Below are 57,671 nucleotides of genomic sequence, written 5' to 3' on the forward strand. Positions count from 1 at the left end.
GCATTTATCCAAATCCGGTACAAAATACCCTGAATATTTCCTGCAATTTAAACCAGGCAGGGAGTGTGGCTGTTAAAATTTACAACAGCGCAGGTAAACTAATCAGGGCATTGCATCATGAAATGAGCAATTCAGGCCAATATCAGAAAACGGTCAACATGGAAGAATTGCCCGACGGCATTTATTTCATCAAAATAGATCAAAACCATACAACCCTGCATACACAAAGTATAGTAGTAAACTAAAAACAGTAACAGCTGGAATAAAACCAGGTCCGGGGCACTTCGCCTCGGACTTGTTTTATTATTATTTCTCGTATTAGTCGGAGACCGACTCCGGGTCAGCCTCCGATTGGTAAAGTTCAGTGGTGCGCATACCGCTAGTCACAGTGCGAGTACCAGGTTCCATGTCCGGGAAGAAAATGATTTTGAAAACATAGCCAGGTGCCTCGCGCCGTGACTAAGCGCAGGCTGAATTGGCAATGCACAATTCACCTGGTGACTTACTGGATATCCTATTCGCCGGATAGTAAAGCCACTTAATTTTTTTAAAATCCTGCTCCGGGAATAGCAAGGTTTTGGCATTAGTCTTGTTCATCTGCTGTTGGGCACATTGCCCAATTCAGTATAAAATATTAATTTTGCCCCAAATTATCAGACGATGGAAGAAGAGAAAAGGAACTTACTTTATTCGCGCGATGTGCTTGATTTTGTGACTGTAGCAACCGAGTATGTAACTTTAATGGATTCGCTGCATGAGTATTCGCAGAAAAAATTTATTCAATATACACTTCGTTTGCTGCCTTTAATGTACATGAAAGCCCAACTTTTGCCCGATTTTGAAATAGCTGAACCAGAAACACTGGAGAAATTTGTTAGTGAAGAAGAGTGGAGCAGGGTAAAGCTGCAGCTCGAGCAGAAGTTAGATAAGCTTGATACCTATAAGGAGAACGTGGGGCGATTTGAAGCCAACGAAGAAAATGCACTGTCAGAAAATTTTGCCGATATTTTCCAGGACATTAAAGATTTTACCAGTCTCTACAGTACTGCTGTGGACGAACTGATGAAAGATGCCGTGGCCGAAGTAAAACGTACTTTTAATGAATATTGGGGCCAACGCCTTGTGAATTCATTGCGCATTATGCATTACTACTTTCATAATGAGCAACTCAGTGACGATGTACAGGAAGGCGTGGACAACAATACAGAAAACTGGATTACCGAACAGCGCAAAGATGAATGGGGGATTGAGTAATGCTCAGGAGAACAATTGATAAAGAAACCCTGAACGAATTGCCTAAAGGGCAGTTCGAAGGTACCATAAAAGTAATTACCCGGCCCGAAGAAGTAGAGGAGGTAATTCCTGAAATCAGCATCCATTCTGTGCTGGGCTTCGATACGGAGACCAAGCCGGCTTTTAAAAAAGGAACCCGCAACGGCATATCGCTGCTACAACTGAGCAGCAATGATACAGCCTGGCTTTTCAGACTACATATGACCGGTTTTCCAAAATCTTTGGTTAAACTCATGGCTACGCCAACCATTCTAAAAGTTGGAGCGGCCATATTAGATGACGTGCGCGGTTTGAAAAAACTGAAAAGGTTCGAAGACGGAGGATTTGTCGATCTCCAGAAGCACGTCGAAGAATTTGGTGTGGAGGAGAAGGGCGTGAAAAAGATGGCTGCTATTTTTCTCAATAAGCGTATCTCGAAACGACAGCGATTAACCAACTGGGAGGCACCCGTATTGACAGAACCCCAATTACGTTACGCTGCTACCGATGCCTGGGTATGCCTGGAAATATATGAACAAATGCAAATGATTAAAAACAATGACCGATAGAACTAAGATCGTATTAAAATCAGGCAAGGACCAAAGCGTGAAACGCTTCCATCCCTGGATATTCTCAGGCGCCATAAAAAAGACCTATGGCCCACTTGCAGAAGGAAACGTGGTAGATGTATATGACAACAAAGACAATTTTTTGGGATGTGGTCATTACCAGATTGGATCTATTGCCGTGCGTGTGCTTAGTTTTGAACAAATAAATATTGACCGGTCTTTTTATTACGCCCGTTTGCATTCGGCCCTGCAGCTCCGTAAGCAACTCTTGCAAAATATGCCTGAGACCGATGTGTACAGGCTTGTACATGGTGAGGGTGATCTTTTGCCCGGATTAATCATTGACATTTACAACGATACTGCTGTTTTGCAAATGCATAGCATAGGCATGTTTCTGGCCCGCGAATATGTTGCAGCTGCGCTGGAAGAGCTGTTTGGCGATGATTTGCAGCATATCTATTGCAAAAGCTCCGGCACATTGCCTAAAAAAGCCCTGGAAGATGTAGAAAAGAATTTTTTTATTAAGGGAGATAAAACCTTCGGAGTTGTGCAAGAGTATGGGATTAAATATGAAATCAACTGGCTCGAAGGCCAAAAAACCGGTTTTTTTATCGATCAGCGTGAGAGCCGGCGTTTGCTGGGTAACTATGCCAAGGGCCGGGTAGTGGCCAATGTTTTTGGCTATACAGGTGGTTTTTCATTATTTGCCATGGAAAACGGAGCGCAAAAAGTACATACCATAGATTCCTCGGCCAAAGCTATTGATCTTACTGCAAAAAACGTGGAACTCAATTTTGGCAACGAGCATGAGCATAAAGGTATAGTCGCTGATGCATTTGATTTTTTTGCCGGTGCTGAAGATACCTATGATCTCATCGTGCTCGATCCGCCGGCATTTGCCAAACACCATAATGTGTTGAGCAATGCCCTGCAAGGATATAAGCGAATTAACCAGCGGGCATTTGAGAATATTGGTGAAAATGGCATATTGTTTACTTTTAGCTGTTCACAAGCTGTGAGTCCACAGAACTTTCGAAAATCAGTGTTCGCGGCTGCGGCCAATGCCGGAAGAAAAGTGCGTATTTTACATCAACTCACCCAGCCGGCCGATCATCCCATTAGTATTTTCCATCCCGAAGGTGAATACCTCAAAGGATTGGTGCTTCATGTAGAATGATCGCTTTATATAACAGCCTCTTGCTTTTTCTCGTATTGCGAATTGGTAAATCGAATTGTTTTTATTACATTCCGTGGCAATAAAAAATATGGTTTTTTATTGCCGGGGTTATTAGGTAGTGCTTATCAATAGCTTTTTTAGAACTTTTAGATAACGTGGATTGTAATACCATGAGGGAATAGCATGTGATCTAACAAAGTCAGCACTTAAAAAAACAAAGTAAAAAAAAACATAAACTTATGCATAAAACAATTATTATTTCGAACCGGTTACCACTTCAAATCAAGATAGCAAATGAGGAGCTTACAGTTACGCCCAGTGTGGGTGGCCTGGCCACAGGAATGAAGTCGGTGCACAGTGCCGGCGAAAGTTTGTGGATAGGTTGGACGGGGCTTACAGAAGAGGAAATAGACGATTCCATGAAAGCGGAAGTTGAAGAAGCCTCAACCAAAGAGGGGTGTGTAAATGTGCCACTTACAGAAGATGATGTGGAAAACTATTACTACGGGTTTAGCAACAAAACCATTTGGCCGCTTTTCCATTATTTTACAGAATATACAGAATATCATCAACAATATTGGGATAAGTATCGCGAAGTGAACCAAAAATTTGCCGATGTGGTGGCCAAACATATTGAACCGGGTGACAAGGTTTGGATTCACGATTATCAGCTGATGTTGTTACCTCAAATGATTAAGGAACGTTTCCCGGAATCATCCATAGGGTTTTTTCTGCATATCCCGTTTCCATCTTTTGAGGTATTTCGTATTCTGCCCTGGCGGACAGAAATCCTGGAAGGTTTGTTGGGAGCCGATTTAATTGGCTTTCACACATACGATTATGAACGTCACTTTTTCAGTTCGGTACGCCGCTTGTTGGGGTATGAAATTAATTTCAATGAGATTTTAATCAATAGCCGCATTATTCGTTCCGATATATTCCCCATGGGCATTGATTACGACAAATTTTACAATGCTTCTGTTTCGCAACAACGTAAATCGGTAAAAGACCGCACAGAGTTACACCAGGAGCTTGATAAACACCAACTTGTAAATCCCGAAGTAAGATTTATTCTGAGTATCGACCGGCTCGACTATACCAAAGGTATACAGAAAAGGCTTTACGCCTTTGAGCATTTTCTCGAAAAGTACCCCGATTATCGTGGACAGGCTACGTTGATTATGCTTTGTGTGCCATCACGTCAGAATGTAGATCAGTACCAGCGCATGAAAAGCGAGATAGATGAGCTCGTGGGCCGTATTAATGGTAATTACAGCACCATCAACTGGACACCCGTTTGGTATTTCTACCGGGCACTACCTTTCGAAAACCTGATCGACCTTTACAGTTCAAGCGATGTAGCACTCTTAACACCTATTCGCGATGGTATGAACCTCGTGGCCAAAGAATACGTTGCCTCACAAATTGACAGCAAAGGTGTACTTATTTTGAGCGAAATGACTGGCGCGGCCAAAGAGATGAGTGAGGCCGTTCTGATAAATCCAAATAATATTGATGCCATTGCAGATGCCATACATGAAGCTTTAGCAATGCCTGCAGACGAGCAAATGGCGCGGATTACTACAATGCAAAACAGGCTAAAACGCTACAATGTAGAAAAATGGGCAGACGATTTCTTTAATAATTTGCAAGAAGTTCAGGATCAGCAAGCTATACAAAGTGGAAAGAAATTAACAGATGCAATTCAGCAGGAGGTGGCTAAAGTTTACAAGAAAGCCAAATCACGTATTTTATTCATCAACTACGACGGAACGCTGGTAGCAGATAAAGACAATCCGAAAAAGGCTAAACCTACTACTGAAGTTATTGATATTTTGGACACACTCGCTGCAGATGAGCACAATGAGGTGGTTATTGTGAGTGGCCGGGATAAAAATGCTTTTGACAGCTGGTTTAAAGATAAAAATTACACCCTTATTACAGACTACGGTGCTTCATGCAAAGAGCCCGGGAAAGCCTGGACCGAAGCCGAGGGCATAGATACTGATTGGAAAAAGCTGATACTCCCCGTGTTGGAATTTTATGAAGATCGTACCCCTGGTACATTTGTCGAAGAAAAAAATTATTCACTGGTTTGGCATTATCGCAAATCCGATCCCGAACTGGGTGTAGGCAGGGCCAATGAACTCAAGGACCAGCTTACAAGTCTTATAGCCAACCATGATCTCGAGATTTTGGAGGCCAACAAGTCCATAGAAGTGAAAAATAGCGATACTTCGAAAGGTAAAGCCGCACTTCGAAAGATTGACGGTCGGTCCATTGATTTTATTATGGGCATTGGTAATGACTGGACCGATGAGCATATGTTCCGGGAATTACCTGATTCTGCCATAACCATTAAAGTTGGCAAAACCACCTCAAGCGCACGGTATAATATTAGTAATTATAAAAATGTACTGCAGTTTTTAAAAGTGTTGATTGCAGCAGAATAAATCAGCTCTTTGCGAATTTATCGCGGAAGTCATCCAGCGCGGTCTGGGTACCCATTACTGTAACTACATCACCAGTTTGTAGTGTGGTGTTACCATGTGGTATATTTACATCCGGACCCCGCTTTATGAGAATCAGCTCGCCATCTTGATGAAATGGGATATCTTTGATTTTATTTTTACTGACATCTTTACTAAGTATTGTGATGTCTTCGATGTAGAAATTCTCAAAGCTTTCAAGCAGAGCCCGGTAAGAAGCAGGCCGGGTAATGAGGTTCTCAATGGCTGTTGCTTTCAATTGTGTTTCATCGATGTATTCAACCTGGTAGCCGGTTAATCTGCGCTCTGTGGTAGCGTTACTCGATTTAGTAATTACGCGGGAGTGACCAAGTTGTTTTTTTAGCATAAAAGCGATGTCGGCATTTTGCTTTTCATCATTGGTAACAATTACAACAAAGTTGTGCTGTTTGATTTTTAGCTTACGGTAAGTCTCGGGTTGTCTTCCGTCAGCATGCAAAATATGCATGCCTTTTCTTTTAATTTCTTCACAACGTGCCTTGTTCTGTTCAACAAAAATTGATTTTCGGCCATGCATATTCATTCTTCTGGCAAGAAGCACGCCGGTACTGCTACCACCGATAATTATAATTTTATCGCCTTCCAGGATTTTATTTGGCGATATTAAATTATAAAGTACAGGTGAAACGAAACAGGTGACTACGGCCATCAATACAAATGAGGCATTCATGCCGGGGGTGATAATTCCAAAGTCGAGCCCTATTTTTGATGCAGCTATAATCAGGCTTAACCTGGATGCCATCAGAAACCCGGCTCCGAGGGCTTTTCGTGTACCAAAAAGATGTCGCCATAACAATGATGGCACAATTTTAATCACATATAAAGCCACAAACAGTAATGCCAAAAACGGGAGCAGGGCATTACTCATTTCCTTAAGTGCAGTTTCATCGAAATGCACACCCACCATAATAAAAAATATTGGGATGAAGAAACCGTAGCCCATACCATCGAGTTTAATGAGCAGGACTGATCTTGATTTATTCATGAAAATGGAAACCAATATTCCTGCAAGGAATGCCCCAAGGAGCATAATTTCTGTTCCGATTAGTTGGGCAAGAACCACAAAAAGCAAAATAAGGAACACGGTGCCCCTGATTTGTATTTGAGAAACGGCATGGGAGAGTTTATAGGCCATTCGTTTTATCCAGGCTTTCCCTGTAAGTTTCATGCCCAGGAAATACATGATGTAAAAGATAAAAAAGATGACGAAAATTAATAGTAGTTGAGGTTTAAAGCCCTGTTTGAGTATGAATGCTGTAAATGAGAAAAGAATAATACTGAAAATATCTGCTATGGCAGCGGCTGTAATCACCATTTGTCCAAAACGTGTACTTTGCTCATTTTGGCTCTTTAATACCGGAAGTATGATACCTACTGAAGTAGTAACCATAATAAGGGCAAAATACCATTTGTTTTGAATATGAATTACCGTATTGAGTAAGTGTGCAAATCCATAAGAGAGTATTAGTGCAATAATAAAGATGACAATGCCAACAAGCATCGGGTTTTCCTGGATTGTACGACCCGTAAGCTTTCTTTTGGGTAAAGATTGCCGTATTTGGTCCACATCTATTTCAAGACCACTGAGAAACATTAAAAACATGAAACCTGAGAGTGCCAAAAAATCAAGTGATTCCAAATGGTGTTCCGGAAAACCATTGAGTAAAAATTTGCCAACCAGGTAGCCGGCAATGATTTCAATAATTACGCCCGGAATACGCTGAATTCGCAATGAAGTAAGCAACAGCGGAACCATAACCGCAATGGTTGCAACGATAAGCAAAGGATAGTATTCAAAATCAAATGATATGTTTAGCGGGATAAAAGGCATACGGCAAGTTAATAATTTTTACGAAACTGTTTTGATTTAAAATAGTATAAAAAAAAAGCCGCACTGGTTTGAGTGCGGCTATAAATTACAATTATAATTTTTTATTCTTCTTCGGCAACGTCGCCAGCTAACTGACCATAAACATATGCTTTAAGACCCAGCATAAATGGTACTAAAAGAATACCATAAAGGGCTGCAACTATAGGGTGAATTAGTCCTAAAATGAATAAAGGCAGAACCAAAACGATTTGGGCACCGAAGATGATCCATTTGTAACCGTAAGTCAGTTTGTTACTTAAATTAAGCGATTTATTGGCATTCATACCTTTGTCTACTACCAATAAAACTGCCAGTGACCATGCTAATGAAAGTACAATACCCGGGATGATCATAAACAGAAATGCGATGTAAACACCAATACCTCTTAAGGCAGAAACAAGGAAGTAGTCTCCCATGTATTTGAGGTATTTTTTGTTGAAAATTTCTGTGGGTGAAATTACATTGCCCTTACTCAGGCTTGCCGGAATTGTTACAATAGCAATGGTGGTTCCAACATTGATGTAAGGAATCCAAATTGTCAGAATCCACAAAATAATAGCGCCTATTAAAGATAAGATGTTTTTAATCCCAATTTGATAGGCGTTCGATAAAGCGTCGCTAAAAGTGAATTTTTTTTCCATAAGGCTATAGTAATTTTAATTAATGATTCATTTCAAATTTAACCATATTTTTGGGTTAATTTGTGAATGAATTGTTAATATTTTCTTTCATCTTATTGATTAATTCATGTGCTTCCTGTGCAGTCGGGGCTTCGCAATATATACGGATAATAGGCTCAGTATTAGATTTTCTTAAATGTACCCATCCGTTGGAAAAGTCTATTTTAACTCCATCAATACGATTGATTTTCTCGTTATGGTAGACTTTGGCGATGTCCTCCAAAAGTTTATCTACATTCAAACCAGGAGAGAGCGTGATTTTATCTTTAATGATGGTGTATTCCGGATATCTTTTTTTGAGTTCCGATACGGTAGTATTCAATTTTGCAAGGTGACTGAGGAACAGGGCTATGCCAACCAGGGCATCGCGACCGTAATGTAATTCGGGATAAATAACGCCACCGTTACCTTCACCGCCGATTACGGCATGTTCAGCTTTCATTTTAGCCACTACATTCACTTCTCCCACAGCCGAAGCGAAATATTGTCCGCCTGCTTTCTGTGTTATGTCGCTCAGCGCTCTCGAAGAGGAGAGGTTCGATACTGTATTACCTTTTTTGTGCTGCAATACATATTCGGCGACGGCCACTATGGTATATTCTTCACCAAACATCACCCCATTTTCGTCAATCAGCGCCAGACGGTCTACATCAGGATCCACCACAATGCCCAGGTCTGCATTGTGCTTTTTTACAGCTTCGCATGTGGCCTTCACATTTTCAGGCAGCGGCTCTGCAGGGTGGGCAAAATGTCCGTTAGCTTTGCTGTTTATTTCAGTGATTTCTTCTACACCCAGGGCACGTAAAAGATCAGGTATGATGAGGGCTCCCACACTGTTGATTCCGTCTACCACCACCTTGAATTTTTTTTCTTTTATGGCAGTAACATCCACAAGTTCCAGCTTTGTTATAGCCCTGATGTGCTCTTCGTGGTAATTGGCACTTGTTACTTTTCCAAGGGTGTCCACCGATGTGTAATTTATTGTTCCGTTTTCAGCAATTTTCAGTATGCTTTCACCTTCTTCTGCATTTAAAAACTCACCATCGCTGTTCAACATTTTAAGAGCGTTCCATTCTTTAGGATTATGCGATGCAGTTAAAATAAGTCCGCCGTCAGCATTAAAATGTGTTACAGCCATTTCTGTTGAGGGTGTTGAAGCCAGGTCAATGTCCAGCACATCAATACCCATTCCGGTTAGTGTGGCATTGACAAGCATTTTAACCATTTCGCCGCTTATTCGGGCGTCGCGGCCCACCACAACGCTATATGTTTTTTTAGGGTTTTGCGTTTTTATCCAATGCGCATAGGCGGCCACAAATTTTACCACATCTTCGGGTGTCAAATTTTCTCCGCTTTTACCTCCAATAGTGCCTCTTATGCCTGAAATAGATTTAATTAGTGCCATGTTTTTTTTTCTTTTACTTTTTTAGTTTTCTTTTCTTTTTGAATGCTTTTTTCAAGCTCTTTTATTTTTTGCTCAAGTTTTTCTAATGCGTTTTTAACCAAAGTGAGTTCATCTTCGGTCTGCTTTATTTTTGCTTTTAATTTTTTGTTTTCAAGTACTAACGCGTGTATGGCCACGTAGTTGAGTCCAATTTTATCATAATTTTCAACTCGGGCCTTGTTGCCAATCTTCCCAACACGGTCGTTTCCAAAGTGCTTAAAAAACTCCTGATCTGTAAGGCCATAGTGCCGCGTATCGGTATTTTCTGTCAGGCTCCAGGTGCCCGGTTGGGTTTGGGTAATTTTGTGCAGAATAAAATTTTGGTCTACGTGTTGGAAATGTTTTTTCTGCCCCCGGGCCGCTAAAGCAGAACAAATGGCCATTATGATAAGTAAGTGTTTCATGTTATCCGGCTTTTAAATCTGTTCAACTATTTGAATAGGTTTTCTATTTCGTCAGTTGTCATGTTTTTGAGTACGACATTATCGTCGATTAATTCATCGGACAATTTTTGCTTTTTACCCTGCAAGGTACGGATTTTTTCTTCAATGGTATCCTTTGTAATGTAACGGTACACAATCACACTTTTGTGTTGACCAATGCGGTGCGCGCGATTGATAGCCTGTGCTTCCGCAGCCGGGTTCCACCATGGATCAAGCATGAGCACATAGTCGGCGGCAGTAAGGTTGAGTCCAACACCTCCGGCTTTCAATGAAATAAGGAAGATGTGGGTATCTTCGTTTTCCTGAAACTGCTGTATTACATCCTCTCTGTTTTTCGTCTGTCCGGTTAACAATTCATAAGGCCAGTTTTTTTCGTGGCATATTTTTTTAACGAGGTTCAAGTGCTTTACAAAAGATGAAAATACCAGCACTTTATGATTTTCAGCTACCAGGTTCTCAAGATGGCGTGATACTATTTCTGTTTTTCCGGCATTTCCTTCATAATTTTCATCAAGCATTGCTGGATGATTGGCTACCTGGCGCAATTCATTTAGTGCTTTGAGAATGAGTGTGGTATTGCGTCCTATTCCATCAGTAGATATAACCTGCATGAGTGCATTTCGTGTGGCTGATTTTTTTTCTTCATAAAGTTGATACTGCTCCTCTGTCATATCGCACAAGATGGTTTGCTCGGTGAGGGGCGGGAGGTCTCGAGCCACTTCGTTTTTTGTTCTGCGCAATACAAATGGAGCTGTGAGCTTCTTGAGTTTTTCCAGTTTTTCTTTGTCCTGATTTTTTTCGATAGGCACAACGTAATAATCCTTAAACCATTTTTGTGAGCCTGTCAATCCCGGGTTAATGAAGTTAAGCTGTGCCCACAGGTCGGTAAGTGAATTTTCGATGGGTGTGCCGGTCAATACCAGTTTATTTTGACTTTGCAGGCGGCTCACGGCTTTGTAAATAACCGAATCGGGGTTTTTAATGTTTTGGCTTTCATCAATTACAATGTAGTCGAATTGAAATCGCTCCAGCGCGTCGATATCGTTTCTGATTACGCCATAGGTGGTGATGATGAGGTCATAAAACCTGAAGTTGTTGACGTTTTGGGTGCGGGTATTCCCGATGTGTTGCTTGATTTTAAGTTGCGGCGCAAATTTTTTGGCTTCATTTTGCCAGTTATGCACAATGGATGCAGGCGCAATAATTAATGATGTGGCTTTGCGCTCCAGTGTTTTCAATTGTTCGGAAAACAAATCGAGTTGTCCTTCTTCTGTTTCTTCTGTTTTTTTATTCGCAGTCGATGTATTGCTACCATAAAAGTGGTGGAAGGAAAGGAGTGTTAAGGTTTGCAGTGTTTTTCCAAGGCCCATGTCATCGGCGAGGCAACCGCCGAAGTTGTATTCACGTAACCTTCGCATCCAGTTGTAGCCTGCTTTTTGGTAGGTTCTCAGAGTGGCGTCGATTTCCGCCGGAATTTCAAAATTCTGCCGGTCCGAAAGTAAGCTTTGAAACTGTTCATTGATTTGGCTTTTCCCATCTATTGGGAGTTTGTTAAGCGCTTCGAACTGGTATTTTCTGAATTTGAGTGTTTCCTGTTCTTTTTTGCCCAACCCGAAAAGGTCACGGTAGTCAGCAAACCAGGCTTCCGGAATAATGGCTATGGTGCCGTCAGGGAGGGTGTATTCCCGGTTGCCTTTTAAAATGTGGTTGCGTAGCTTTACAAAAGGTATTTCAAAATCTCCAAGCTTCACTACTCCATATAAATCAAACCAGTCATTTTTTTCTTTGACCTGTATATCGAGGCTTATGTCTCCCAGGTGATATTTTTTTTCCAGGTTAGCGTCAATTTTAAATCCATTGTTTACCAAATTCCGGTAGTTCCGGTTCACCCATTCGATGAGATTGTAATCATCTGCCTGGCCTTTAAGTGTAAAAATGGTACCTGAACGCTTTATCAGTCCCAGCTTTTCCAGCAGCGCAATTTTATTTTGTTCCCAGTCCGCATTGCGCTGAATTTTGGTGAATGATTTGGTTTCGGGGTGGAATTCAACTATAGCTTGCTCCCTGTTTTGGTCAGGGCGCACCTTGATGTGACCATAGAAAAAGCTGAGATTTAGTGTGAGTTTATGGGCTATAGATTGTTCAAGATCTAATTTCCCCTGCGGCTCAACCTGGGGCGTTTTTATTTCAAATCCTGCGGCCGTTACATCATGGGTTTTTATTAATTTACGCACAAAGGTGTTAAAGTAGTTATCAACCAATTTTTCAGGTATTTCTATTTCGTCTTTATTGATGAAAGGAATGATTTTTTTCGTGTTGAAATGTTCAATAAAGTAAATGGTGTGGTTCATGATAAATGCCGATGGTTCTTCGCACAGGATAAAGATTTTTTGATCTTTCAGGCTAACCGGCTTGTCTTTATAATCAATTGATAACGTGTATCTTAGTTTTCCGTCATATTGAAAATGAAATTTGCACTGTAAAGGTTCATCGGATATTTGAAGCTTATCTGTTTCGAAAACATTGTGGGTTTGCTTGTAGTAGACCTGTACAGAATGGGCATAAGCAATTTGAAGTACATCGATAAGGCGCTTGTCGATGTATGGGCGTATGTGTTCCTGGAGGTACTTTTTGTCCAGATTCTGATAAAAGTCGGTTTGCATTTGTCTCGATCGCCCGAAAATATTGAAAATATGCTTTTCGGTGTATTCAAAACAAGTTTTTAGCATGGTTTCTATATGTGCGTTCGATGCAGGTAGCTCGTTTGATGGAGTTTCTGGAAGAACCGGGGTAATGTTGTAAAAAGCAGATTTTTCTTCCTTAAGTGCAATTGATGGTTGCAGGATAGCGCCAAGCTTTCGGTTATATTGATATGCCAGTATTAATTTTTTGATCATAGATGATACAAAGATAAAAAGTCAAAAGATAACTTTGAGGTAGTAGTGGCACGAAATATTAAAAAAAGTAAAAAGGTTGTTTTTTGCACACACAAGTTTTGCTAAAGTTTAAAATTGTTGTGATGCACAAAATCTTTAAATTGTATCTTTGTTTATTGATTATATGGTAAAAAATATACTCATAGCGTTTTTTTTAATTGGAGTCTCATTGGGTACGGTTAGTTCTCAGGAGAATAAGTACAGCTTTGTGTATTTTCAGGAGCTTTTTGATGAAGGAATTTATCTGAGTTTTGATGACTTTAAAACACAACAGCCTATCCCAAAACATGCTATAATTGCTATGGAAGATAAAACCGATCCGCAATTTTTGCTTAAAGCACTGTCTTACCAACGCATTTCGTTTTTCGATAGTACCGGAACCCGTCGCACCCTGCGAAGCCGCGATATTTGGGGTGTAGTACGTCGTAATGCATTGTATATTTTTCATGAATATGCCCTGACAAAAGTGCATTTTAACGGACGATGGGGCTATTTTACAACCTATAAAACATCTCCTCAGCCCGGCATGGGCGTGATGCCAGGCAGTCATGTGGCTGTTCAGGTGCCACTTACGGCAGGTAAAAGAACGCAAACAATGATTTTGGATTTGAAAACCGGAGACATTTTTCCTTTTAAGCGGAAAACTTTGCTGGAGCTTTTGAGTGCAGATTCCTTGTTGAAAAATGAATATGAATCCTTAAGAAGAAGGAAACAAAAACAACTCAAATATTTGTATCTTCGTAAACTGAATGATAAAATTGAATATACATACCCATAATGTTAATTGTACAATTAAAATATATATAAAATGAAAAAAATTCTTGTATTGATAAGTTTAGTGGCCATCACCGGCCAGCTCTTTTCTCAATTGGTAGTAGCCGATCAGGAAGAATTAAATCAGTTTAAAAAAACCAAAACCATTGCTTTTCTGGAGCCAAATCCACTTTTACGCTATAACAGGATTCTTAAAGACGTAATGGAAAAGCACTGGGACATTACTGAATTTGAGATTAAACCTTACGATGGTGAAAAATTTGAACAACAGAGACTTGACCCAAATCGTTCGTTTTTGATGATTAATCGTATTTATTATGAACGCGATAAAACCCGCGCTCAATATCAGTTTCTTAACCTGTCACTCGGTGGCAATTATGAGTTGGCCGGACAAATGCCAACATTGTCGGGTTTGCCCATTAGCTATGTGGATGTAGAAGAAGATACCTACGATTACAAACTTGGTTTGATACTAAGATTCATCCAGGAACATATCAAAGTAAGTATGCAACACCCTGATTTGAATAAATCCAGAAAGATGATAAAATTTTACCGCAAAGAATTGACCGATATACACGACAAAACACTTTATGTGCTTAAAGAGGAGTTGGGCCCTGAAGTGAATACGTTAGGCGAAATTAAGGAATATTATCCTCATGATGTAAAAATTACCGATAAAGAGGAGATTACAAAAGTTATTGACAGCCGGGACCCCAACGCTGTTATTTTGCACCAGGTGGGCCCAAAAAGCAGCAGGCGCAAAGCCCGTTGCTGGAATGTGATTATGGGCGCAGACGATGCCACATTGTATTATTTTAACTACCATATGATTAAAAGAGGTAAACGACCCGAAGGCTTGTTGAAAAAAGATTTTAAACGATTAAGCAGGCAGTAATCATAAAGGACACAAGTTAATGAACAGAAACTCCGGTGTAAGCCGGAGTTTTATATATACGCACAATAAATTACAAGTTATTCCTCAAATAATTCAACAGAGATATTATCTACTCGAAATTTGGATTTGTTTAAATTCCACAAATGAACTTTCAAAATTTCACCATCATTCATTTTTGGAATTTTACGAACATAAATAACCTCGTTCCATTGATTTAGCTCTTCAATCTGCCTTTCAATTTTATTTGCATGCCATTTTTTACTTATTTTGCTTACGATAAGAACTTTACAGTAAGATTTTGTGTAAATTTTTGCAGTAACTTTAAGTGTCCCGGGTTTAATCCTGTTGTTTTTTTGTACCAGCTTAATAATAGGTACAATTTTAGTTTCCGGATTTACAACCAGGCTTTTATTTCCTGAAAAAGCAAGTGAGGAATTATTATTGTTTTTTACCGTTTCAAAGTCTAATTTCTTAGTAAATGCTGCATTTTCAGATGGATAGCGGGCATCATAAAACTCATGTACTGTTTTGTATTTCTTTTTGTATGAAAAATTTTTAATTGTGAGTAATGCCATTGTGATTAATAGAGCCAGGGGAATGTAAATATGCGCTTTAGAGCCTTTTTTTCTGTAGTATAGCCAATGCCCCAGCAAAAATATAATACAAATAATAAATATGACATTAGACAAAATGTAGGATACCAAAATTTTATCATTTTCATATTTATACTTAACCACATGTTTTCCCTCTGGTAATAGAATTGTGCGGTAATTAAAATTTGAAGTGTAAATTGGGACTGGTTTGTTATCAATATATGCTTTCCATCCTTTGTAATTTGTTTGTAACATCGTCAGAAACTGACTGTGTTTAGTTGATGTTTGAATAGTTACTTTGTTGGGAGCAAAATCAAGTATTTGATAATTATCGGTACTATCCGTTTTTACTTTTATATCTGACAAACGTTTGTAATCAGTGTCTCTAAAATATAGTTGCTTCGAAAAAATGCTATCATCGGTCGCTTTATTGTACAAATTGTTAAGAGCAAGAATAGAATCGGAAAAATAGAACAAATGATTATCCAATACTGCATTTTTTAATCCTGTATATTCATCAAGTTTATTGTATGTGTTCAATCCAAAAGAAGAAAATGAATTGAATGATATCTGTTTTGTGAAAATATAGGTGTTTCTCCAAAACGGTTTAAAAAAAGCATGTTGGCTATCATTAAAAATAATTTTGTCATCTATTGGAATGGGAAAGTTCTCAGGACAAAGAGATAAATCGGCCTGCATTTTTGTTGCTTTATGTTTCGTATTTATAACTGTTGCATGCATATTCAACTGGGCTGCAGCAACTACTTCAACAGTCAACAATAAAATTATAACAAGTCTTGGATACCTTATCTTTTTATGAAAGGCAATAACAGCAATTAATCCTGCAAGAATCAGAGATTGAAATGTGGCCTGTATCACTACACTTTGATGAAAAGTTAGGTTGGTGAGCAAAGATTTAATGTTCTTATAATCAAAATTTTTGTCTGAAAAACCATCAATTGAGGCAACAGTGAGAAGAAGTAAAACGATAAGTAAAAGAATCGATATTAATATTGGTTTGATTTTGTTTTTTGTGATATCTTTTTGAAAATGAGCAAAATAATTAGCAGCAAACAGAATAATTGCCATTAATCCGTAAATTCGCAGATATGCTCCATATAGAAAGGAGTCCATAAGTGGAATGTAGTGATACATGAATGCTCTTACTGGTAAAAAATCGAAGGACATAGCGAATATGACCAGGCCGAATACCAAAATCAAATATTCCAGGATGGAGTGTTTCCGGAATAAAGAAAGTATGAAAAATACCAGAGGGATTAGTCCAACATAATGGTTAATCATAGATAAATCTATGTTTCCAAACAGTTCATTGTATTTTAAAGTTGAGAACGGAAGAATAAATGATAGAAATGTAGTATAGGGTTGCCCAAAAGCCAACGTTTTCTCTAATCCGATACCTTCACTCAATCTCCCTGTCGAATCTAAAATTTCAAAAGTAGAAATAATCAAAGGAAGACATAACAGCATGATAATTATTGAAGCATAGATATTTAGTTTTATTATTTGTAGCACATCCCTGGTCTTTCTTTCAAGTAATGTGCTTATTAAGAAATAGAAGAAAATCAACACAAGCAGATAAAGCATTACAATAGATAAAGCCTGGTATGAACCGGTAACCATTAGAAAGATAAAAACACCTGATTTAAGCGAGTTAATTAATCTTTTTTCTTGATTTAATTTAATGTAGTATAATATGACAAAGGGTATCCAGGCAGCTCCAACCAGTAGAAAAAAATGTTGACCATGACCTATAATATATCCACTGAAAGCATAAGCCAGCCCGGCAATCATTGAAGCGTATCTGCATTTATTGAAATGAAAAGAAAGCTTATACATTCCGGTTGCTGCAATTAGAAGATAAATTATAAACAGCACGTGCATTGTATAAATTCCATATCCACCAAGTAAGCTTGTTATGATGAGCTCAGGATAATAAGTAGGAGCTTGCAGATCTGCAAAAAAGGGAGTACCTGTTTGTTGGAAAGGATTCCAAAATGGAAAATGTCCGGATTGTATGCTTTCCGAAAAATAATATCGAAATGGCAATACCACATCAATTAAATCCCACTTTAATCCATAAACCAAAAAAGACACCTGCCAATAACCGATGAGGATAATAATGAATATTAAAAAATAGGAGGTAAATGTATTTTTAGATTTTAACATTAGGGATAAGAATACTTTTTTGATAGTTTGAAATTAACAATCTTTCTATAATTAAATCATCCTAATAATCAATGTCCTACCTTTTGAACATTTTTCTTAAAGACAAATTTAAAAAAATTGGTAAAAGAAATGGTAAAATTTAGGTTTCCCTAATATCAAATATTTTTTGCGTGGAGCCTTGGAAAAAAAACACTAATTTTGTGGGCTAAAACGCAATATATGGCACAAAAAGTTACTATCCCAAAGGGAACCCGTGATTTTACTCCGCTGGAAATGGCCCGGCGCAATTATATATTCAATACCATTCAGCAGGTTTATGAGCTGTATGGCTTTCAGCCCATTGAAACTCCATCTATGGAGCTGCTTTCAACCCTAATGGGTAAATATGGCGAAGAGGGTGATAAGTTGCTCTTTAAGATTCTGAACTCCGGCGATTTTGCAAAAAAAGCAGATGAAAAGCATTGGGAAGCGCGCAATATTACAAAGCTCACACCACAAATTGCTGAAAAAGGTTTAAGATATGACCTTACAGTGCCATTTGCACGTTTTGTGGTGCAAAACCGCAATGAAATTCAGTTTCCGTTTAAAAGATACCAGATACAGCCAGTATGGCGCGCAGACAGACCCCAGAAAGGGCGCTACCGTGAGTTCGTACAATGCGATGCCGATGTGGTTGGAAGCAATTCACTGCTACACGAGGCAGAACTTGTAATGATCATAGATGAGGTTTTTACACGCCTTGGAATCAATGTAACCATTAAAATTAACAGTCGTAAATTGCTTACCGCTATCGCCGATATGGTGGGAAGACCTGAGCTTATAACCGCAATAACTGTTGCCATTGATAAACTTGATAAAATTGGTCTTGAAAAAGTACAGGAAGAGTTAAAGCAGGTGGGCTTGTCTGAAGACGATATTAAAAAAGTAACACCCATTATCGAGTTGAGAGGTAACAACCAGGAGAAAATAGAAGCTGTTGCCGGCTTGTTTGGTGGCAATGAAGCCTCAGAAACCGGTAAAAATGAAATATCAGCCGTCTTTAATTATCTCGAAGCCTATGCGCTGAAAAATGAGGTGGAATTTGACCTGGCATTGGCTCGCGGGTTGAATTATTACACAGGTTGCATATTCGAAGTGAAAGCCAAAGATGTAGCCATTGGCTCCATTTGCGGGGGCGGCCGCTATGATGACCTTACTGGTATTTTTGGATTGAAAGATGTATCGGGTGTGGGCATATCATTCGGAGCCGACCGCATTTATGATGTGCTCGAGCAGCTGAATCAGTTTCCTGATACCACACTGCAGGGCCCTAAAGTTATGTTTGTTAACTTTGGAGAAAAAGAAGCGCAATATGCCTTAAAGGCTGCTATAGCGCTGCGTAATGCCCACATCTCGGCCGAGGTGTATCCGGATACTGTAAAAATGAAAAAGCAAATGAACTATGCCAACACCAAGAATTTCCCCTTTGTTGTGTTGGCCGGAGAGAATGAAATTAATGAGCAGACCTATACATTAAAAGACATGCAATCTGGTGAGCAAAGTGAGGTAAGCTTATCAGAACTTATCGAGAAATTAAGAAACAGTTAGATTATATGGCACATCAAGGTTGTGCCAATCAATTTTAAATACTACTTTATGGATACTATTCATCACATATCACCCGAATCATTAACTTTTGAATTAATTGAAGAAATTATAGCAGGCGATTACCAGCTTGCCCTTTCCGATGAGGCTGTGAAGTTGATAAAAGAAAGCCGTGATTATCTTGACCAAAAAATGGCCAAACAGGATGATCCTATTTATGGAATTAATACAGGATTTGGCTCGCTTTGCGACAAAAAGATATCTAAAGAAGATTTGTCGAGCCTGCAACGTAACCTGGTAATGTCGCATGCTTGCGGCACCGGGAATGAGGTGCACCCGCAGATTGTGAAACTTATGCTGCTGTTTAAGGCACATGCTTTATCGCTGGGGAAGAGTGGTGTGCAGTTACAGACGGTGGAGCGTATAATCGACATGTTTAATCACGATATTATTCCGGTTGTATATGAACTTGGATCGCTGGGTGCATCAGGAGATTTGGCACCACTGGCACACCTGTTTTTGCCATTGCTGGGCGAGGGAGAAGTAATTTTGGATGGTGAACGTATTTCCAGCGCAGAAATGCTTAAGAAAAAAGGTTGGGAACCCATCACACTTCGCAGTAAAGAAGGCCTTGCATTGCTCAACGGTACCCAGTTTATGTCGGCCCATGCCGCAATGGCCCTGATACGTGCTTTTAAATTACAAAAACTTGCCGATTTGGCCGGAGCACTCTCCCTCGATGCCTATGATGGAATTTTAGCACCATTTAGCGAAGAATTGCAGCAAGTAAGACCTCATGAGGGACAGATAGAAACTGCACGAAATATTCGCGCCATGCTTTTGGATTCAGAGATTAATCAGCAGGAAAAGGAACATATACAGGATCCTTATTCATTTCGGTGTATTCCACAGGTTCATGGTGCTACAAAAGATGTTGTGGTGCATGTGAGTAATGTGGTGCTGACAGAAATTAATTCAGTTACGGATAACCCAACCATTTTTGTGGAAGAGGATAAAATTTTATCCGGTGGTAATTTCCATGGCCAGCCATTGGCCTTAAGTCTCGATTATCTGGCAATGGCCTTGTCAGAACTTGGTAATATTTCAGAGCGCCGTGTTGCTCAATTAATTAGCGGTAAGCGTGGTTTGCCTGAGTTTCTTGTGGCCAATCCTGGACTCAATTCAGGACTGATGATTCCACAATACACCGCAGCATCTATTGTCAATAAAAACAAACAACTGTCTGTACCCAATTCAACAGACTCTATAGTTTCTTCCAATGGGCAGGAAGACCATGTAAGTATGGGCGCAAACAGTGCTACCAAATTAAGCAGGGTGGTTGACAATGTTGAAAGACTTATTGCCATTGAGCTCATCAATGCTTCACAAGCTTTAGCGTTTAGGAGACCATTGAAAACCTCACCTTATCTGGAAGAATTTTTGGCCGTCTTCAGAGAAGACATTCCATTCGTTAAAGACGACCGTGTGTTTTATAAAGATATTGAACATGCTGTATCATTTATACGCAGTGGAACTTTTGAGTAAAATTAACATAAAATAATTTTAAAATTTAAGCTTATCGCTGTCTGAATCCAGGCAGCGATATTTTTTTGTTCGATTTACTGTTTTACAGACAATTAATTTTGAATGTGTTCGTTAATTAAAACGTAAAAATAAATTGCCAGTTCGTAAAACTTTTGTTACGTTTGAGCAGCTAAACTAAATTATTCTCTCTTAAAGCAAAAAAACATGTACAAAATTAAGATGATCGTTATCGCGACCATAGGAATGTTTCTTATGGGCTGTGCCGGTAATGGAAAAAAACACGAAGTAATTCAAAAAGAAGACAGCAGTGGTTACGCATACAAAGAAGTAACCAACGACCCCTATCATGCACGGATTTACACGCTTGACAATGGCCTGAAAGTTTACCTAAGCGTAAACCGTGATGAGCCAAGGGTACAAACCTACATTGGTGTTAAGGCAGGATCCAGTTACGATCCGGCTGAAACTACCGGCCTTGCACATTATCTGGAACACATGATGTTTAAAGGTACAGGTAAAATTGGTGCACTCGACTGGCAAACTGAAAAAGCCATGCTCGAAGAAATTTCTGAGCTTTATGAGCAACATAAAGCAACAGATAACAAGCAGGAGAAAGAGGCCATTTATGCCAAAATAGACAGTATTTCGTTTCAGGCTGCTAAAATGGTGGCTGCCAATGAGTACGATAAACTCATGTCTACACTCGGAGCAAAGGGTACAAACGCTTATACTTCAAATGAGCGCACTGTTTATATGAACGATATTCCGGCCAATGAGCTGGAAAAATGGTTGATGGTCGAAAGTGAAAGGTTCAGTGAGTTGGTACTACGCTTGTTCCACACCGAGCTCGAAACCGTTTATGAAGAGTTTAATATGGGACAGGATCAGGACAATCGCCAGGCTTACCAGGCACTGTATAAAAATCTTTTTCCCGGCCATGTTTACGGTGAACAATCCACCATTGGTAAACCGGAACATCTGAAAAGTCCGTCAATGGTGAATATCCACAATTATTTCGATACTTACTACGTACCTAATAATATGGCTGTTGCCATGGTTGGCGATATCGATATGGACGAAACCATAAAAATGGTGGATGAGCATTTTGGTAAAATGGAAAAAAGTACGGTTGAACCCATTGACCACGGAAAAGCAGAACCAATTAAGGGAGTAGTAAAAGATACTGTTAGCGGACCTCAACCTGCATCTGTAAGAGTAGCATTTCGTTTCGACGGCGTAAAATCAGAAGATCGAAAATATGTGAGCCTTATTGACCATATTCTGAGCAATCGCACAGCCGGCCTTATTGACCTTAATCTTGTACAAGAACAAAAGGTACAGATGGCCGCATCTTATTCCAGCTTTTTACAGGATTATGGTTCACATGTATTCTATGGAATGCCCCGACAGGGTCAGGATTTGCAAGAAGTTGCCGATCTTATGCTGGCCGAACTGGAAAAAATCAAAACCGGAAATTTCGATGAATGGCTTCTAGAAGCTTCTATCAAGGATAAGAAGGTTAGTAAAATAAGAAAGCTCGAAGGTAAATGGAGAGCGCACGATTTTATCGATGCTTTTACCAATGATTTTGCCTGGGAAAACTACATAACGTTTATTGAAGATCTTGAAAAAATTACCAAAGAAGATTTGGTGAAATTTGCCAATGAAAACTATGGCGATGATTATGTGGTTATTTTTAAAGAACAAGGTGAGCGTACCAGGGCAGTTAAAGTTGATAAACCCAAAATTACCTCCCTTGAACTGAATCGTGATGTAAATTCCGAATTCTTAGATAAAGTTACCAGCCAGCCTTCAACGCGTTTGGACCCCATGTTTCTTGATTTTGATAAAAAGATAGATCATGCTGAAGTAACTGAAGGTGTTAAACTTAGCTATATCAAGAATAAAACCAATGAGCTTTTCCGCATGCAATACATCATTCCAATGGGTAAGAATCACAATAACATGATTCCATTGGCGGTTGAGTACCTTGAGTATTTGGGTACCGAAAAGTACAGCCCCGCGGAATTTAAAAAGGAACTTTTCAAATATGGACTGAGCTTTGGTGTTTATGCCAGCGATGAAGATGCCTATGTGTACATTTCAGGTCTTGAAGAGTCGCTCGATAAAGGTGTAGAACTGCTTGAACATATGATTGCCAATGCTAAACCCGACCAGGAAGCTTATGACAAGTATGTGCAGAAAATTTTGAAAGACCGTTCTAATGCCAAAGAGGATAAAAACGCTATTCTTTGGAACGGCATGCTCAATTATGGTTTGTATGGCGAGGAATCTTCTTTCAGAAATATTATTCCGGAAGAAAAGCTTAAAAATATTGCCCCAAAGGCCCTTACAGATCTTGTAGAAGATTTGTACAGCTACAAGCACGAAATATTTTATTACGGCAGCAGGCCCACAAAGGAACTGAAAGCCTTACTGGCAAAAAAACATCAAATACCTGAGGAATTAAAGCCGGTCCCTGAACCAAAAGATTATGATGTGCGCGAAGTTGACCAAAACGAGGTTTACTTTGTAGATTATGATATGGTACAATCCAATATTTTATTGCTTTCAAAAGATCAGCAATTCGAAAAGGAATTGGTGCCTTATGCCCGCATGTTTAACGAGTTTTATGGCAGTGGCTTATCATCCATCGTTTTTCAGGAAATAAGGGAGGCCAAAGCCCTTGCTTATACGGCTTTCTCAGCTTTTACAACACCTTCAAAGAAAGATGATGATCACCTAATTTATGGTTTTGTAGGTACGCAGCCCGATAAAATTAAAATTGCTACCAATGCACTGATGGGTCTTATGGACGAAATGCCCGAAGCGCAAAAGCAATTTGAAAGTGCACGTGAGGCCATTTTGAAAAAAATCGAGAGCGAGCGTATTACCAAAGATCAAATATACTGGACCTACAGACGGAACAATAAGCGTGGAATTGATCACGACTTCCGTAAAGACGTTTATCAGAAAGTACAGAATATGTCACTCGAGGAATTTAAAGAATTCTTTAACAACCATATCAGCGGTAAGAATTATACCTACATGGTGATGGGCGACAGTGAAAGTGTGGATATGAATGTGCTGGCTCAAATTGGTACCGTAAAAGAACTTACACTTGAAGAGGTATTTAATTACTAGAAGTAATTTTATTGTGAAACTACAAAGCCCCGGATTTTTTTCGGGGCTTTGTGTTTTATTGGCCTTTTAAAACCGATATCCTATCATTAAAAGATGTTTCCTGTTTGAGTAATCTATTGACGGGAATGGTGTAACTAAAAAAGTGGTCATGTAACGGTATTCAATTAATGCACTTTTCCAGTAAAAACCTAAGCCACCTATTAATCCACTCCTGTATTTTAAGAAATCTTCAACCGCTTTTTCTTCACTAATATTCCCATTGTTTTTATTTTTCCGTTTTTTGTAATTGGTCTGATCGAATCCGTATCCTCGCATAATGCCCGCATTAGCATAAACACTGAGTTTTTTAATACATACCGATATTTAAGCATTAAATTCAGGTTTATATCTTGTGAGCCAATTTCAATATTGGTAATATAGCCATTGTCTTCATATTCACCTTTTACGAGATAATTGTAATACATTACTTCGGTTCCGATAGCCCACTTTCGCAAGTTTTTTGGAAAAATAAAATCAACTCCAAAGGCAGCAGTGAAATTTGTCGAAGTGCTGAAACTGGGTTTGTCCATGTACAAAAGGGACCCTGATTGAAAGTCGACGCTGGTTACCGATAAACCTGCCAGTACATGGGGTTCCAGTTTTATTTTGCCTTTTGCTTTTTTAAAATCAGCTTTGTGTTCAACACATTCGTAATATTTTTTGAAAAGCTTTTGCAGGTTCTTAGGTTTATATTGCACATCTTCCAAAAGCTTATTAATAGTTTGGCAATCATTCAAATAAACCATCAATTGACCTCTGTAGGTGTTTTTTTCCTGCTGGTATTTCGAGCCGTTACGTGAAATGAAATATTTTTTGTATTTCAGTAGTTCTATAGTGTCTTTCTGTTTAATGTAAAAATTATTTTGGTCGTATCTTGTACCGTAATGGTAAAGGCTTTTTTTACCTTCAAATAACACTTCCAGGAAAATAGTGTCTTTTTTCAGATTTAGCGCCGGGCCTTCTTCTATTCTTGCCGTAGTTCTGGGACTTGTTTCAATATTTACTATTTCTCCTGCATAGTAGGAATTGCCTACCTGAAAGGCTTTAATATCCAGTGGCCTGAATTTTTTTGTGCGGCTGTTTTCTTGTTCTTTAAAGTGCACCTTTTTTGGATTAATTTTCCACTTGCGGTAATCTATTAAACCATGAATCGTGTCGTTGTTTTGGTCAATAATGAAACCCGGAGTGAGGTTTTTTTGAGATTTCGCCTGATGTGATAGCCCAATGCTTACAACTAAGAAAACAATGGTTAGGTAGGGGATAAAACGTGTGTTTTTCATTTTGTTCTTTATATTTTCTTTGCAGGGTAAAAATAGATATATGTTATTAGAACAAAAAGAAATTGTATAAAAACAGTTTGGAGGGCTCTGGTGAATTTTTATCAATTTCCATACAGCCCTTCAATGATATCAGCTCATGATTTTTTAAATATTAGTTCCTGTGATTATCAATTTTATTTCCATTTTCACTTAAGATAAAGTTTTTAATTCTGTCCTGGTTTAAAAAGGCATGAGGAAAACCTGGATCTATTGCACTTACATCGTCAAGCTTTTGTTTCTGCTCATCATTTAGCTTTATATTCACAGCATGCAAACTGTCACTCATTTGTTCTACTTTTCGGGCACCAACAATTGGTATCACAACCTGGTTTTGTTGCATGGTCCATCGAATGGCAATTTGTGCTGGTGAGAATCCTGTTTCGGTAGACATTTCTACCACAGCTCTGGCAATGTTTTGATTTCTTTCACTTAACCTGGGGTTGTCGTTTTCGAGTCGTTTCTCTTCATTATCCTGATTGAGGTACTTACCGGTTAATGAACCTCCGGCAAGTGGCGCCCAGGCGGTAACGGCCATATCACCAGACTTTGCCATAGGTAAAAGGTCTCGTTCTGTAGTGCGCTCAATAAGGCTGTATTCTACCTGGAGTGCATTAAAGCGTGTCCAACCACGCAAGTCAGCAATGGCATTAGCCTCTGATACAATCCAGGCGGGTGTGTCTGAGATGCCGGCATATAGAATTTTTCCAGATTTTACCAGGTCATCAATTCCGCGCAAAATTTCTTCTGTGGGCGTGTGAAAGTCCCAGGCATGTAAATAAAACACATCAATATGGTCCGTATTGAGCCTTTTCAAACTTGCTTCTACTGATCGCATCATGTTTTTACGGTGATTTCCTGCATAGTTTACATCATCAGGCTTGTCATATAAACTATATTTGGTCGCCAGCACAAAGTGATCCCTGTCTGGTTTAATAAACGTTCCAATAAACTTTTCACTTGTTCCTTCAGTGTAGCGATTTGCTGTGTCGATAAAATTTCCGCCTGCGTTGGCATAGGCATCAAAAATTTTTCGACTTTCTTTTTTAGAAGCTCCCCAACCCCAATCTTCGCCAAATGTCATGGTGCCCAGGCTGAGTTCTGATACGCGTAATCCGGTTTTTCCTAATAGTTTGTAACGCATAATATTTTTTTAAAGGTTTTTATTTCACAAATTTTGGAAGCTCGCTGGTTCTTGCATACGGCATACATTTTATATGCGCTCAATATCGTCAACATAAATAACAATATTTTGTTGCCTTAGACGCTATGCTCAGCTAAAAAAGAATGCAAGGGTTATTTTATATTCTGCCGTATTTTTTCTCCCATATTTTCTCAATTTTTTCCAGTGAACGGCCTTTAGTTTCTGGTATAAATTTCCATGTAAACCATATGATGATTAATATGAAAGTTATAAACAGGAAATAGGGGAGTGAACCATCCCAAAATCCTTCTGTATTGGCTTTACTTTCAACAACCATTGGGAAAGTTTGCGAAACCAGGTAATTTGAGGCCCATTGAACTGCAACGGCAATAGACATAGCTATGCTACGTATTGAGTTTGGAAACATTTCCGATAGCATTACCCATACAATCGGACCCATCGACATGGCAAAAGATCCTATAAAAACCAGGATTCCTATAAGTGAAATAATTCCCACATTGCCGGTCATTAGCGTTATGCCAAGCATTAAAAAACCCGTGAGCATTCCTGCTGAACCGGCAAATATTAATGGTTTCCGGCCCCAGCCATCTACGGTGAACATGGCCAGGAATGTAAAAGCTACATTAACGCCGGCCAAAAGTATTTGTTGTGCCAATACATCGTCTTGTCCAAACCCAAGGGCTTTTTCAAAAATGTCGGCGCCATAGTACAATACAGCATTGATTCCTGTGAATTGTTGCAAGCCCGATATTACCGAGCCAATGAGAATGATGGGTAAAATGCTTCTTTTGAAAATTGCCTTAAATGGTATGCCTTCTTCTTCTTTTATGGACTCACGTATTTCTTTCAATTCTTTGGCAACAGCAGCTTCGCCCAATACTTTACCCAGTACCTTTTCAGCTTCTTCTTTTTTACCTTTTAGCATGAGCCAGCGCGGACTTTTAGGTACAAAAAACAAAAGCAATAAAAACAATACAGAGGGAATTACCTCCGACCAAAACATCCAGCGCCAGCCTTCGTTTATATTGTAAGTTTGGCCTTTTGCGCTGCCAATAAAGTAGGTGGCCAGAAATACAATAAAAAAACCAATTACGATGGCCATTTGGTAAAAGGTAACCATTTTACCTCTTGTGCCGGCAGGCGAAATTTCTGCTATGTAAGTAGGGGCATTCATTGAGGCTAAACCAATTCCAATGCCTCCAATTAATCTGAATACAACAAGTAACGACACAGATTCGGGCAGGAAAGCGGGTAGACCCGACCCCCAGGCCGATAATGTGAAAAATGATGCTGCTATAATCAGCGAGTGTTTGCGGCCGGTTTTTTTGCTTAATGGACCCGCTATAATGGCTCCGGCGAAACAACCCAGCAGCGCGCTGCCAACAACCCATCCTTTCATGGCGGCACTTAATTCGAAATATTTGCTGAAATAATACTGAGCCCCATTGATTACGCCGGTATCATAACCAAACAAGAAACCTCCAAGGGCCACAATCATGGCAATTGCGATCAGGTATAGCTGATGCTTACTTTTGAGCTGATTAAGGCTTTTATCTTGCAAAACAGTTGTTTTATGAGTTATCCATTTGTATGGTAAATGTAATGTTTTTATAGAATAAACCCATATGTAGCGTATTTTTATTCTGGTCTAAAAACCTGCATTTTTCTGTCATCTGCATTTCATACAAATGCTTTTGTTAATTGAATTGAACTTATTTAGTCTACGCTTGTTATTTTCTGATTTTCAATCAGCCTAGTTCTCTTTGTTGCAAAACTAAACGGTATTAATCCACCCTGTTAATCTTTATGAGCATACCCAGATAAAAGTAAAAATAGCTGTTTCTGAGAAAAAGTAAATTCTATTTCATTTTTAGTGTTTTTGGCAACTAATTATAAAACAAAACGTAATCATCATGCGCATTAAATCTTTTATTCTATTTGTATTACTGGGATTCACAATGTCCATTTTACATGCACAAAATCAAGTTGACATTCCCGGATTCGGAACTTTACCTGTAACTAAAAGTGGTGATAACTATCAAATCACCCTGCATAATTATGGGACTTTTGATTTCAAAGGAACATTAAATCCTTTCGATCTCGAAACATCTGTTACAGTTGACCAATTAAAGAAATTTCCGGGTTATGAAGTTATGTCGAACATGGGATTAAAGGATATTAGATTAAAGGTATCTCCAGCCGGATTATTTATAGGATCAAAGGCTGATACAGAGAAGAATCTGAAAGTTCTGTTCGATTTCTTTAATATTAAAGCTCCTTACGTGACTATTAATAGTAAAATTTCCAAATCAAGTTTTGCACTTGAAAGCATTTTGGATTTTTCGCATGAGCCTGTGAAAATAGAGGTTGTACCATCTGCTGGAACAGAATTGCATTTGGAAAAGTTTTCAATGCTTGCCGGAGCCGGACAGGGTGGCGCGAATATTAGCGTAATTACAGAATTGCGCATGAAACCAACTAAATGGGATCCTGCTTTAAAAACTAAATTTGAACTCGCCTACAATCTACGTAACCAGGAAATAACAGGTAGCGGTTCAATGATGGATACCTGGGCCGACCCATTTGCACTCGACAAACACCTGAAAAAGAATTCAATTTCATTTACAAATACGGCAGTGTCATTGGGTTGGATACCAGGTTCACCATCACCCACGACCCTCGGGTTTGCAATAGAAAACGCAAATTTTTTTAGTCTTGAGTTTGGTGCAATGATGAGCATTTCACCAGCCAATGGTCAGATTGCACTTAGAGCTACGCGCGAAAAAATGACTATGAATGATTTCACAACCGTTCTGCGCGATGGCTTTGGCTTGAATGTACCCGATGTATTTCCAGATAATGTATATATAAAAGATGTTGAGATATTATTTTCTCCAAATGGCGGAGAAATAGGGGAAATAGAAATAGAGCAGGGCTTTGCAATAAAAGGCAGAGCAGATTTACTGGGGGCTGTTCAAGCCGATATTGATTATTTTGTCAATTGGGAAGAAGGGTTTTACCTGGATTATAAGCTTGACGCTGACCTGAAACAAGCCCTGATGAATGAAATTAGAAAAGTTAAACCGCTTGCCCCGGTTATGGATAGAGTTCTGAAGACATTTCAGCTTCGTAAGGTGCATGCACACCTTGAGGCAGGCATGGACCTGAAAATGACAGGCAAAACACATGTAGAATTTGAGGTATTTGAAAAGACCCACAAATTTGACATGCAGGCTTCTTTAGATCCTGATGCCATTATAAATGCCATTATAGATAAAATAATGGAACAAAGCGAAATAGTGAAGATAGCTGGTCAGGTGGCTCATATTGCCGGAGATGCAGGTAAAAAAGCTATAGGTATTGTCAATGGTGTCAGGGATTTTGCAGGGGAGTACAGTGATGATGTAGCTCATCTGCCTCATTCCTGGGATAAATGTAAAAATGAGTGTATTCCAAAACTAGCCAATGGATTGGCAAATCCTGTATGGGATGGATCAAACCTTGCCGTTTGGGAGTTTTATTCTGAAGTATACCCCAAATTAGTTAAAGTTAGAGGTGGTGATTTAAGCGAAACAAAGAAACTTAGAAAAGATCTTGTTTGGGAGGAATGGAAAAAACTTGCACAAACTATTGACAGGCGATGGAGTAGCGTGAGAAAAGATGGCACTTGTAAAGGTTATAAATGTAAATGTGATAAGTATAAAAAGCTGGTAGACCAAAAACATCGTTCACATAAAGCACTACGACTAAAGCTCTGGAAGCATATGATGACCGACCTGGATAAATCCAGTGAAAAATACAATGTGTATAGAGTTTATCCTGTTTCTGACAAAGGTGTTTCATGGGATATTCCGGGGTACCATTACAGTGCCCACACCAGAGGTGGAAAACTTAGTACGTATAAAGATGATAATGGCGCTGACCGGTTCATTAAAGTGATCGATAATGATAACGACGGAGTGGTGATGTTTCAGCCACAACATTCTAATTATGTGGTTGATGTTACAGGCGGGTCAGGTAAAACGGGCGTTCATATGCAACTTTGGCATCAAAACAACACGGCTGCTCAAAGATTCAAAATGATTGAAGTTCCCGGCAGAAGCAATACTTATTTTATTGAAACGAAAGATGGCCATTTTTTAACAGCCGGGAGACGGGTTACCCAGGAAAGGCCTACCAAAGCTGAAAACCAGATGTGGTATTTTAAAAAGGCTTATACCAGTGAAATGGCTCCTCCACAAAATGGCAAATACCGCCTACGTACCCTGGCAGGTAAGAATTTGTATATCGATATGCCCGGAGGCGGTAAAAATGCGAAGGGCAAAGGGGCTGAGGTTCAATTATGGACTTTAGATCACCACCCGGACAGAACCATTGAGATCAAGAAAAGAAGAGCCGGTAGGTTGTATACTTTCCAACCTATGCATAGCAATTATGTGTTTGATGTCTCCGGAAGGTCAAATGATAATGGAGCCAATATTGTTTTATGGGATTATAATAAGGGTACAAACCAGCTATTTGAATTCATCTATGCCGGTGCCCCAAGAGTTTACAAAATCAGGATTGCACATAGTGGAAAATCTGTGGATGCCTCAGGAGGCAGTGTCAATAATAAAGGTGACGCCGTGCATCAGTGGAGGGGCCATAATGGAGACAATCAGAAATGGAAACTGGAATCAGTCGGTTCGTACTGGGCCAAGCCGCCTAAAAACCAGGCATTTTTTATCCGTCCGGCTTACTCAAATAAATATTGGGACCTTGGCGGAGATGGTGCCGCAACCAATAAAAAAGGGAAACGATTCAAGTTATGGAGTTTGAATAATGGTGGAGATCGTAAATTCAAGTTCAAACCTACGGGAGACCATTCCTGGATAAATATGCAGGTTCAGAACGGCGGCAGACATGTAGATGTTAAAGGAGGTAAAGTCAAAAATAATGGAGCCCCGCTTCACCTTTGGGATGCTCATGGCGGTGATTCACAAAAGTTTGCCATGAAGCCAACAAGTCGAAATACATTTGTATTATTTTCAAAAGGCTATAAAGCAGTTGACGTAAAAGGTGGTAAAATTCATGATAATGGTGCTGCAATACATCTATGGAGCAGTCATTATGGGGCAAGTCAGCAGTTTGTACTTGAGTATGCCGATGGACCTAAAAAAGGAAAACTTTACGAATTTGAAGGTTTCTAAAAGTAGAACCTGAAAATAAACATGTTATAAGTTTGAGTAAAGCAAGAGTGTCTTAGAAGGAATTAAACTGTTGTTTTATAATGTTTAATTTACTTCTGAGGCAATCTTTTTTTTATACAATTCTATTTGAAAAGTTTAAAATAGATTTGCATCAAAAAAGCCAGGTTAAGCTAGTACATAATCTTTTGTTGAATAACATTCATTCCGAAACCTTTATTACCTTTGCATAGCATTAAATCTCAACCTTATGGATGTACTACCACTGTATTTTAGCGAACATATAATCAAACATTACGAAATTGATGCTTCAGGGCGTTTATCAATGGCTGCCTTAGCCAATCACGTGCAGGAAAACGCTGCAGAACATGCCCGCCGGCTTAAAGTCGGCTATCGCGACATGATCAAAACAAATCATACATGGATGCTGGCGCGTGCACGGTTTAGCTATTTTGAAAGTCCAAAACTTGGTTCGCCTATCGAAGCAGAAACATGGGTTAAGGACACCGACCGGATGTTCTCTTACCGTGATTTTCATTTTAAGGCAAACGATGAAATTTTTGCAGTAGTAAATACAGCATGGCTTGTTATTAATCTCGATACCAAAAAAATTGAACCGGTAGAATCATTTATCAAAAATGCATATAAACTAAAGACCCGCTGCATGGTAAATGAGCCCATACCCAAAATAAAGGGAGTAGAGGGAAAGGCTGAGCATGTTTTTATGCACGAGGTGAAATTTTCCAGTATTGACTTAAATCACCATGTGAATAATGTCAGTTATTTGCAATGGTATTTGGATTATCTTCCCAATGGATTGGCATTAAATCCAGTTACAAGTTTAGTAGTGAATTATTTGCATGAAGTGCGTTTGAGTTTTAAAGTCAATATTTATTATAATATAGAAGATAAGGAAGACGGTACGCATGTGAAATGCGAAATGGTGAATGCTGCCACCGACCAGGCTGCCTGTCGTATTGAAGCAGTGCACAAAAAATAGACCTGTTTGTAAAATATTTTGGCTTGATAAATGTTTATTAAGGCTGAATACATTTATTTTGCCAGTCGAAATGCTATTTTTGTGCCGGCAATTTTACCTGCAAAGTCCAACCATTATTATATGAAGTGTTCACTTATATTTCTACTACTGACTGTATCATTGATGGCTAAAAGTCAAAGCACTGCCTCGGTTACCGGCCGGGTTACTGATATTGACAATTACCCGATTGAATTAGTGAATATTGTAGTGGAAAGTACGCAAGCCGGCACTTCCTCAGCGTTTAACGGTAAATACCGCATAATTATTCCGGCCAATGAAGAAGTACGCATCGCATTTACGCGTGTTGGTTTTAAACGTGAAACAATTACCGTTAATCTTGAACCGGGTGAGCGGGAGCGCGTGGATATGCAACTGGAAATGACCTCTGAAAAGCTTGCCGAAATTGAGATAGCTGAAGAACGTAAGAGATACTCCACAACCTACTACCTGGATCCACGAACTATCGAACAATTGCCGGAGTTGACAGGATCCGTCGAAGGAATTATTAAAACCATGCCGGGTGTTTCTTCCAACAATGAATTAAGTAATCAATATTCTGTGCGTGGAGGTAACTACGATGAAAATTTGATTTATGTAAACGGCGTGGAAATTTATAAGCCTTTTTTGGTCAGATCTGGCCAGCAGGAAGGTTTTAGCTTTCTCAATCCTGATATGGTTGCTAACCTGTCTTTTTCTGCAGGTGGCTTTGAGGCTGAATATGGCGATAAAATGTCGTCTGTACTCGATATTCAATATAAAAAGCCGGCCAGCTGGGGTGGATCTTTCAAAGGAAGCTTAATGGGAGGTGCCATAACCTTACACGGTAGCAATAAAGATCATCGGTTGACGCATATTACAAGCTTCCGGTACAAGAAATCGGGTTATATTCTCAATACATTAGAAACCAGTGGTGATTACGATCCAACATTTTCCGATGTGCAAACATACATCACTTACGATGTAACAGAAGATTTGGAAATAGGATTTATCGGTAATTATTCCAATAATACATACCAATTTCAACCTTCAGACAGAGAGACTGATTTTGGATTAGTTAATAATTCATTGCGCCTGAAAGTGTATTTTGAAGGACAGGAGGTAGATAAGTTCATTACTAGCCAGGGGGCATTTCTGTTGAATTATAAACCCACAGAACAACTCAAATTGAATTTTTCTGCATCTGCTTTCATTAGTAGCGAGTCAGAAACTTTCGATATACTGGGCGAGTACTGGCTCAATGAGATAGACAGTAATTTAGGATCTTCTTCATTTGGGGATAGTGTAGGCAGCCTGGCAGTAGGCTCCTATTTAGATCATGCCCGCAATTATTTAGATGCCCTGGTTTACAACTTTAGCCACAAGGGAGCGTGGAAAATAGGGGCACATAAGATACAATGGGGAGCCAAATGGCAGGTAGAAGATATCAGTGATGAAATTAATGAGTGGATGATGCTCGATTCAGCCGGATATTCACTGCCACCGGATAGCATGAATTATTCGCAATTTACAGATTCAACTGTAACGCTTTTTGAAACCCGTCGCTTTACAAATTCAATCTATTCTCACCGCATTACAGGTTATTTTCAGGATACATGGTCAAAAACAATCGACAGTGCAAATATTTTTATAAATGGAGGAGTACGGGCACAATACTGGGATTTCAATGAGCAACTTGTTTTTTCGCCTCGCTTGGTTATAGCCTTTGAGCCAAATTGGGAAGAAGATTGGCTTTTCAGGCTTTCCGGAGGTGCATATCACCAACCACCGTTTTACAAAGAGGTTTTTGACCGGCATGGAAATAAAAATAAAAATATTAAAGCACAGGAGTCCTACCATATTGTTGGCGGAGCCGATTATAATTTTATGGCGTGGCGCCGGCCTTTTAAGTTTGTGGCCGAAATGTATTACAAGAAACTCAATAATCTGATACCTTATACTGTTGACAATCTCCGCATTATATACGAAGGCGATAACAAGGCGGAGGGATACGCCACAGGGTTGGACCTTAAGATTACGGGTGAGTTTGTAAAGGGCGTTGATTCCTGGTTATCTGTCAGCTTAATGAAAACCCGGGAAGATATTAAAAACGACAGCTATGTAATTGAAGATAATGACGGTAATGCATCAACTGTGCAACCGGGTTACATACCCCGGCCGGCAGATCAAACAGTAACGGTAAACCTCTTTTTTCAGGATTACTTTCCGGGCAACCCAACCTGGAAAATGCACCTCAACCTTGTATATGGTTCAGGCCTACCGTTTGGTCCACCCAATTCACCGCGATATGCAGCTACAGCCCGAATGCCGGATTATCGGCGGGTAGATATTGGAATGTCAAAATCTCTGATATCGTCGCAGCGCACATACAAGAATCCTCGCGGACCAGTAAAGTGGTTTAAAGATTTATGGATTGGAGTTGAAGTTTTTAATTTGTTCGACATCAACAATACAATTTCGTATACCTGGGTGAGAGATGTGTACAATACTGAGTATGCCGTACCCAATTATCTTACAAGCAGGTTATTTAATGTAACGTTAAGTGGTCGTTTCTAAATTTATATAAGTTTCAAATCCTCACCCGCCCGGTTTCTTTTATTAAATTATATTCAAAATCGGCAGATTTATGCTAATTTTGGCACACCAAACCGATTCTATTTAAACGGTTAAAGTATTTTTAATCACAAACCAGTTGCAATGAATGTACTTTTGATAGGATATGGCCGCATGGGAAAAGCTGTTCACGAAATATTCAGGGAACGTGACCATGAAGTGGTGAAAATTATTGACGAGCACAATGCAGAAGAATTAGACCAACTAGACAAAAATGCTGTAGATGTTGCCGTAGAGTTTACGCATCCCGATGCTGGTTTTAACAATGTAATGAAATGTCTTAAAAGTGGTATTCCGGTGGTGACCGGAACTACCGGATGGAATGAAAAATTGCACAAAGCAGAAAAAGCCTGTCAGGAGCACAATACCGCTTTCCTGTATGCCCCTAATTTTAGTTTGGGTGTAAACATGTTATTTGCGATGAATGAAAAACTTGCAAAACTCATGAACAACCAATCACAATATCAGGCTTCTATAAAAGAGATCCATCATATTCACAAAAAAGACAGGCCCAGTGGTACTGCAGTGAATTTAGCAACACAATTAGTAGACCAGGTTGACCGTTACAAAGATTATGTGCTTGATAAAGCCGAAACCGGTTTGTTGCCGGTATACGCTTTCAGAGAAGGGGAGGTATTTGGAGATCATGCAGTGATTTATGATTCCGAAGTGGATACATTGTCTATATCACATCATGCCAAAAGCCGTATGGGCTTTGCCCTTGGTGCGGTTATAGCTGCCCAGTTTGTGCATTCGCGTAAAGGGGTGTTCACCATGAAAGATGTACTTGACATTGAATAAAATACAGAAATATTAATTACACAATAATGAAGAAATTCTGGACAAACAAATGGTTTAAATTTTTACTAACCGCATTAGCCTATATCCTATGGGTAATATGGCTCGATAGCTATTTTTGGTTACTCGGATTACCAGTAATTTATGATATTTATATCTCCAAAAAGGTACATTGGGCCTTTTGGAAGAAAAAAGGCGTTAAAAAACAGAAAAAGATTATTGAATGGGTCGATGCCCTTATTTTCGCCGTTATTGCTGCATCGTTTATCAGGATGTTCTTTATTGAGGCCTTTGTCATTCCAACATCTTCAATGGAAAAGACCATGAGGGTTGGAGATTACTTATTTGTAAGTAAATTTCATTACGGGCCTCGTAAACCAATGACACCAATCTCGTTCCCCTTTGTGCATCATACTATGCCACTTAGCACAAAAACTAAATCATATTTAGATTGGGTACAGTGGGACTATGAGCGCATGCCCGGCCTTCAGGAGGTTGAACGAAATGACATTGTTGTTTTTAATTTCCCTGAGGGTGATACAGTTATTGTAGAACATCAGAACCAGAGCTATTACCAAATTCTTCGTAGCGAAGCTAATGCTATGATGCGTGCAGACCGCACGAAAGGGATTATTAAACATTACAGTTTTTATGAAAACAGGGCCCGAAAGCTCATTCACGAAAACTTTACCATTCATGTACGGCCCGTCGACAAACGTGAGAATTATATTAAACGTTGCGTAGCTATACCGGGTGACGATATTAAGATTATGGCTGGTCAGATGTACGTAAATGGTAAAAAACAAAAGCATTTCGAAGATATGCAATACAAATACTACATCTATACCAATGGAGAACGTATTAACCCCAAAATTCTTCAGAATATGGATGTATCCAACGAAGATATGCAGGTGTCTCAGATAACTTCAGGCAAATATATTCTTCCGTTGACGGATAAAATGGTAAGTAAGCTGCGCAATTTCCAAATTGTAGATTCGGTTGTGCAAGTTATTCATCGTGGTGATGGATCTGATTATATATTTCCACATGACCCTGCATTCCCTTGGACTGAAGATGTTTACGGGCCATTGCATATTCCTGTTGCCGGTGAAACAGTTGAGTTAACCCTACGGGAACTACCAAAATATGAACGCGTAATTGACCTATACGAGGGCAATGATTTGGAAGTAAAAGACAGTACGATTTACATTAATGGTGAACCCGCAGAAACATATACATTTCAACAGAATTATTACTGGATGATGGGAGATAGTCGCCATAACTCACAAGACAGCCGTTATTGGGGATTTGTACCGGAAGATCATATTGTTGGTAAACCCCTGTTTATTTGGTTGTCAATAGATAAGGACGAAAGTCTACTGCAGAAAATTCGCTGGGACAGACTTTTTACTTTAATATAATTTTGAAAGATAAAAGGATTAACTGATGAAGAAAAGAGTAATTGTCATTGCGCTGATTGGCCTTCTTATAGTCGGTTTTATATTTCAGTTTGTGTTAACCTGGCACCGAACCGATGATGAAACCATGGAAGCTACATTAAGTAAAGGGGAGCTGGTTTGGATCAATAAAGCAGCTGTAGGCGCATGGTTTTTAGGTATGAAAATGCCGGGGCTAAGTGCCATTGAAACCAATGATGTGGTGTATTACGCCTATCCCGAAGATTTCGATAACCCTATGTATGAAAAAGAAAGAATGATCTCACGTGTGGCAGGTTGCCCGGGAGATATGCTTAAAATCAGAGGGAAAACGCTGTCTGTTAATAATAAAAAAATACCCTTTCCGCAAGCAACAAAGCTTGGCTATCGTGCCATGTTTAATGAAGGCGTTGATGTACAAAAACTGCTGAGTAAATATGGAATAACCCAGGCAGAAAGTGTGATCGACAGTCTGGGGATTTATGAAGTCCCTTTGACAGAAAAAATGCGGGATTCATTGCGAAAAGATCCGAAGGTAGATTATGTCAGAATGATTAAACAGGTTAGGGGAGGAGCTAACCGGATTTTCCCGAAAAGCCCCTATAGATCATGGTCAGAAGATGACTTTGGCCCTTTAAAAATACCCAGAGTAGGCGATGTTATTCAAATCGATTATCGTAATTATGATATTTATCGCAACATCATAGAAAAATTTGAAGGACATGATGTAATTAGTAGGGAAGGAGAAATGTATATCGATGGCAAAAAATCCAATTCCTATACCATACAAAATGATTATTATTTTGTGCTCGATGATAATCGCGACAGGTTCTTTGATAGTCGTGAATTTGGATTCGTTCCCGAGAATTATATTCTTGGTAAGGTCATTGGCGTAAAATAATGTTTAATATAAAGAACAAACTAAAAAACACAACACTATGAAAAGAGATACTCAGGTATTTGATATTATTGAAAAAGAATACCAACGACAGAAAAACGGTATTGAACTTATTGCTTCAGAAAATTTTGTTAGTGAGCAGGTTATGGAAGCCGCAGGCTCTGTAATGACCAATAAATACGCCGAAGGTTACCCCGGGAAGCGTTATTATGGCGGTTGTCAGCATGTGGACGAAACCGAACAACTGGCTATTGACCGCATTAAAGAAATTTATGGCGCCGAATACGCTAATGTGCAACCTCACTCCGGTGCTCAAGCCAATATGGCCGTGTTTATGACCGTGCTTAACCCCGGCGATACCTTTATGGGACTCGATTTATCACATGGAGGACACCTTTCGCACGGTTCGCCCGTAAATTCTTCAGGTATACTTTACAATGCCATTTCATACAAAGTGCGCGAAGAAGATGGTATGATTGATTATGATGAGATGGAAAAAGTAGCTTTGGCTGAAAAACCTAAAATGATTGTTGGAGGTGCTTCTGCCTATTCGCGCGAGTGGAATTACAAACGTATGCGAGAGATTGCCGATAAAATAGGAGCTATTTTTATAGTAGATATGGCTCACCCTGCCGGACTTATTGCGGCTGGCCTACTGGATAACCCGGTTAAATATGCCCACATTGTAACTTCTACCACCCATAAAACATTGCGCGGACCGCGTGGAGGTATCATCCTTATGGGAGAAGATTTCGAGAATCCATGGGGAAAGAAAACAAAAAAAGGTGTAGTCCGAAAAATGTCAGCCCTGCTTAATTCAGCTATTTTCCCGGGTATTCAGGGAGGACCATTGGAGCACATCATTGCTGCCAAAGCCATTGCTTTTGGCGAAGCTTTAAGACCTGAATACAAAACTTACCAGGAACAGGTAAAAAATAATGCCGCTGTAATGGCCGATGCATTCATGAAAGCCGGATATAAAGTTATTTCTGGTGGTACCGATAATCACTCTATGCTAATAGACCTTAGAACAAAAGCACCCGATATTACCGGTAAGCAGGTAGAAAACATACTGGTTAATGCCGATATCACCATCAATAAAAATATGGTGCCTTTCGATAGCCGTTCACCATTCCAAACATCTGGTTTGAGAGTTGGTACTCCCGCCATCACTACTCGTGGTTTGAAAGAACAGGATATGCCAAAGATTGTGGAATTGATTGACCGTGTCATCATGAATATCGAAGATGAAAACATCATCAACGAAGTTCGCAAAGAAGTGAACAATATGATGAGCGATAGGCCCATGTTTGCATGGTAATTGCATAAACAAAAAGCATAGAAAGGTGTTGCGTTTTTCGCAGCACCTTTTTTGAATATATAAGAACCTTAATTGAATTTATAGATATATGAGTAATCCTTTTTTTTATAAACCCGAAACACCTTATCAAACCCCACCATTCCAAGAAATCGAAATAGCACATTACAAGCCCGCTTTGGAAAAAGCTATTGAACAAGCCAGGCAACAGGTCAATGTGATTGTTGAAAATGAAGACAAACCCGATTTCAAAAATACAATAGAAGCCCTGGAGCAAAGCGGTGAACTGATAGAGCAGGTTGCCGGAATCTTTTTTAATCTCAACGAAGCCGAAACGAATACCGAAATGCAATCTTTGGCACCTGAACTATCAGATTTGATTACCAATTTTGCCAATGAGGTAAATCTAAATACAAAACTCTTCGAAAAAGTAAAATCTGTTCATGATGGCAAGCCCGCCCTAAACAATGAACAGCAAATGCTGCTCGACAATACGTATAAAGGTTTTGTGAAAGGTGGAGCTGACCTGCCGGAGCAAGACAAGGTGCGCTATAGAGAAATAACACGCAGATTGTCGCAGTTATCGCTCAAATTTAATGAAAATGTATTGGCAGAAACCAATGCTTTTGAGCTTCACATAACCGATGAGAAAGATTTGGCTGGCTTACCCGATTATGTAAAAAAAGCTGCACATGAAGAAGCGGAACAGCGAGATAAAAAAGGTTGGGTTTTTACTTTGCATCATCCAAGTTATGTGCCTTTTATGCAGCACGCTGATAACCGGCAGTTGCGAAAAGAAATGTATATAGCTTTTAGCACAAGAGGACACAAAGGAGACGCGTACGATAACAAGGAGATAATAAAAGAAATGGTGAACCTCCGTCTCGAAAAGGCAAAAATGCTGGGATACGAAAATTATGCAGCAATGGTGTTGGAGAACAGAATGGCATTGTCTGTAAAACGGGTAAACGACTTACTCGGTCAGCTTTATGATGCAGGGCACCCGCATGCCGTGGAAGATAAAGAAGCTGTTGAAGCGCTCGCCAAAGAAGATGGACTCAAAGATGACTTGCAACGTTGGGATTGGGGTTATTATTCCGAAAAGCTTCGTAAAAAGAAATTTAACCTGACGGATGAAATGACAAAGCCTTATTTCAATTTGGACAATGTAATTAATGCAGTGTTCGAACTGGCTGGTCAGCTTTACGGCCTTACTTTTAAACCCAATGCTGATATCCCTGTCTACCATAAAGATGTAAAAGCTTATGAGGTCTATGAAGCGAAGAGAAAAAATATTAAAGCCATACTGTACCTCGATTTTCATCCGCGTAAAGGAAAAGGTCAGGGTGCATGGATGACCACTTTTAGAGAACAATCCCGTTTTAATGATGCGTATAAAGCGCCATTTGTTTCTTTGGTAACCAATTTTACCAAACCCACAAGTGATACCCCCGCCTTGCTTACTTTTGATGAGGTTACAACATTTTTGCATGAGTTTGGACATGCCTTGCACGCCATGCTCAGCGATGTGACCTATGAAAGTTTGTCGTGTACAAATGTGTATCGCGATTTTGTAGAACTGCCTTCTCAAATGCATGAGAACTGGGCCTATGAAAAAGAGTGGCTCGATAAATGGGCCCTTCATCATGAAACCGGAGAGAAAATCCCCGATGATTTAATCGAACGCATCCGTAATGCCAAAAATTTCAACAGTGGTTATGCCAACGACCGCCAGGTAAGTTTCGGATGGGTTGATATGGCCTGGCATACGCTTAATAAACCTTTCGATGGTGATGTGGTGAAATTTGAGCGCGCGGTGATGAACAAAGCAGATGTTTTACCCCCTGCAGATGGTACGGCCTTTTGCACAGCGTTTGGCCATATCTTTGGCGGTGGCTATGCCGCAGGTTATTACGGTTACAAGTGGGCTGAAGTGCTCGATGCCGATGCATTTGAACGTTTTCGCGAAAAAGGTATATTTAACAGGGACATAGCCCAGAGTTTTGCAGATAATATCCTCAAAAAAGGCGGAACGGCCCATCCTATGGACCTTTATAAGGCTTTTAGGGGAAAAGAGCCATCGGTTGAACCTCTGCTAAAACGAGAAGGTTTGCTATAGATTTACGATTACTGCTTTACAAGAATTTCTTCGGGAATTCAAAGAAGTCAATTTCTCCACTGTCGGGTTCAAGGTGCCAGGTCTCAACATCGAATTTCAGGCCCAGGCACCCGGCAGTTGGGAAACTTTGATGAAAGTTTTTCGATAATCGAATACAACTTTGCGATATGAAGGGGTTGTGCCCGAATATGATGATGGTCTTTAGATTGTCATCCTGCTCAGCTATATAATCAACTAATTGACCTGTAGTATAGCCCTCGTAAAGAAAATGTTCTCTGATAATATGATTCACGTCATATTCCATCTCTTCTGCAAATATTTTTGCTGTTTCAAAAGCCCGGTAGGCATCTGAGCTAATAAGCAAATCAGCTTTTATGTTGTTTTTAATCAGTACATTAGCAATTAACTTGCTATCTTTTTTTCCTTTTTTTATAAGGCTGCGTTCGAAATCATTACCTGTTTGTTGTTGGTCAGCCTTTCCGTGTCTTACTAATATTAGCCTTTTCATTGATTAATGCCCTCCTGATTTGCTTTTAGATATTGCACAAACTATCTAATTCCCGCTAAATATATGAATTTACCCCTTTTTTTCCAAGTTATTTTTTATAGGCTTAACCAATATTCTTAATGATTGATCACGCGAGAAATAGCTGCTTGCCCAGTTAATGAAAATAAAAAGTCGGTTCTTGACGCCTACTATAGCCATTAAATGTACGAAAATCCAAACCAGCCAGGCAAAAAAACCGCTGAATTTCCACCAGGGTAAGTCTACTACAGCCATATTGCGGCCAATTGTAGCCATTGAACCTTTGTCTTTATATTCAAATTGGGTTGCCTGTTTGGAGTTTAATAAGTTTTTGGCAAGGTTTAATGACTGTTGTATGGCTACCTGCGCCACTTGTGGATGTCCTTTAGGGTATTTCTCAGTGATCATTATTGCCAGGTCTCCCAGTGCGTAGATGTCTTTATGGGCTTTTACCTGATGGTATTGATCCACAATTATTCGGTTTCCGGCACCAATCGCGTTTTTATTTATTCCATTAATTTTTCTGCCCTGAATGCCTGCAGTCCATATCAGATTCTTGGTTTCGAAGCTTTTACCACCTGCCAATGATACTTTCTCGTTATCATAACCCTCTATTTGGCTGTTCAGATACACATCAACTCCGAGTTTTCGCAGAAAGTAAAGAGCCCGTTCACCAGCGTTTTTCGACATGCTAGCCAGTAAGCGACCTGAGGCTTCAAACAGCATAACATTCATTAAACTGAAATCAATTTCAGGATAATCTTTTGGAAGTATGTGGTTGCGCATCTCAGCAATGGCACCTGCAAGTTCTACCCCTGTAGGACCTCCTCCTACAATGGCAATTGAAAGCAATTGATGTTTCTTGGTTATATCGTCTTCGAACATGGCCTGCTCGAAAGATTGTAAAATACGATTGCGCAGGTAAATGGCTTCTGCAGTAGTTTTCATAGATAGGCCATTGTTTTCAATTTGCTTATTGCCAAAGAAGTTTGTGTACGCACCCATAGCAAGTACAAGCTTGTCGTACTTTAAAGTCCCGAAATTTGTTTCAATCGTTTTCTTTTCAGTATCAACAGACTTTAGATTCGTGTTTCTATAGTGAATGTTGCTTTTTTTCTGAAATAGTTTTCTAACCGGGAATGAAATGGAACTGGGCTCCAAACCTGCTGTAGCAACTTGATAAAAAAGTGGTTGAAATTGATGGAAATTTCTTTTATCGAGCAAAACTACCTGATATTTTGACCCTACAAGTTTTCTGGCCAGCTTTAAGCCGGCAAAGCCAACCCCGGCAATCACTATTCGCTCTTTTTTATTATCGGGTATGTTAAATTTCTCCATTGAGTTATCCTTATCTTTTCAGCATTGCTAACAATTATAATCATACAGGGTTCATTCAGAACTTAAAGGATTTATTAATTTTGTGCTATTAATGAAATTAAAAATACCACATATTATAAGTAGTGCCGGCAAGAAAACCACCCTTTTTTTCAAGTGCTTGATTCGAAAAGTTCAAGTTCAAGGTTTGCCCTTTCTAAAAATCAAGAGTCCCGATTCTCGGGATGACTGTTTTCAGAGAGGGCGTAACGTAAAAATTGGACTTTTCGGGCAAGCACTAAGTATTTTGCTTTTGTTTTCAGGATGTATCAATGTTGATAATCCTTCAAATATTCCTGAGGTTCGTTTTGAGACTCATGAAGCATCTTATTGTATAGATAATCTTGGTAATGAAAATAAGTGCATTACCCTATCCTTTAAACTAAAAGATGGCGATGGTAATATGGGACTTTTGGAAAGCGATACCATACCTCCTTTTACCGGAATTTATCAACATAATTTCTATTTTGATATATGGGTCTATAAGAATAATAATTTTGAGCAGTGGAATAACCTTGCAATAAATTATTTTAATATACCATATCTGGTTCCGCAGGGCCAGAACAAAATATTAATTGCTGATGTAGATATTGACTTGTCATTTTCAACCAGCACTTTACCTTATGATACAATGAAAATAAGTTTTTATGTATATGATCGCGACCTGAATCAAAGTAATATAGAAACCACAGATACTATATTTTTTCAACAAAACACGCCTTAACATGTTACATCACACGCAATCTATTTAAGCTTCTGATCTTTCAAAATACAAATATGTCAACTTATGTTTTGAATATGATAAAGTTGTATAGATTGTTGGTACGTAAGATGAAAAAATTATTATCAGGTATTGAAACTTTGTATATCAATTAACTGTTGGTTATATAAAGCTTATAAATAGCAAAAGAATTAATAAAGTATTATAAAACATGCAGGTAAAAAAATTTACATTTAATCCCTGGCAGGAGAATAGTTATTTGCTTTACGATGAAACCGGCGAATGTGCCATGGTAGATATGGGATGCATCAACGACGCTGACTATAATGAATTAGCGGATTTTATTGAAGATAAGGAATTAACCGTAAAGTATATCATCAATACGCATTTGCATATTGACCATGTGTTGGGTAATTATAGGTTAAAGGAAATATATAAAGCTCCTATTTTGGCCCACGAAAATGATGAGTTTTTGCTCGAAAACGCCGAAACTTATGCGAATCAAATTGGATTTAAACTTAAAAATCCACCACCAGCAATCGATAAATATATCGATGAAGGCGAAGATATAAGTATAGGAAACTTTAAGCTGCAATTGTTTCATGTGCCGGGACATACACCAGGTTCGCTCGTTTTTTATAATGCCGAAGAAGGAATTCTTTTGAGTGGCGATGTACTTTTTTATGAGTCGATAGGCCGTACAGATCTTATTTATGGAAATCATGCTGCATTGATTAAGGGTATAATTTCGAAAATTTTAACATTACCAGAAGCTACTGAGGTTTATCCCGGTCACGGTCCTAAAACTTCCATAGCACATGAGAAATGCAGTAATCCTTTCCTGAAACATATGTGTTAGAGAAGTAATATTTGAAGATTAACAGGTTGTTGGGAAAAGTATGTTTTAAACTTTATTCCTGTTAGACTTGTTGTTTGTTGGGATTTGATAATGCTTTAGTTGCGCAGAATGTTTATTCCAACGGCGGTTATTAGACCAGCACCACCACCTAAAAGAGAGGCCTTGATCATGCGAAAAGCCCTTTTTTCTCTGTAGCCATTCTTATAATATTCATTTGCTGAATTAACACCGAATTTTGAAAATAATCCGTATAACCCAATACTAATGGTAGTACCCAATGGCACTAAAGGGGCAGCAAAAAGATCACCTTGTTCCAGGAAACCTGTGCTGCTTGTTGCTACATAGGTGAAAAGGAACGGACCCCAGAAACTACCGGCCTCTTTTCCGTCTATTCGGCCATTCACAAGGTTTTTCATTTGTTCTTTTGAAAGATCGTATTCGCTTTTTGGCTGATAAATAACCGATTTTTTTTCTTTGGTTTCAATAGCATAAACATCATCTAAATCTAAAAAACGGTGCTTACCCTTTTTATTCAGATATTTTAGTTCCTTAAAATCATTTTCTTCTGTTATTGAATATTCAGAAGTCTTAAAAATATCACCTCTTATCGTCGTAATTGTATTTTGCGACATAAGCCCGGAACCCCCGAAGCATAAACTTATAGCAGTTAATATAACCAATAATTTATTCATCATAGTAATATTTTTCAATTGAGTGATAAACATAAGAAAATTTCAAGACTTTTTCTTTATCAGGTAAATCTTCTTTCTAACTTTGAGGTGTTTTATCACAATTTTTGTAGTATAATTACTAAATAAACAAACACAAGATGAAGTTAATAGATAAATTTCAACTCCGACACATAGGTCCCAGACCCGAAGAAATTGGAACTATGCTCGACAAAATAGGCGTCGGTTCCATTAATGAGTTAATGGATCAGGCCGTGCCTACATCCATTCGTTCAAAAAAACCATTAAACCTTTCAGCACCGATGAGCGAACAGCAATATGCTGATTATATCAGTAAAATTGCAAAAAAAAATAAGGTTTACCGCTCATTCATAGGCATGGGTTATTATGAGACTGTTATGCCTGCCGTTATTCGCCGTAATATTCTTGAGAATCCGGGTTGGTATACTTCTTACACTCCCTATCAGGCGGAGATCTCTCAGGGACGGTTAGAAGCTTTACTTAATTTTCAGACTGTAGTGAGTGAGCTTACCAGTTTGCCAATTGCCAATGCATCGTTACTTGACGAGGCTACAGCGGCATCTGAAGCTATGATTATGATGCACAGCAAGCGTGCCCGTAAATTTAAAAAAGGCGGTGATACCCTTTTTGTTGATGAGGATGTATTTCCGCAAACAAAGGCAGTTCTCGAGACAAAAGCCGAACCGCTGGGTATTGAAATTAAGTACGGAAAATACGATGAAATAAAATTAGATGACCAAACATTTGGCGCGATATTGCAATATCCGGCTGCCAGTGGTGAGGTAAATGATTATCGTAAATTTGTTGAACATGCCAATGAAAATGAAACCATGGTAGCTGTAGCTGCCGATATACTTTCACTGGCAATTTTAACTCCCCCCGGAGAATGGGGCGCTGATATTGCCTTTGGTTCTACCCAACGTTTCGGAATTTCGATGGGTTATGGTGGCCCGCATGCTGCTTATTTTGCAACTACCGAAAAAATGAAGCGCGCGCTGCCAGGTCGAATTATCGGAGTATCAAAAGACCGGCACGAGAATGTGGCCCTTCGCATGGCATTACAGACACGCGAACAACACATAAAACGGGAACGCGCTACATCAAATATTTGTACTGCACAGGCTTTGCTCGCCACAATGGCCGGAATGTATGCCGTATATCACGGCCCGCAGGGACTTAAAGACACTGCACGCCACGTGCACAGCATGGCGGCAACCCTCGAACAGCAATTGCTTAAATTAGGTTACAGTCAATTAAATAATGGCTTTTTTGATACCTTACTGGTAGAGCTGCCCGATAATATTAAGAGCTGTGATATTCAATCGTTAGCGCTTAGTAAAGAAATAAACTTTTTCTATTATGATGCCAAACATGTAGGTATTGCCTTGAATGAGACTACTGAGATTAATGATGTAATGGATATTCTGGATGTTTTTGCCAGAGTAGCCAACAAAGAGGTTGAGCCACAGGTGGTAGAAATTAAAGCCAGGCGCTTCGATACTTCCTTGCTGAGGTCGTCTAAATATTTGCAGGAGAAAGTTTTTAATTCTTATCACAGCGAGACCGAGATGATGCGTTACATCAAACGCCTTGAAAAACGCGACATCGCCCTAAACCACTCCATGATATCATTGGGTTCATGTACCATGAAACTCAATCCTGCCAATTCATTGTTTGCCATTACATGGCCCGAATTTGCCAATATGCACCCCTTTGCTCCGGCAGATCAGGCAGAAGGCTATAAAGAACTTATTGATGAACTGGAAAGCGACCTGGCTGAGATTACAGGTTTTGAAGCTTGTTCATTGCAGCCAAATTCTGGTGCTGCCGGCGAATATTCCGGACTGATGGTTATACGTGAATACCATAAGGATAAAGGTGATCATGATCGTAATGTGGTGATTGTTCCATCATCTGCCCACGGAACTAATCCTGCAAGTGGAATTATGGCCGGAATGAAAGTGGTTGTAGTGGATTGTGACGAAAGCGGTAATGTGGATGTGGATGACCTGAAGTCCAAATCTGAAGAATATAAAGATACGCTTGCCGCTTTCATGATTACATATCCTTCCACACACGGTGTTTTTGAAAGCCGCATACGCGAAATGAATCAAATTATTCACGATAATGGCGGCCTTGTGTATATGGATGGAGCCAATATGAATGCCCAGGTTGGATTGACAAGTCCGGGCATTATTGGTGCCGATGTGTGTCACCTGAATTTACATAAAACTTTTGCCATTCCACACGGTGGAGGAGGACCCGGTGTAGGACCAATATGTGTGAATGATAAGCTGGTTCCATATCTGCCCTCAAATCCGGTGTTAAAAACCGGTGGTGAAAAACCACTTAAAGCAGTAGCATCAGCTCCATATGGCAGTGCTTCTATTTTACCCATTACACATGCATACTTAAAAATGTTGGGAACTGAGGGGTTACTGGAGGTAACAAGAATGTCTATTGTGAATGCCAATTACCTTGTAGCAGCTCTTAAAGGTTATTACGAAGTACTTTATACGGGTGAAACAGGTCGTTGTGCACACGAAATGATTCTCGAGTGTCGCAATTTCCGCCAGGAATATGGCGTAGATGCTACTGATATTGCCAAACGGTTAATCGATTATGGATTCCATGCGCCAACTTTATCGTTCCCCGTGCATGATACATTAATGGTTGAACCAACCGAAAGCGAATCAGTACAGGAACTTGACCGGTTTGTGGAGGCTATGATTTCTATCAAAAAAGAAATGGAAGATATAAAAGCCGGAAAAGTCGATAATGAAGATAATCTTTTGAAAATGGCTCCACATACTGCCGGGGAAGTTACAGCAGATGAATGGAACCATCCTTACAAACGTTCACAAGCTGCTTACCCATTGGAGTACATACGAATTAATAAATTTTGGCCGCACATCGCTCGTGTCGACGATGGATACGGCGATCGCAATTTGGTTTGTACATGTGCACCTATCAGCGAATATCAATAAAACTGATATAGAGATAACCCAAAAGATCGTCGTTTCGGCGGTCTTTTTTTTTGTGAATAAAGGTTTTTCGAAATATTTAATTCGAAATTTTGTAATTTTAACCTATCCCGAAAAATTAGCATATCGGTATGACTTAAAAGATAATTTGGTTGACTTCAACCGGCAATTAAAATTGTTGTAGATTCTAGAGTTTGCAGGGAGGTAGTTCATTTATAATTTCAAAAATAATACAATGACTGTAAGTATTTATCAGGTTTTTACCCGTTTATTCAGAAATGATAGTGGCCAAAATGTTTATAATGGTGATCTGGATACGAATGGCTCATCTAAATTTAATCATTTTACTAATGAAGCTTTACGTGAAATAAAAAATATGGGTTTTACTCATATCTGGTTTACTGGTGTAATAAGGCACGCTACATTTACAAGTTTCCCTGATGCAGGTCTGGAAGCCGATCATCCAGCAATAGTAAAGGGAAAAGCGGGTTCTCCATATGCAGTGAAGGATTTTTTTGATGTAGCACCCGACCTTGCTGAGGATATAACTAACCGAATGCAGGAATTTGAAGCATTGGTCAAGCGGTGTCATCAGCAAAACCTTAAAGTGATTATCGACTTTGTTCCAAACCATGTTTGCCGCCAATATCAATCTTTACAAAAGCCGGATGGTATTCCCGCTCTTGGAGAAAATGACGATACTTCAATGAGTTTTTCTCCGGCCAATAATTTTTACTATATCCCCGGAGCGCCATTTAAAATACCTGAAGGCATAGATACAGAAGGCCTCCCGCCTTATTATGAAATGCCAGCCAAAGCTACCGGAAATAATGTTTTTGCGGCTCAACCCTCCAGAACAGACTGGTACGAAACCGTTAAATTAAATTATGGTGTTGATTTTCAGGACGATAATAAAGAATATTTTGTTCCCGAACCTCAGACCTGGCAGAGAATGTACGAAGTGTTGGAGTTCTGGGCAGGAAGGGGAATTGATGGTTTCAGAATAGATATGGCAGAGATGATTCCGGTTGATTTTTGGGAATGGGCCGTTCCCAGGGTAAGGGAAAAATTCCCGGACATGCTGTTTATCGCAGAAATTTACAAACCGCACGAATATAAGAAATACATTGAACGGGGTCATTTTGATTGGTTATACGATAAAGAGCAGTTTTATAATACCGTACGCGCTGTAATTGAGGGTAAAACACCTGCAGCAGCTATCTCTGATATTTGGAAAGCTCAGGAGGGGATAGAAAAGTATATGCTTAGGTTTCTTGAGAATCATGATGAACAGCGCATAGCATCTGAGTTTTTCATTGGCGACCCTGAAAAAGCAATCCCCGCAATGGTACTTACCACAACCATGCATACAGGCCCGGTTATGGTTTATTTTGGACAGGAGATGGGGGAGCGCGGAATGGACAAGGAGGGTTTTAGCGGTAGAGATGGGAAAACCACCATTTTCGATTATTGGCGGGTTGAGCATTTTCAAAAGTGGGTTAACGGGGGTAAATTTGATGGTGAAGAGCTCGATGAAAATTCACGAAATTTGCGTGCAGCGTATATTAAGCTGCTCAAATATCGCGAAAACAGTAAGGTGATTCAAACCGGTGGTTTTTATGATTTGATGTGGGCCAATCAACACCTCGACACGAACTACATATATGCTTTTATGCGTCATACGAATGGTCAGGTGCTCCTTGTATTACTAAACTTCGATGTGGATAAGGAGAAAGACTTTACACTTAAGATCCCATCACATGCTGTGAACCATGTTGGGCTGAATGCCAATAACCAGCTCGATGCCAAAATAGTTTATGGAAACACAAGTAACAACAGGTTTGTGTGCAATGGTGAGCAAGATTTGGTAGCAGATTTTTCACTTTCGCCCCATACCGGCTTTATATTTGAATTAAAGTGAAATAAGTGAGAGACTTGTTGATTATAAAACCATTACTTTCCTATAAGCTGCTTAGTAAGTAATTTAATAGCCAGGTAATGACCAAATTAGTATGATGTATCAGAATTTAAAAATGAAGCAGCCCGGAAAATCATCTCGAATATTTTCTTTATAACGTTCTGCTTTAATTCGGTTGTCAAATTGTCCGGCAACAATACGATATACTTTCATTCCATCGACAGTAGTAACTTGTATGGTGATATCTTCACTAAGTTTCGACTGTATGTGCTGCACGCGTTCGAGTAAGTTTACCATTTCTTTATAACTCGCCAGCTGTACGCCATAACCAATTGGACGTTTGCTTTTTACACTTAAGTTATAAAACCTGGGTTTAAACTGTTCCGGTTTACCATCTTTACCACGTGTTTTAAGTTTTCCTGTCCCAGCTTCTTCTACCACGGCTTTTCCGGAATTGTCTTTTTGCGGCCGGTCCAATACTTCAAGCTTTACATTACATACCCCCTCTTTGATGAAGTCCAGATTTCGTGCAGCTGATTTGCTTAAATCAATTACCCGGTCCTTTGCAAATGGTCCACGGTCATTGACCCGTACCACCACAGTTTGGTTGTTGCTCAAATTTGTAACGCGTATACGGGTGTTAAATGGCAGCGTACGATGCGCAGCTGTAAGTTTTGAGTGCCAGTATTTTTCACCTGATGCTGTAGTTCTGCCTTCAAACTTGTCGGCATAAAATGAAGCTTTGCCATATTGAATGTCTTTTTGTGCATGCAGTGCAAAGGCAGTCAGTAGCATTAATACAACTATGGAATATTTTTTCATGTTTTCTAAAGTTATGTTAAGTCACGTCATCAAGATGTTTTTTCTTTGCATTGAGTATGCTGGCGTTAAGCTCAAAACCTACCAGAAGCACCAATGCATTAATATAAAACCATAAAAGTAAAATAATTAATGTTCCTATGGAACCATAAAGTGTGTTATATCGACTAAAATTGTTGATGTAAAATGAAAATCCTATGGATGACAAGATTCCAAGTATGGTAGCCAGTGTGTTGCCGGGACTGAAGAATTTAAATTCTGCATGGCGCGAAGGGGCAAGATAATAGAGAAATGAAACTGCGAAGTAGAATAGTGCAATGATGACAACCCAACGACCAAAAAGTAACATATATATGGTGAATTCATCCTGCAGAATGTTTGTAGCTACTAAAAAGTTAATAATTTTTTCACTGAAAATAATTAGTCCAATGGCAACAGACAATAACAGGCTGAGCAGGATGCCAATTAACAAAGAAATAGCTCTTCTTTCAAACCAGTTCCGGGTTTCGAAGCTATTCACGGTTTCATTAAAAGCGCTAATAAGCGTATTTACTCCATTTGTGCTGAATATCAGTGCTGCAGCAAAACCTATCGAAAGCAAATCACCCCGCTTATTATTGGCGATATCTACTATGGTATTTTCTACCAGATTAAATATTTTTTGAGGCATCACATCACGCATCAAAGCCATGAGTTCTATTTGGAAATCTTCTATTGGAATATATGGAATAAGTGTAAATAAAAATAAAATTGTTGGAAACACTGCAAGGAAGAAACTATAGGCCACTGCTCCTGCTCTTATATCGACAGCTCCCTGGGTTATAGCCTGAAAGAAATGTTTGGCCACCTTGAGCAAACTCAAACCTGCAAAACCGGGTAAAACTATAGCATCAGCTATCTGAGCCAGTCTGTCTGCTGCTTTTTGTATGCGGGCTTTCCATTGTTTCACTTGTAAAATATTTAATCAATTAGTTTTGTGTAATATTCAGAGAGATTTACATTGCTTTTCTGTATTCCATCCTTTAGTTTGCATGTATGTAATCGTTTAGTTTTATTACTACAAAACCTATATCGTTATATTGCCTTTAGACTCATATCAAGGCTGTTAATTTGATGTGTTAAAGCGCCTACAGAAATAAAATCCACGCCACATTCGGCATAAGGTCGCACTGTATCCAGATTAATGCCTCCGGACGATTCTGTTTCGCATTGTTTGTCGATTAATTCTACCGCTTCACGGGTTTCTTTATAGTTAAAATTATCGAGCATTATGCGGTTTGCTTTTTCTGTTTGCAGTATTTGTTTTACTTCCTCCATGTTGCGGGCTTCCACTTCAATCGGAATATCGAGTTTGTGCATTTTTTGATAAGCAACTGCGCGTTCAATGGCAGGAGCTATTCCGCCGGCATAGTCCACGTGATTGTCTTTTATCATCATCATGTCGTAAAGACCTATGCGGTGATTATACCCGCCTCCAATGCGTACTGCCTCTTTTTCAAAATGCCGTAAACCCGGTGTTGTTTTTCTTGTGTCTAGTATTTTGGTATCCAAATCATTAATTCTGGATACATATTCAGCCGTAAGCGATGCAATGCCACTCATTCTTTGCATGAAATTAAGAACAAGCCGCTCTGCCTGCAGTAATTTTTGCGTATTACCTTCAATAATGAAGGCTATGTCTCCGGGGTTTATACTATCGCCATCTTTCTTGAGCCATTCTATTTGTGCATCGGGCATCAGTTTGTCGAATATTGTTTTTGCCACATCCATTCCGGCAAGAATACCGGTGGCCTTAATCCGAAGTTCTGCTTTATTTGTAGCATCTTTGGGAATACATGCAAGGGAAGTGTGGTCGCCGGTGCCTTCATCTTCTCTAATGGCAAGGTCTATAAGTGTTTCTTTATGTAAGTTATTCATTTTCAATTCTTAGTTGGTGTATTCGAATTACAATATCAGCTTTTTTTAATAATAGAATCATTTTAAAGTTGCCATTTTGTGTTTTCAGTGTTCCAATAATGTAGCTTGTATTTGTTTTTCCCCCCTGATGATTAATAAAAAAAGATTTTGGTTTGTGTGATCTGAAAAACTTCTGTAAAACTATTTCTGCCTGGCGCGAACTATAAATGTGTTCTTCGCCTTCAATCGCCATTTCCAGGTTTTCATTAAAGAACCGGGCTACAATACTTGCATCACCTTTTTTGATGCCAAGTTCAAGTTTATCAGGTATTTCAATCGTTGATTGGCTGAACAGGTGCAATGCTGATAAAAGAAGGATGGCGATGCTAATTTGTTTGAGCATAATAATCTTACTTAATGATTTAATGTGGCTAAATTAATGCAATCGGTTTGTTTTTGCAATTATAAAAACTTATGATACCTAAATTCCACAAGCATGCCTTAATTTGTGATTTTTTTGCTTGTAGATTTTGGGAGATGCTTTATCTGAAGCTGTGAATTGCAATTCATTGGTGTTTGGCATGTTTGTTGGTTTTATTTTTGCTAAATTGGTGCTAAAATTAAAAAAAACAGGCCTTGAAAGTTACATTAGTTTGGATCGGAAAGTCAGCAGGTAGTTATATCACCGAAGGAATAGCGGAATTTCAGAAACGGATAAATCGTTATCATAGTTTGGAAATTGAAGAAATTCCCCACGTAAAAAAAGGAGAACGCCTGAACCCTAAAGAGCTGAAAAAAAAAGAGGCCGATTTATTATTTAAGCGCTTAAGTGCTGACGATTACATAGTGTTGCTTGATGAAAGCGGCAAGCAATTTACAAGTAAGGCATTTGCAGTTTTTTTACAAAAACAGATGCTTAATGCTGTAAAACGCCTTGTATTTGTTGTTGGAGGAGCTTATGGATTTGATCAGAGTGTGTATGAAAGGGCGCATATGAAACTGGCACTATCGCCAATGACTTTTTCTCATCAATTAATCAGGGTCGTGTTTCTTGAGCAATTATACAGAGCCAATACGATCATTCGTAATGAACCTTATCATAATGAATAAACGCCGGATATGCTAATATTCAGAACAAAAATACTTCATGCTTTTATTGTTTTTGTTGTATTGGCAGCACTGGCTTACAGCCTGTCTTTTTTTACTACTTTCGATGGCAACAATATGGTCGATACGGATCATATTGAACAGGTTATTAGCAAAAAACAACAAAAAACATTAGAAACATTACAACAAGTTGCAGCACAAATCGAGACCAATGGATTTGACTGGTACCTGAAGTATAAAACAAAGGCATTGCAAGACTTGCACAAACGTGAAGGTATAGCTGTTGTAATTTATAAAAGCTGGTTTTTACGGTTTTGGCCTGATAATACGGTGGTAGTACCGGAAGTTTATGGTTTAAATATTTTCGAGAAATCTTTTATTAAGCTGGGCAATAAATATTATGTGCCTGTGCATTATCGCCTACCCGATATTGACCTGGTAGGTCTTATTTATATAAAAAGTAAATTTGACTCGTCGAGTGAGATGGTTGACGACAATTTTAATTCTGATTTTTATTTATCATCCGACATACAAATAGTACAAGACCCGCTGAAAGAACCCAGGGTGTTCGACCACAATGATAACTATCTTTTTTCGCTTAAAATTGAAAGTAAATCCATCCAGAATAGTGCATACAGTTGGTTGATTTTTCTTTTTTTTACCGGAGCTCTTTTCGCGTTTTTTCGCTTGTTTATTCTGCTGTTCCGCTATAAAAAATACGATTCCAACTATTATCCTTCTCTTATTTTCTCTCTGGTATTTATTGTGATTTTGCGCATGGTCATGGTCAAATACCAGTTTCCGTCTTTTTTGTACAATTTTGAACTTTTTAGTCCAAAATTATATGCCAGTAACTGGCTCGCCCCTTCTTTGGGTGATTTAATTCTTAATACCCTATTTGCATTATTTGTATTTTACTTTGCACATTATACAATAGACCTCTCCAAGATTCTGAGTCTAAGAAATAACAAAACAGTGTATGGTTACCTGTTTCTTTTTATTGTTTTAACAGGGGCTTTTATTATTCAGCTTAACAATTTGCTTAGTACAATTATACGCGATTCAACCATTGAGTTTCAGCCTTATAAGGTGTTTAATTTATCAGGTTTCACCCTGCTTGCATTTCTTACAATTATCATTAATATCATAACCTTTTTAATATTCGTTGATTGGGGTATACAGTATTTTAGAAAGTTTCTGAAAATAAAACCGGCAGTATGGCTTATTAACGGTAGCTTGTTGATAATCTTATTTTTGGGTTTTTTATTTGTGTCTGGCCTAAGTTGGCTGAGCATTGCTTTTTATTTGGTTTTAGTTAATTTAATGTTGTATTATCGCTGGTATAAAAAGTTTAAATACAGCTTTATTCTAATTTTTGCTGCTGCATCAGCATTGTATCTTACACATGTAATCGATGTGCAACATAATGAAAAGCAGTTTGGCCGAATGAAATTGCTGGCAGTAAACCTTTCACTTTCGCAAGATTTTTATGCGCAAATGCGTTTTGAGGAAATTAGTGAAGATATTCCGGCAGACCCTTATGTAGATACCTTATTGGCTGCTAAAACCGTCAATCAGGATGAACTCTATCAGTATCTGAAAAGGACCTATTACAGTAATTATCTTGCCCGTTATGAAATGCAGCTTGATGTTTGTCACGATACAGACAGTGTTTTCGTAGAGGAATCGCCTGTACAGTGGCAGCACTGTAGGCAATACAATCACCGGCTGGCGCTCGAAGAAGGAGAGCCTGTTTTTAAGTCTAATTATTTCTTTATGGGAGAGGAAGATAGCCGACTTCAATATATGGGTTTGCACGATATACTTGTTTCTGATGGTACGCACGTTACCCTAATTATTAAACTAAAGGCTAAAATCGTAAAGTATAATCCGGGGTTTACGCAGTTACTTGATAAATATCGAAATGTTGGCTCCTCTCTGCTTGGAACCTATTCTTATGCCCGTTATCAGCAGAACCGGTTGGTTTCTAAATATGGAGATTGCCCATATAGCCTTGTAGGCGATCCTTATGACAAAAGTGATAAGGAGTATTCACGTATTTGTAATTTGGATTTTTGCCATCTTGTTTATAAGGATTCACCCGAAAATGTTATTGTGGTCAGTTATCCCACAGTGTCGTTTTTTCAAATCTTAATTAACTTTTCTTATTTGTTTGTTTTTGTGTTCCTGCTCATCTCCATTTTGGCGCTTTATTATACTTATCAGCGAAAAGGGATTGTGGTCACTAACAGTATCCGAAATCGTATCCAATTTTCAATGATTGGACTATTGTTAATATCACTGATTTTCATTGGTGCTGTGTCGGTTTATTATATTAGCCAGGGTTATGAGAAAAAAAATATGCAGGTAATTAATGAAAAATTACATTCTGTACTTACGGAGATGCAAACACAATTTGCCAACAATAAATCTATGGAACAATTAGATGTGGATTATCTGAATTTTTTGATGCAAAAATATGCAGATGTTTACAATTCCGATATTTCTGTATTTGATATGAATGGGAACCTCGTATCTACCTCCAGACCGGAAGTATTTAAACAGGATTTTTTAAGTCGTAAAATGGATTTTAGTGCATTCAGAGCCTTAAAGCACGAACACCGATTTAAGGTAATTCAGCAAGAGCAAATTGGCAAGTTAGTTTATTACAGCGCTTACGTACCACTGGTAAATAAGGACAATAAGATGTTGGGTTTTATTAACCTGCCGTTTTTTAGCAATGAAGATTTATTGACGGAAGATATTTCGAGTATCATCGTAACATTTGTAAATGTTTATGTGTTATTGATTCTTTTAACCATCACTATTGCCGTTTTTATATCTAATAACGTAACCCGACCCTTGCAAATGCTGAGACAAAAAATGCGTGAGGTGGACCTGAAAAAGCATAACGAACCCATCGACCTTAAGACCGATGATGAAGTAGGAGATTTAGTACACGAATATAATCATATGGTTTCGGAGCTCACCCGGAGTGTAGAGCTATTGGCCCGGCAGGAGCGAGAAACAGCATGGCGAAGTATGGCACGACAGGTAGCCCATGAAATAAAAAATCCACTAACACCAATGAAGCTGAGTGTTCAGCTCATGCTCAGGGCCTGGCAGGAAAAAGCACCCGACTTTGAACAGCGTTTGGTGAAAGTGAGTAACACCTTGATTTATCAAATAGAG

40 protein-coding genes (1 of these 40 running past the window's edge) are annotated in these 57,671 nt (G+C 39.1%); 24 read left to right on the forward strand and 16 right to left on the reverse strand.

Features of this window, described 5'->3' with window-relative positions:
• From ACTB0Y_RS06765 to ACTB0Y_RS06785, 5 genes are all read left to right on the forward strand, one after another.
• A partial coding sequence (locus ACTB0Y_RS06765) for a T9SS type A sorting domain-containing protein (RefSeq protein ID WP_463206054.1) occupies positions 1-245 on the forward strand: 245 nt, incomplete at its 5' end.
• Between the two features lie 415 nt (positions 246-660).
• A complete protein-coding gene (locus ACTB0Y_RS06770) occupies positions 661-1,254 on the forward strand; it encodes a DUF5063 domain-containing protein (protein ID WP_463206055.1) in 594 nt (197 codons plus the stop codon).
• Positions 1,254-1,841 (forward strand): 3'-5' exonuclease, encoded by a 588-nt coding sequence (locus ACTB0Y_RS06775; protein WP_463206056.1) that lies wholly within the window; start codon positions 1,254-1,256, stop codon positions 1,839-1,841. The genes ACTB0Y_RS06770 and ACTB0Y_RS06775 overlap by 1 nt, the downstream gene beginning before the upstream one ends.
• On the forward strand, positions 1,831-3,018 hold the full coding sequence (locus tag ACTB0Y_RS06780; RefSeq protein WP_463206057.1) for a class I SAM-dependent rRNA methyltransferase: 1,188 nt from the start codon (positions 1,831-1,833) through the stop codon (positions 3,016-3,018). Before ACTB0Y_RS06775 ends, ACTB0Y_RS06780 begins: the two co-directional genes overlap by 11 nt.
• Positions 3,019-3,257: 239 nt before the next feature.
• A complete protein-coding gene (locus ACTB0Y_RS06785) occupies positions 3,258-5,471 on the forward strand; it encodes a bifunctional alpha,alpha-trehalose-phosphate synthase (UDP-forming)/trehalose-phosphatase (RefSeq protein ID WP_463206058.1) in 2,214 nt (737 codons plus the stop codon).
• Between the two features lies 1 nt (position 5,472).
• On the opposite strand, the gene ACTB0Y_RS06790 is transcribed toward ACTB0Y_RS06785, so the two are convergent.
• The 5 genes from ACTB0Y_RS06790 to ACTB0Y_RS06810 form a co-directional block, all read right to left on the reverse strand.
• Complete coding sequence (locus ACTB0Y_RS06790) at positions 5,473-7,377, reverse strand: monovalent cation:proton antiporter family protein (RefSeq protein WP_463206059.1); 1,905 nt, start codon at positions 7,375-7,377, stop codon at positions 5,473-5,475.
• A gap of 101 nt (positions 7,378-7,478) precedes the next feature.
• Entirely contained in the window at positions 7,479-8,057 is a 579-nt protein-coding gene (locus ACTB0Y_RS06795; protein WP_463206060.1) for a hypothetical protein, read from the reverse strand.
• 55 nt (positions 8,058-8,112) lie between these two features.
• Complete coding sequence (gene glmM, locus ACTB0Y_RS06800; protein WP_463206061.1) at positions 8,113-9,501, reverse strand: phosphoglucosamine mutase; 1,389 nt, start codon at positions 9,499-9,501, stop codon at positions 8,113-8,115.
• Positions 9,492-9,944: a hypothetical protein gene (locus ACTB0Y_RS06805; RefSeq protein ID WP_463206062.1), complete on the reverse strand. Its 453-nt coding sequence runs from the start codon at positions 9,942-9,944 to the stop codon at positions 9,492-9,494. Before ACTB0Y_RS06805 ends, glmM begins: the two co-directional genes overlap by 10 nt.
• A 26-nt stretch (positions 9,945-9,970) precedes the next feature.
• Positions 9,971-12,880, reverse strand: a complete 2,910-nt coding sequence (locus ACTB0Y_RS06810; RefSeq protein WP_463206063.1) for a DEAD/DEAH box helicase — start codon at positions 12,878-12,880, stop codon at positions 9,971-9,973.
• A 163-nt stretch (positions 12,881-13,043) separates the two neighbouring features.
• Between ACTB0Y_RS06810 and ACTB0Y_RS06815 the strand changes: the two genes are divergently transcribed.
• Positions 13,044-13,697, forward strand: coding sequence for a hypothetical protein (locus tag ACTB0Y_RS06815; RefSeq protein ID WP_463206064.1), 654 nt, complete (start codon positions 13,044-13,046; stop codon positions 13,695-13,697).
• Positions 13,698-13,727: 30 nt separating this feature from the next.
• Positions 13,728-14,588, forward strand: a complete 861-nt coding sequence (locus tag ACTB0Y_RS06820; RefSeq protein ID WP_463206065.1) for a hypothetical protein — start codon at positions 13,728-13,730, stop codon at positions 14,586-14,588.
• Between the two features lie 77 nt (positions 14,589-14,665).
• Here the strand turns inward: ACTB0Y_RS06820 and ACTB0Y_RS06825 are convergent, their stop codons facing one another.
• Positions 14,666-17,368, reverse strand: coding sequence for a hypothetical protein (locus tag ACTB0Y_RS06825; RefSeq protein ID WP_463206066.1), 2,703 nt, complete (start codon positions 17,366-17,368; stop codon positions 14,666-14,668).
• A gap of 219 nt (positions 17,369-17,587) precedes the next feature.
• Here ACTB0Y_RS06825 and hisS point away from each other — a divergent pair, with 219 nt between their 5' ends.
• The 3 genes from hisS to ACTB0Y_RS06840 all read left to right on the forward strand — a co-directional run bounded on the left by hisS (position 17,588) and on the right by ACTB0Y_RS06840 (position 23,641).
• The gene (gene hisS, locus ACTB0Y_RS06830; RefSeq protein ID WP_463206067.1) at positions 17,588-18,955 is read left to right on the forward strand and encodes a histidine--tRNA ligase; all 1,368 of its coding nucleotides are present in this window, start codon (positions 17,588-17,590) and stop codon (positions 18,953-18,955) included.
• A 48-nt stretch (positions 18,956-19,003) separates the two neighbouring features.
• The gene (gene hutH / locus ACTB0Y_RS06835; RefSeq protein ID WP_463206068.1) at positions 19,004-20,497 is read left to right on the forward strand and encodes a histidine ammonia-lyase; all 1,494 of its coding nucleotides are present in this window, start codon (positions 19,004-19,006) and stop codon (positions 20,495-20,497) included.
• A 204-nt stretch (positions 20,498-20,701) separates the two neighbouring features.
• Entirely contained in the window at positions 20,702-23,641 is a 2,940-nt protein-coding gene (locus ACTB0Y_RS06840; RefSeq protein ID WP_463206069.1) for a M16 family metallopeptidase, read from the forward strand.
• A 218-nt stretch (positions 23,642-23,859) separates the two neighbouring features.
• Here the strand turns inward: ACTB0Y_RS06840 and ACTB0Y_RS06845 are convergent, their stop codons facing one another.
• From ACTB0Y_RS06845 to ACTB0Y_RS06855, 3 genes are all read right to left on the reverse strand, one after another.
• A complete protein-coding gene (locus ACTB0Y_RS06845) occupies positions 23,860-24,960 on the reverse strand; it encodes a hypothetical protein (RefSeq protein ID WP_463206070.1) in 1,101 nt (366 codons plus the stop codon).
• Between the two features lie 151 nt (positions 24,961-25,111).
• Positions 25,112-26,140: an aldo/keto reductase gene (locus ACTB0Y_RS06850; RefSeq protein WP_463206071.1), complete on the reverse strand. Its 1,029-nt coding sequence runs from the start codon at positions 26,138-26,140 to the stop codon at positions 25,112-25,114.
• A gap of 157 nt (positions 26,141-26,297) precedes the next feature.
• A complete protein-coding gene (locus ACTB0Y_RS06855; RefSeq protein WP_463206072.1) occupies positions 26,298-27,722 on the reverse strand; it encodes a sugar porter family MFS transporter in 1,425 nt (474 codons plus the stop codon).
• A 352-nt stretch (positions 27,723-28,074) separates the two neighbouring features.
• On the opposite strand from ACTB0Y_RS06855, the gene ACTB0Y_RS06860 reads away from it, so the two are divergent.
• From ACTB0Y_RS06860 to ACTB0Y_RS06895, 8 genes are all read left to right on the forward strand, one after another.
• Entirely contained in the window at positions 28,075-31,350 is a 3,276-nt protein-coding gene (locus tag ACTB0Y_RS06860) for an RICIN domain-containing protein (RefSeq protein WP_463206073.1), read from the forward strand.
• 247 nt (positions 31,351-31,597) lie between these two features.
• Complete coding sequence (locus ACTB0Y_RS06865) at positions 31,598-32,347, forward strand: acyl-[acyl-carrier-protein] thioesterase (RefSeq protein WP_463206074.1); 750 nt, start codon at positions 31,598-31,600, stop codon at positions 32,345-32,347.
• A 120-nt stretch (positions 32,348-32,467) separates the two neighbouring features.
• The gene (locus ACTB0Y_RS06870) at positions 32,468-34,939 is read left to right on the forward strand and encodes a TonB-dependent receptor (RefSeq protein WP_463206075.1); all 2,472 of its coding nucleotides are present in this window, start codon (positions 32,468-32,470) and stop codon (positions 34,937-34,939) included.
• Positions 34,940-35,080: 141 nt separating this feature from the next.
• Entirely contained in the window at positions 35,081-35,797 is a 717-nt protein-coding gene (gene dapB / locus ACTB0Y_RS06875; RefSeq protein WP_463206076.1) for a 4-hydroxy-tetrahydrodipicolinate reductase, read from the forward strand.
• A gap of 26 nt (positions 35,798-35,823) precedes the next feature.
• A complete protein-coding gene (locus ACTB0Y_RS06880) occupies positions 35,824-37,215 on the forward strand; it encodes a S26 family signal peptidase (protein ID WP_463206077.1) in 1,392 nt (463 codons plus the stop codon).
• Positions 37,216-37,240: 25 nt separating this feature from the next.
• On the forward strand, positions 37,241-38,131 hold the full coding sequence (lepB, locus tag ACTB0Y_RS06885; RefSeq protein ID WP_463206078.1) for a signal peptidase I: 891 nt from the start codon (positions 37,241-37,243) through the stop codon (positions 38,129-38,131).
• Between the two features lie 37 nt (positions 38,132-38,168).
• Positions 38,169-39,449: a serine hydroxymethyltransferase gene (gene glyA / locus ACTB0Y_RS06890; protein WP_463206079.1), complete on the forward strand. Its 1,281-nt coding sequence runs from the start codon at positions 38,169-38,171 to the stop codon at positions 39,447-39,449.
• Positions 39,450-39,537: 88 nt separating this feature from the next.
• Complete coding sequence (locus ACTB0Y_RS06895) at positions 39,538-41,565, forward strand: M3 family metallopeptidase (protein WP_463206080.1); 2,028 nt, start codon at positions 39,538-39,540, stop codon at positions 41,563-41,565.
• A gap of 16 nt (positions 41,566-41,581) precedes the next feature.
• Here the strand turns inward: ACTB0Y_RS06895 and ACTB0Y_RS06900 are convergent, their stop codons facing one another.
• Together ACTB0Y_RS06900 and ACTB0Y_RS06905 are read right to left on the reverse strand one after the other, a co-directional pair.
• Entirely contained in the window at positions 41,582-42,073 is a 492-nt protein-coding gene (locus ACTB0Y_RS06900; protein WP_463206081.1) for a SixA phosphatase family protein, read from the reverse strand.
• A 69-nt stretch (positions 42,074-42,142) separates the two neighbouring features.
• A complete protein-coding gene (locus tag ACTB0Y_RS06905; protein WP_463206082.1) occupies positions 42,143-43,429 on the reverse strand; it encodes an NAD(P)/FAD-dependent oxidoreductase in 1,287 nt (428 codons plus the stop codon).
• 91 nt (positions 43,430-43,520) lie between these two features.
• Between ACTB0Y_RS06905 and ACTB0Y_RS06910 the strand changes: the two genes are divergently transcribed.
• Both ACTB0Y_RS06910 and ACTB0Y_RS06915 read left to right on the forward strand, forming a co-directional pair.
• The gene (locus ACTB0Y_RS06910) at positions 43,521-44,189 is read left to right on the forward strand and encodes a hypothetical protein (protein WP_463206083.1); all 669 of its coding nucleotides are present in this window, start codon (positions 43,521-43,523) and stop codon (positions 44,187-44,189) included.
• Positions 44,190-44,397: 208 nt separating this feature from the next.
• A complete protein-coding gene (locus tag ACTB0Y_RS06915) occupies positions 44,398-45,045 on the forward strand; it encodes an MBL fold metallo-hydrolase (RefSeq protein ID WP_463206084.1) in 648 nt (215 codons plus the stop codon).
• Positions 45,046-45,140: 95 nt separating this feature from the next.
• Here ACTB0Y_RS06915 and ACTB0Y_RS06920 read toward each other — a convergent pair whose 3' ends face one another.
• Positions 45,141-45,740 (reverse strand): hypothetical protein, encoded by a 600-nt coding sequence (locus ACTB0Y_RS06920; RefSeq protein ID WP_463206085.1) that lies wholly within the window; start codon positions 45,738-45,740, stop codon positions 45,141-45,143.
• 134 nt (positions 45,741-45,874) lie between these two features.
• Here ACTB0Y_RS06920 and gcvP point away from each other — a divergent pair, with 134 nt between their 5' ends.
• Both gcvP and ACTB0Y_RS06930 read left to right on the forward strand, forming a co-directional pair.
• Positions 45,875-48,742 carry an aminomethyl-transferring glycine dehydrogenase gene (gene gcvP, locus ACTB0Y_RS06925; protein WP_463206086.1) on the forward strand — a complete coding sequence of 956 codons (2,868 nt, stop codon included), beginning with the start codon at positions 45,875-45,877 and terminating at the stop codon, positions 48,740-48,742.
• 232 nt (positions 48,743-48,974) lie between these two features.
• Positions 48,975-50,660, forward strand: coding sequence for an alpha-amylase family protein (locus ACTB0Y_RS06930; RefSeq protein WP_463206087.1), 1,686 nt, complete (start codon positions 48,975-48,977; stop codon positions 50,658-50,660).
• A gap of 99 nt (positions 50,661-50,759) precedes the next feature.
• Here the strand turns inward: ACTB0Y_RS06930 and ACTB0Y_RS06935 are convergent, their stop codons facing one another.
• The 4 genes from ACTB0Y_RS06935 to ACTB0Y_RS06950 all read right to left on the reverse strand — a co-directional run bounded on the left by ACTB0Y_RS06935 (position 50,760) and on the right by ACTB0Y_RS06950 (position 53,775).
• Positions 50,760-51,479 (reverse strand): septal ring lytic transglycosylase RlpA family protein, encoded by a 720-nt coding sequence (locus ACTB0Y_RS06935; protein ID WP_463206088.1) that lies wholly within the window; start codon positions 51,477-51,479, stop codon positions 50,760-50,762.
• Between the two features lie 16 nt (positions 51,480-51,495).
• Positions 51,496-52,425, reverse strand: a complete 930-nt coding sequence (locus ACTB0Y_RS06940) for a YihY/virulence factor BrkB family protein (RefSeq protein ID WP_463206089.1) — start codon at positions 52,423-52,425, stop codon at positions 51,496-51,498.
• Between the two features lie 125 nt (positions 52,426-52,550).
• Complete coding sequence (gene nadC / locus ACTB0Y_RS06945) at positions 52,551-53,393, reverse strand: carboxylating nicotinate-nucleotide diphosphorylase (RefSeq protein WP_463206090.1); 843 nt, start codon at positions 53,391-53,393, stop codon at positions 52,551-52,553.
• Positions 53,386-53,775: a DUF4783 domain-containing protein gene (locus ACTB0Y_RS06950; protein ID WP_463206091.1), complete on the reverse strand. Its 390-nt coding sequence runs from the start codon at positions 53,773-53,775 to the stop codon at positions 53,386-53,388. Before ACTB0Y_RS06950 ends, nadC begins: the two co-directional genes overlap by 8 nt.
• Positions 53,776-54,008: 233 nt before the next feature.
• On the opposite strand from ACTB0Y_RS06950, the gene ACTB0Y_RS06955 reads away from it, so the two are divergent.
• Both ACTB0Y_RS06955 and ACTB0Y_RS06960 read left to right on the forward strand, forming a co-directional pair.
• On the forward strand, positions 54,009-54,482 hold the full coding sequence (locus ACTB0Y_RS06955) for a 23S rRNA (pseudouridine(1915)-N(3))-methyltransferase RlmH (RefSeq protein WP_463206092.1): 474 nt from the start codon (positions 54,009-54,011) through the stop codon (positions 54,480-54,482).
• 9 nt (positions 54,483-54,491) lie between these two features.
• Positions 54,492-57,671, forward strand: the 5' portion of a protein-coding gene (locus ACTB0Y_RS06960) for a sensor histidine kinase (RefSeq protein ID WP_463206093.1). It continues 498 nt past the right edge of the window; 3,180 of the gene's 3,678 nt are visible here — the first part of the coding sequence; it begins with the start codon at positions 54,492-54,494; the stop codon falls past the right edge of the window.

This window comes from Salinivirga sp., assembly GCF_055145285.1.

Coding starts and splice junctions, on each gene's coding strand:
- ACTB0Y_RS06825 (WP_463206066.1), bottom strand. CDS start 17,368: ATGTTAAAATCTAAAAATACATTTACCTCCTATTTTTTAATATTCATT.
- ACTB0Y_RS06845 (WP_463206070.1), bottom strand. CDS start 24,960: ATGAAAAACACACGTTTTATCCCCTACCTAACCATTGTTTTCTTAGTT.
- ACTB0Y_RS06790 (WP_463206059.1), bottom strand. CDS start 7,377: ATGCCTTTTATCCCGCTAAACATATCATTTGATTTTGAATACTATCCT.
- ACTB0Y_RS06900 (WP_463206081.1), bottom strand. CDS start 42,073: ATGAAAAGGCTAATATTAGTAAGACACGGAAAGGCTGACCAACAACAA.
- hutH (WP_463206068.1), top strand. CDS start 19,004: ATGGATACTATTCATCACATATCACCCGAATCATTAACTTTTGAATTA.
- ACTB0Y_RS06935 (WP_463206088.1), bottom strand. CDS start 51,479: ATGAAAAAATATTCCATAGTTGTATTAATGCTACTGACTGCCTTTGCA.
- ACTB0Y_RS06775 (WP_463206056.1), top strand. CDS start 1,254: ATGCTCAGGAGAACAATTGATAAAGAAACCCTGAACGAATTGCCTAAA.
- lepB (WP_463206078.1), top strand. CDS start 37,241: ATGAAGAAAAGAGTAATTGTCATTGCGCTGATTGGCCTTCTTATAGTC.
- glmM (WP_463206061.1), bottom strand. CDS start 9,501: ATGGCACTAATTAAATCTATTTCAGGCATAAGAGGCACTATTGGAGGT.
- ACTB0Y_RS06805 (WP_463206062.1), bottom strand. CDS start 9,944: ATGAAACACTTACTTATCATAATGGCCATTTGTTCTGCTTTAGCGGCC.
- ACTB0Y_RS06820 (WP_463206065.1), top strand. CDS start 13,728: ATGAAAAAAATTCTTGTATTGATAAGTTTAGTGGCCATCACCGGCCAG.
- ACTB0Y_RS06920 (WP_463206085.1), bottom strand. CDS start 45,740: ATGATGAATAAATTATTGGTTATATTAACTGCTATAAGTTTATGCTTC.
- ACTB0Y_RS06880 (WP_463206077.1), top strand. CDS start 35,824: ATGAAGAAATTCTGGACAAACAAATGGTTTAAATTTTTACTAACCGCA.
- ACTB0Y_RS06850 (WP_463206071.1), bottom strand. CDS start 26,140: ATGCGTTACAAACTATTAGGAAAAACCGGATTACGCGTATCAGAACTC.
- gcvP (WP_463206086.1), top strand. CDS start 45,875: ATGAAGTTAATAGATAAATTTCAACTCCGACACATAGGTCCCAGACCC.
- ACTB0Y_RS06810 (WP_463206063.1), bottom strand. CDS start 12,880: ATGATCAAAAAATTAATACTGGCATATCAATATAACCGAAAGCTTGGC.
- ACTB0Y_RS06815 (WP_463206064.1), top strand. CDS start 13,044: ATGGTAAAAAATATACTCATAGCGTTTTTTTTAATTGGAGTCTCATTG.
- ACTB0Y_RS06905 (WP_463206082.1), bottom strand. CDS start 43,429: ATGGAGAAATTTAACATACCCGATAATAAAAAAGAGCGAATAGTGATT.
- ACTB0Y_RS06915 (WP_463206084.1), top strand. CDS start 44,398: ATGCAGGTAAAAAAATTTACATTTAATCCCTGGCAGGAGAATAGTTAT.
- ACTB0Y_RS06870 (WP_463206075.1), top strand. CDS start 32,468: ATGAAGTGTTCACTTATATTTCTACTACTGACTGTATCATTGATGGCT.
- ACTB0Y_RS06865 (WP_463206074.1), top strand. CDS start 31,598: ATGGATGTACTACCACTGTATTTTAGCGAACATATAATCAAACATTAC.
- ACTB0Y_RS06840 (WP_463206069.1), top strand. CDS start 20,702: ATGTACAAAATTAAGATGATCGTTATCGCGACCATAGGAATGTTTCTT.
- dapB (WP_463206076.1), top strand. CDS start 35,081: ATGAATGTACTTTTGATAGGATATGGCCGCATGGGAAAAGCTGTTCAC.
- ACTB0Y_RS06770 (WP_463206055.1), top strand. CDS start 661: ATGGAAGAAGAGAAAAGGAACTTACTTTATTCGCGCGATGTGCTTGAT.
- ACTB0Y_RS06910 (WP_463206083.1), top strand. CDS start 43,521: ATGAAATTAAAAATACCACATATTATAAGTAGTGCCGGCAAGAAAACC.
- nadC (WP_463206090.1), bottom strand. CDS start 53,393: ATGAATAACTTACATAAAGAAACACTTATAGACCTTGCCATTAGAGAA.
- glyA (WP_463206079.1), top strand. CDS start 38,169: ATGAAAAGAGATACTCAGGTATTTGATATTATTGAAAAAGAATACCAA.
- ACTB0Y_RS06785 (WP_463206058.1), top strand. CDS start 3,258: ATGCATAAAACAATTATTATTTCGAACCGGTTACCACTTCAAATCAAG.
- ACTB0Y_RS06895 (WP_463206080.1), top strand. CDS start 39,538: ATGAGTAATCCTTTTTTTTATAAACCCGAAACACCTTATCAAACCCCA.
- hisS (WP_463206067.1), top strand. CDS start 17,588: ATGGCACAAAAAGTTACTATCCCAAAGGGAACCCGTGATTTTACTCCG.
- ACTB0Y_RS06795 (WP_463206060.1), bottom strand. CDS start 8,057: ATGGAAAAAAAATTCACTTTTAGCGACGCTTTATCGAACGCCTATCAA.
- ACTB0Y_RS06930 (WP_463206087.1), top strand. CDS start 48,975: ATGACTGTAAGTATTTATCAGGTTTTTACCCGTTTATTCAGAAATGAT.
- ACTB0Y_RS06950 (WP_463206091.1), bottom strand. CDS start 53,775: ATGCTCAAACAAATTAGCATCGCCATCCTTCTTTTATCAGCATTGCAC.
- ACTB0Y_RS06860 (WP_463206073.1), top strand. CDS start 28,075: ATGCGCATTAAATCTTTTATTCTATTTGTATTACTGGGATTCACAATG.
- ACTB0Y_RS06780 (WP_463206057.1), top strand. CDS start 1,831: ATGACCGATAGAACTAAGATCGTATTAAAATCAGGCAAGGACCAAAGC.